Origin of the sequence: Saccharopolyspora rhizosphaerae, assembly GCF_003931915.1 — a bacterium.
Taxonomy (GTDB): Bacteria; Actinomycetota; Actinomycetes; order Mycobacteriales; family Pseudonocardiaceae; genus Saccharopolyspora; species Saccharopolyspora rhizosphaerae.
Genome location: NZ_RSAA01000007.1, coordinates 517,983 through 566,453, shown reverse-complemented (window position 1 = coordinate 566,453; position 48,471 = coordinate 517,983). Strand labels below are relative to the sequence as shown.

Annotated in this window: 42 protein-coding genes, 1 pseudogene and 2 riboswitches (1 of these 45 cut by a window edge); of the genes and pseudogenes, 30 read left to right on the top strand and 13 right to left on the bottom strand. The window is 70.1% G+C overall.

Going from position 1 to position 48,471, the window contains the following annotated elements:
* Both EIL87_RS27405 and EIL87_RS09210 read left to right on the top strand, forming a co-directional pair.
* Positions 1-94: pseudogene (locus tag EIL87_RS27405) on the top strand ((S)-ureidoglycine aminohydrolase); the annotation flags it as partial.
* 21 nt (positions 95-115) lie between these two features.
* A complete protein-coding gene (locus EIL87_RS09210; RefSeq protein ID WP_125089740.1) occupies positions 116-781 on the top strand; it encodes a DUF2461 domain-containing protein in 666 nt (221 codons plus the stop codon).
* 19 nt (positions 782-800) lie between these two features.
* Here the strand turns inward: EIL87_RS09210 and EIL87_RS09205 are convergent, their stop codons facing one another.
* On the bottom strand, positions 801-1,085 hold the full coding sequence (locus tag EIL87_RS09205) for a VanZ family protein (RefSeq protein ID WP_233576117.1): 285 nt from the start codon (positions 1,083-1,085) through the stop codon (positions 801-803).
* 143 nt (positions 1,086-1,228) lie between these two features.
* Between EIL87_RS09205 and pyk the strand changes: the two genes are divergently transcribed.
* A complete protein-coding gene (pyk, locus tag EIL87_RS09200; RefSeq protein ID WP_125089738.1) occupies positions 1,229-2,650 on the top strand; it encodes a pyruvate kinase in 1,422 nt (473 codons plus the stop codon).
* A 67-nt stretch (positions 2,651-2,717) separates the two neighbouring features.
* Positions 2,718-3,662, top strand: a complete 945-nt coding sequence (locus EIL87_RS09195) for an acyl-CoA thioesterase (protein ID WP_125089737.1) — start codon at positions 2,718-2,720, stop codon at positions 3,660-3,662.
* Between the two features lie 452 nt (positions 3,663-4,114).
* Here the strand turns inward: EIL87_RS09195 and EIL87_RS09190 are convergent, their stop codons facing one another.
* On the bottom strand, positions 4,115-4,618 hold the full coding sequence (locus EIL87_RS09190; RefSeq protein WP_233576116.1) for an Lrp/AsnC family transcriptional regulator: 504 nt from the start codon (positions 4,616-4,618) through the stop codon (positions 4,115-4,117).
* Positions 4,619-4,712: 94 nt separating this feature from the next.
* On the opposite strand from EIL87_RS09190, the gene EIL87_RS09185 reads away from it, so the two are divergent.
* The 4 genes from EIL87_RS09185 (at position 4,713) to EIL87_RS09170 (ending at position 9,432) form a co-directional block, all read left to right on the top strand.
* Complete coding sequence (locus tag EIL87_RS09185; protein ID WP_125089735.1) at positions 4,713-5,321, top strand: LysE family translocator; 609 nt, start codon at positions 4,713-4,715, stop codon at positions 5,319-5,321.
* An 88-nt stretch (positions 5,322-5,409) separates the two neighbouring features.
* A complete protein-coding gene (dacB, locus tag EIL87_RS09180) occupies positions 5,410-6,981 on the top strand; it encodes a D-alanyl-D-alanine carboxypeptidase/D-alanyl-D-alanine endopeptidase (RefSeq protein ID WP_125089734.1) in 1,572 nt (523 codons plus the stop codon).
* A gap of 453 nt (positions 6,982-7,434) precedes the next feature.
* Complete coding sequence (locus EIL87_RS09175; RefSeq protein WP_125089733.1) at positions 7,435-8,094, top strand: DedA family protein; 660 nt, start codon at positions 7,435-7,437, stop codon at positions 8,092-8,094.
* A gap of 945 nt (positions 8,095-9,039) precedes the next feature.
* On the top strand, positions 9,040-9,432 hold the full coding sequence (locus EIL87_RS09170; RefSeq protein WP_158628614.1) for a helix-turn-helix domain-containing protein: 393 nt from the start codon (positions 9,040-9,042) through the stop codon (positions 9,430-9,432).
* A gap of 78 nt (positions 9,433-9,510) precedes the next feature.
* Here the strand turns inward: EIL87_RS09170 and glyA are convergent, their stop codons facing one another.
* The 3 genes from glyA to EIL87_RS09155 all read right to left on the bottom strand — a co-directional run bounded on the left by glyA (position 9,511) and on the right by EIL87_RS09155 (position 13,008).
* Positions 9,511-10,791 carry a serine hydroxymethyltransferase gene (gene glyA / locus EIL87_RS09165; protein ID WP_125089731.1) on the bottom strand — a complete coding sequence of 427 codons (1,281 nt, stop codon included), beginning with the start codon at positions 10,789-10,791 and terminating at the stop codon, positions 9,511-9,513.
* Between the two features lie 29 nt (positions 10,792-10,820).
* Entirely contained in the window at positions 10,821-11,924 is a 1,104-nt protein-coding gene (gene gcvT, locus EIL87_RS09160) for a glycine cleavage system aminomethyltransferase GcvT (protein WP_125089730.1), read from the bottom strand.
* A gap of 117 nt (positions 11,925-12,041) precedes the next feature.
* A riboswitch (glycine riboswitch) is annotated at positions 12,042-12,140 on the bottom strand.
* A gap of 1 nt (position 12,141) precedes the next feature.
* Positions 12,142-12,238: riboswitch (glycine riboswitch) on the bottom strand.
* Between the two features lie 119 nt (positions 12,239-12,357).
* Positions 12,358-13,008, bottom strand: coding sequence for a TetR/AcrR family transcriptional regulator (locus EIL87_RS09155; RefSeq protein ID WP_125089729.1), 651 nt, complete (start codon positions 13,006-13,008; stop codon positions 12,358-12,360).
* 104 nt (positions 13,009-13,112) lie between these two features.
* On the opposite strand from EIL87_RS09155, the gene EIL87_RS09150 reads away from it, so the two are divergent.
* From EIL87_RS09150 to EIL87_RS09125, 7 genes are all read left to right on the top strand, one after another.
* Positions 13,113-14,291 (top strand): acyl-CoA dehydrogenase family protein, encoded by a 1,179-nt coding sequence (locus EIL87_RS09150; protein WP_125089728.1) that lies wholly within the window; start codon positions 13,113-13,115, stop codon positions 14,289-14,291.
* 231 nt (positions 14,292-14,522) lie between these two features.
* Positions 14,523-14,693, top strand: a complete 171-nt coding sequence (locus EIL87_RS27035) for a hypothetical protein (RefSeq protein ID WP_199740316.1) — start codon at positions 14,523-14,525, stop codon at positions 14,691-14,693.
* Positions 14,694-14,814: 121 nt separating this feature from the next.
* Positions 14,815-16,005 carry a Tm-1-like ATP-binding domain-containing protein gene (locus tag EIL87_RS09145; RefSeq protein WP_125089794.1) on the top strand — a complete coding sequence of 397 codons (1,191 nt, stop codon included), beginning with the start codon at positions 14,815-14,817 and terminating at the stop codon, positions 16,003-16,005.
* A gap of 30 nt (positions 16,006-16,035) precedes the next feature.
* Positions 16,036-16,869 (top strand): phosphoenolpyruvate hydrolase family protein, encoded by an 834-nt coding sequence (locus EIL87_RS09140; RefSeq protein ID WP_125089727.1) that lies wholly within the window; start codon positions 16,036-16,038, stop codon positions 16,867-16,869.
* 240 nt (positions 16,870-17,109) lie between these two features.
* Positions 17,110-17,544 (top strand): SRPBCC family protein, encoded by a 435-nt coding sequence (locus tag EIL87_RS09135; RefSeq protein ID WP_125089726.1) that lies wholly within the window; start codon positions 17,110-17,112, stop codon positions 17,542-17,544.
* Between the two features lie 99 nt (positions 17,545-17,643).
* On the top strand, positions 17,644-18,591 hold the full coding sequence (locus EIL87_RS09130; protein ID WP_233576115.1) for an NAD-dependent epimerase/dehydratase family protein: 948 nt from the start codon (positions 17,644-17,646) through the stop codon (positions 18,589-18,591).
* Positions 18,588-20,870: a glycosyltransferase family 2 protein gene (locus tag EIL87_RS09125; protein WP_125089725.1), complete on the top strand. Its 2,283-nt coding sequence runs from the start codon at positions 18,588-18,590 to the stop codon at positions 20,868-20,870. Before EIL87_RS09130 ends, EIL87_RS09125 begins: the two co-directional genes overlap by 4 nt.
* Here the strand turns inward: EIL87_RS09125 and EIL87_RS09120 are convergent.
* Positions 20,842-21,297, bottom strand: a complete 456-nt coding sequence (locus EIL87_RS09120) for a GtrA family protein (RefSeq protein ID WP_233576114.1) — start codon at positions 21,295-21,297, stop codon at positions 20,842-20,844. The genes EIL87_RS09125 and EIL87_RS09120 overlap by 29 nt on opposite strands.
* Positions 21,298-21,438: 141 nt before the next feature.
* On the opposite strand from EIL87_RS09120, the gene EIL87_RS09115 reads away from it, so the two are divergent.
* Entirely contained in the window at positions 21,439-22,608 is a 1,170-nt protein-coding gene (locus tag EIL87_RS09115) for an NAD-dependent epimerase/dehydratase family protein (protein WP_125089723.1), read from the top strand.
* Between the two features lie 311 nt (positions 22,609-22,919).
* Here the strand turns inward: EIL87_RS09115 and EIL87_RS09110 are convergent, their stop codons facing one another.
* Entirely contained in the window at positions 22,920-23,825 is a 906-nt protein-coding gene (locus EIL87_RS09110) for a sulfite exporter TauE/SafE family protein (RefSeq protein WP_125089722.1), read from the bottom strand.
* Between the two features lie 738 nt (positions 23,826-24,563).
* Here EIL87_RS09110 and EIL87_RS09105 point away from each other — a divergent pair.
* Positions 24,564-25,355, top strand: a complete 792-nt coding sequence (locus tag EIL87_RS09105; RefSeq protein ID WP_125089721.1) for a M23 family metallopeptidase — start codon at positions 24,564-24,566, stop codon at positions 25,353-25,355.
* Between the two features lie 308 nt (positions 25,356-25,663).
* Here EIL87_RS09105 and EIL87_RS09100 read toward each other — a convergent pair whose 3' ends face one another.
* The 4 genes from EIL87_RS09100 to EIL87_RS09085 form a co-directional block, all read right to left on the bottom strand.
* Positions 25,664-26,464 carry a SigB/SigF/SigG family RNA polymerase sigma factor gene (locus EIL87_RS09100; RefSeq protein WP_125089720.1) on the bottom strand — a complete coding sequence of 267 codons (801 nt, stop codon included), beginning with the start codon at positions 26,462-26,464 and terminating at the stop codon, positions 25,664-25,666.
* Positions 26,461-26,901: an ATP-binding protein gene (locus tag EIL87_RS09095; protein WP_125089719.1), complete on the bottom strand. Its 441-nt coding sequence runs from the start codon at positions 26,899-26,901 to the stop codon at positions 26,461-26,463. The genes EIL87_RS09100 and EIL87_RS09095 overlap by 4 nt, the downstream gene beginning before the upstream one ends.
* Before the next feature lie 99 nt (positions 26,902-27,000).
* Complete coding sequence (locus tag EIL87_RS09090) at positions 27,001-27,630, bottom strand: vitamin K epoxide reductase family protein (RefSeq protein WP_125089718.1); 630 nt, start codon at positions 27,628-27,630, stop codon at positions 27,001-27,003.
* A complete protein-coding gene (locus EIL87_RS09085) occupies positions 27,627-28,373 on the bottom strand; it encodes a DsbA family protein (protein WP_125089717.1) in 747 nt (248 codons plus the stop codon). Before EIL87_RS09085 ends, EIL87_RS09090 begins: the two co-directional genes overlap by 4 nt.
* 155 nt (positions 28,374-28,528) lie before the next feature.
* On the opposite strand from EIL87_RS09085, the gene ligD reads away from it, so the two are divergent.
* Positions 28,529-29,524, top strand: coding sequence for a non-homologous end-joining DNA ligase (gene ligD / locus EIL87_RS09080; protein WP_125089716.1), 996 nt, complete (start codon positions 28,529-28,531; stop codon positions 29,522-29,524).
* Between the two features lie 175 nt (positions 29,525-29,699).
* Here the strand turns inward: ligD and EIL87_RS26790 are convergent, their stop codons facing one another.
* Positions 29,700-29,855, bottom strand: a complete 156-nt coding sequence (locus EIL87_RS26790; RefSeq protein ID WP_158628613.1) for a hypothetical protein — start codon at positions 29,853-29,855, stop codon at positions 29,700-29,702.
* Positions 29,856-30,162: 307 nt separating this feature from the next.
* Between EIL87_RS26790 and EIL87_RS09075 the strand changes: the two genes are divergently transcribed.
* From EIL87_RS09075 to EIL87_RS09045, 7 genes are all read left to right on the top strand, one after another.
* Positions 30,163-31,371: a PucR family transcriptional regulator gene (locus EIL87_RS09075; protein ID WP_125089715.1), complete on the top strand. Its 1,209-nt coding sequence runs from the start codon at positions 30,163-30,165 to the stop codon at positions 31,369-31,371.
* Between the two features lie 755 nt (positions 31,372-32,126).
* Complete coding sequence (gene lpdA / locus EIL87_RS09070) at positions 32,127-33,587, top strand: dihydrolipoyl dehydrogenase (RefSeq protein WP_125089714.1); 1,461 nt, start codon at positions 32,127-32,129, stop codon at positions 33,585-33,587.
* 87 nt (positions 33,588-33,674) lie between these two features.
* Complete coding sequence (gene pdhA, locus EIL87_RS09065; protein ID WP_125089713.1) at positions 33,675-34,787, top strand: pyruvate dehydrogenase (acetyl-transferring) E1 component subunit alpha; 1,113 nt, start codon at positions 33,675-33,677, stop codon at positions 34,785-34,787.
* Positions 34,788-34,934: 147 nt separating this feature from the next.
* Positions 34,935-35,921: an alpha-ketoacid dehydrogenase subunit beta gene (locus tag EIL87_RS09060; protein WP_407690523.1), complete on the top strand. Its 987-nt coding sequence runs from the start codon at positions 34,935-34,937 to the stop codon at positions 35,919-35,921.
* A gap of 25 nt (positions 35,922-35,946) precedes the next feature.
* Positions 35,947-37,218: a pyruvate dehydrogenase complex dihydrolipoamide acetyltransferase gene (locus EIL87_RS09055; RefSeq protein WP_233576112.1), complete on the top strand. Its 1,272-nt coding sequence runs from the start codon at positions 35,947-35,949 to the stop codon at positions 37,216-37,218.
* A gap of 995 nt (positions 37,219-38,213) precedes the next feature.
* Positions 38,214-38,837, top strand: coding sequence for a DUF4232 domain-containing protein (locus tag EIL87_RS09050; RefSeq protein WP_158628612.1), 624 nt, complete (start codon positions 38,214-38,216; stop codon positions 38,835-38,837).
* A gap of 40 nt (positions 38,838-38,877) precedes the next feature.
* Positions 38,878-41,058, top strand: coding sequence for a hypothetical protein (locus EIL87_RS09045; protein WP_125089710.1), 2,181 nt, complete (start codon positions 38,878-38,880; stop codon positions 41,056-41,058).
* 1,150 nt (positions 41,059-42,208) lie between these two features.
* Here EIL87_RS09045 and EIL87_RS09040 read toward each other — a convergent pair.
* Complete coding sequence (locus EIL87_RS09040; RefSeq protein ID WP_125089709.1) at positions 42,209-43,216, bottom strand: iron-siderophore ABC transporter substrate-binding protein; 1,008 nt, start codon at positions 43,214-43,216, stop codon at positions 42,209-42,211.
* Positions 43,217-43,439: 223 nt separating this feature from the next.
* Here EIL87_RS09040 and EIL87_RS09035 point away from each other — a divergent pair, with 223 nt between their 5' ends.
* The 5 genes from EIL87_RS09035 to EIL87_RS09015 form a co-directional block, all read left to right on the top strand.
* Positions 43,440-44,189, top strand: a complete 750-nt coding sequence (locus tag EIL87_RS09035) for an EI24 domain-containing protein (RefSeq protein ID WP_125089708.1) — start codon at positions 43,440-43,442, stop codon at positions 44,187-44,189.
* Positions 44,190-44,241: 52 nt separating this feature from the next.
* Positions 44,242-45,555: a M20 family metallopeptidase gene (locus EIL87_RS09030; RefSeq protein ID WP_125089707.1), complete on the top strand. Its 1,314-nt coding sequence runs from the start codon at positions 44,242-44,244 to the stop codon at positions 45,553-45,555.
* Between the two features lie 301 nt (positions 45,556-45,856).
* Positions 45,857-46,552, top strand: a complete 696-nt coding sequence (locus EIL87_RS09025) for a M50 family metallopeptidase (RefSeq protein WP_233576111.1) — start codon at positions 45,857-45,859, stop codon at positions 46,550-46,552.
* A 536-nt stretch (positions 46,553-47,088) separates the two neighbouring features.
* Complete coding sequence (locus EIL87_RS09020; RefSeq protein ID WP_125089705.1) at positions 47,089-47,991, top strand: oxidoreductase; 903 nt, start codon at positions 47,089-47,091, stop codon at positions 47,989-47,991.
* Between the two features lie 139 nt (positions 47,992-48,130).
* On the top strand, positions 48,131-48,471 hold the 5' portion of the coding sequence (locus tag EIL87_RS09015; protein WP_125089704.1) for a putative bifunctional diguanylate cyclase/phosphodiesterase. It continues 1,768 nt past the right edge of the window; only the first 341 of its 2,109 coding nucleotides appear in the window; the start codon lies at positions 48,131-48,133; its stop codon lies off the right edge, out of view.

The following is a 48,471-nucleotide window of genomic DNA, read 5'->3' as shown; positions in this document are numbered from 1 at the left end:
CGCCTTCTGCCCCCAAGCCTGCTACGCAGGCGGCCCCGGCCCCTTCCGCTACCTCCTCTACAAAGACGTCAACCGCCAGATCCGCCTCACCTGACGACGTCCTAGGGTCGGGCGCGTGCGGTTCGAGGGTTTTGGCGACGGAGCGGTCGAGTTCTTCGAGGGCCTGCTGGCGGACAACTCGAAGGCCTACTGGGCGGACCACCAGCAGCTCTACGAGGAGCACGTCCGCGGTCCGGTGGAGGCGTTGCTGGCCGAGCTGGAGCCGGAGTTCGCGCCCGGCTTCGGCAAGGGGAAGGTGTTCCGGCCCCACCGCGACCTGCGGTTCAGCCGCGACAAGTCGCCGTACAAGACCCACTGCGGTGCCGTGATCGAGCAGGGGCGCGGCGGCGGTGCCTACTACGTCGAGATCGGTCCGGAGGGCCTGTTGGTCGCCGGCGGGTGCTACCACACCGAATCCGACCAGCTGGCGCGCTTCCGGTCCGCAGTGGACACCGACGTCCACGGTGAACAGCTGCGGGGCCTGCTCGACGCGCTGCGCGACCAGGGCTGGCGGATCGACGGGGACGTGCTGCAGACCCGCCCGCGCGGCTTCCCCGCCGACCACCCGCGGCTGGACCTGCTCCGGCACAAGACGCTCCACGCGGCGCGCTCCTGGGAGCCCGATGACGTGCTGCACGAACGCGCCTGCCTGCAGCGCGTCCGGGAGTCCTGGGAAGCGGTGCGCGAGCTCAACCAGTGGTGCGCCGACCACGTCGGGACCACCGAGAAGAAGCGGCGATGACCTGGCGTCCTGCGGTAGATCACGCCTGGGAGCGCCGGGAGCGCGCGGTGAACGCGGCCCACCCCGCCAGCGCGCCCGCGACGTCCACGACCACGTCGAGCAGTTCGCAGCTGCGCCCGATCGGCAGCAGGCCCTGCAGCACCTCGGAGAGGGCCGCGTAGCCGACCAGCACCGGGAGCAGCCACGCGGTGCGCGCCCCGGCGATCCGGCCCGTGATCGCCAGCGCCGCGAAGAGCGCGACGTGCACGACCTTGTCGGTGCCGGGCGGGGCGCTGGGAACGCCGGACTCCGGCGTGAACAGCACGGCCCAGCTCGTCAGGACGGCGATCAGGAGCGGAAGCCGTCTGAGCTGCTTTCTGCATTGATCCAGCAACGAAACACCCGATCAGGAATCTGGAGCGTGGCTGCGTGCTGCACCCGGGTGGCAAGAGACTAGGCTGGCATGATGTGAGTCGACGAGCCAAGATCGTTTGTACCATGGGCCCCGCCACCGCCAATCCGGAGAAGGTGGCCGAGCTCGTCAGCAGCGGAATGAACGTCGCCCGCTTGAACTTCAGCCACGGCAGCCACGCCGATCACCAGCAGGTCTACGACATGGTGCGGGCAGCGGCCAAGGAATCCGGCCGCGCCGTGGGCATCCTCGGTGACCTGCAGGGACCGAAGATCCGGCTCGGGAAGTTCGCAGCCGGTCCGGTCGAGTGGCGCACCGGCGACGTCGTGCGCATCACGGTCGACGACGTGCAAGGCACGCACGACCGTGTGTCCACCACCTACGAGGGCCTGGCCGGGGACGCCAAGGCGGGCGACCGGTTGTTGGTCGACGACGGCAAGGTCGCGATGGTCGTGACCGCCGTCGAGGACAACGACGTCGTCTGCGAGGTGACCGAGGGCGGCACCGTCTCCGACAACAAGGGCATCTCCCTGCCGGGCATGGACGTCTCCGTGCCCGCGCTGTCCGAGAAGGACATCGAGGACCTGGAATTCGCCCTGGAACTCGGAGTGGACTTCATCGCGCTGTCGTTCGTGCGCAGCCCCGCCGACATCGACCTGGTGCACCAGGTGATGGACCGCGTCGGCCGCCGCGCACCGGTCATCGCGAAGCTGGAGAAGCCCGAGGCGGTGGACAACCTCGAAGCCATCGTGCTGGCCTTCGACGGTGTCATGGTCGCCCGCGGTGACCTCGGCGTGGAGCTCCCGCTCGAACACGTCCCGCTGGTCCAGAAGAAGGCGATCCGCATCGCGCGGGAGAACGCCAAGCCGGTCATCGTGGCCACCCAGATGCTGGACTCGATGATCCAGAACTCGCGTCCCACGCGTGCCGAGACCTCCGACGTCGCCAACGCGGTGCTCGACGGCGCCGACGCGGTGATGCTCTCCGGTGAGACCAGCGTCGGCCGCTACCCGATCGAGACCGTGCAGACCATGGCCCGCATCGTCGAGGCCGTGGAGGCCGGTTCGCCGACTCCGCCGGAGCTCAGCCACGTGCCGCGCACCAAGCGCGGCGTGATCTCCTACGCGGCCCGCGACATCGGCGAGCGCCTCAACGCCAAGGCGCTCGTGGCCTTCACCCAGTCCGGAGACACCGTGCGGCGCCTCGCGCGGCTGCACACCCGGCTGCCGCTGCTGGCGTTCACCCCCGAGGAGTCGGTGCGGAGTCAGCTCGCTCTCACTTGGGGGACGGAAACGTTCTTGGTGCCTAAGGTGGACACAACGGACCAGATGGTGCGACAGGTCGACCAGGCGATGTTGTCCCTGGGTCGGTCGCAGCGCGGCGACATGGTGGTCGTCGTCGCCGGTTCGCCCCCGGGCACGGTCGGTTCGACGAACCTCATCCGCGTGCACCGGCTGGGAGAAGAAGACCACGTCTGATCGGCCTTCGGACGGGAGCCACCGGCTCCCGTCCGGCCGGTCGGGCGCCCGAACTGAGGAGCACGCAGTGACCGAAGCGGCCCGGGCCGCAGCAGCCGACCCGACCGGTACCCACCTGCAGGGCGAGGTTCCGCTCGACGTCAACGGCATGCCGCACGGCCAACCCGTGCTGGACAGCCTCGTGGCTCTGCTGGACCTGGAGCGCATCGAGGAGAACATCTTCCGCGGTGTCAGCCCCGCTTCCTCGACCATCCGCGTGTTCGGCGGCCAGGTCGCCGGGCAGGCGCTGGTCGCCGCCGGTCGCACGGTGCCGCAGGAGCGGCGGGTGCACTCGCTGCACGCCTACTTCATCCGCCCCGGCGACCCGAGCATCCCGATCGTCTACGAGGTCGACCGCACCCGCGACGGCCGTTCGTTCACCACGCGCCGGGTCGTCGCCGTGCAGCGCGGCAAGACCATCTTCTCGCTGTCGGCGTCGTTCCAGGTCGACGAGGAGGGGCTCGACCACGCCGAGGCGATGCCCGACGTGCCGGCCCCCGAGTCGCTGCCGACCTTCGGCGAGCGCATCGGAGAGGTGCTGCCGAAGCTCGGCCCGCCGCAGCCGCGCCCGATCGACGTCCGCTACGTCACCGAGCCGCCGTGGGTGAGCCGCGAGAAGGGCCCGCGCGAGGCCCGCAACCAGGTGTGGATGCGCGCCGACGGCGTGCTCGCGGTGCCGGACGACGACCTGCTGCACGTCTGCATCGCCGCCTTCGCCTCCGACATGACGCTGCTCGACGCACCGCTGGCGCGGCACGGCGTCTACTGGGGTCTCGACGACGTCGCCGGTGCGAGCCTGGACCACGCGATGTGGTTCCACCGCCGCTTCCGCGCGGACGAGTGGCTGCTCTACGACTGCGAGTCGCCGAGCGCCTCCGGCGGTCGCGGCCTGGCCACCGGCCGCTTCTTCTCTCGCGACGGCCAGCTGGTCGCCACGGTCGTCCAAGAAGGGCTCCTCCGCGTCAACGACTGATCCACGGTGTCCCGCCCAGCTCTGCGGGGCGGTGCCGGAGGCAGCCCTCCTGCTCCGGACCGGCCGGTCCAGGTGCGCCCGGTGCTCCACGGCGGCCCGTCCCCGCAGGACCACCTCAGAGCCCGCGGCGGAGTCGGCTGAGTCCCACACCTGACGAGGCGGCTGCCGCCGCGTGCCGCCTGGCCCTCGGGGGCGCGCAGCAGCGTGACCAGCGGAAGTCCCCGAAGGAGAGAGCGCAGAACCGCGGACATCCGGCGTCGTCCCTGATGCACGCCTCGACGCCCGGCGTGCTGCGACGTCGCTGGAGAACCTGCGGCGGGCCCGGCTGAGCCTCCCCTTCGAAGTTCGCGCGAACTTCGAAGGGGAGGATCCGGCGTCGAACTTCGCGCGAACTTCGAAGCACCCGTGTGGCGCAGGGGCCTGGGACCGCGGGTTCGCGGCTTTGCCCACCCCTAAGGGCGTGTGCGGCGTTTGGGGCGCAGGTGCTTGGGCGGTGTGAGAGCTCGGGTGTGCAGCTGCTCCAGGACGATGGAGCTGGTGAAGTTGCGGACCTCGGTGCGCGAGGCGAGCTTGTCGACCAGGAACTCCTGCAGGTGCGTGGTGTCCTGGACGGCCACGTGGAGCAGGAAGTCGGCTTGGCCGCTCACGTGCAGCAGCGATCGCGTCTCCGGCTGGGCCATGACGAACTCGCGGAACTGGTCGACGATCTGGCGCGTGTGCGGGCGGACGTTGACCGCCACCACCGCCTCCAGTGCCAGTCCCGTCGCGGCCGGGTTGACGTCGGTGTGCGATCCCGTGATGACTCCCTGCTCACGCAGCCGGCGGACGCGCTGCAGGCAGCTCGACGGTGCCAGCCCGACCCGTTCGGCGAGGGTGCGGTTCGGCAAGGTCGCGTCGTTCTGCAGCTCCTCCAGGATCGCCCAGTCCACCGAATCCAGTTCTACGGGATCGCCCACAACCGAACATCCTACGTCCGGACTCGAAAAGCGACGAACGAACCACGGAGGATGTGCGCACTCGCCGACCCGACATCCACTGGAGGAATTCGTCGTGCACATCGCCTGGGGGTCGTTCCTGCTGGCGCTGCTGGTGATCGTGATGGTCCCCGGCCCCGACTTCGTCGTGGTGACCCGCAACGCCGCCAGCGGCCGCCGCTACGGCTGGCTGGCCGCGGCGGGCGTGACCTGCGGGCTGCTGGTGCACGCCACGGCCGCCACGCTCGGCCTGTCGGCCCTGGTCGCGACCGTTCCCGCGGCGTTGTTCGTGGTGAAGGCGCTGGGCGTGGCCTACCTGGCGTGGATGGCGTTGCAGACGCTGCGCCGCGCTGGGTCCGGTACAGCCGAGGCGGTGCTCGAGCAGCCGAGCTCGGGGCGGTCGGTGTTCCTGCGCGGACTGCTCACCGACGTGCTCAACCCCAAGGTGATGCTGACGTTCCTGACCCTGCTGCCGCAGGCGATGGACCCCGGTTCCGCGCCGATGCCGCAGGCCGCCTTGCTCAGCGCCGTCGCGGTCTCCGCCTTCGCCGTGTGGTGGCTGATCGTGGTCCCCTCGGTGGGCAGGCTGGCCGCGGTGCTGGCGAACCCCAAGCGCCGCAAGGTCTTCGAGCGCTGCTGCGGTGGTGCGCTGCTCGCGATGGCGACGTCGATCGCCGTCGGCTGATGGTGTCTGCTTTGCGACTTCCGTGTTGATCTCGTTGACCGTCCACATCCCGGCTGCTTAACCTCCGTGATCTCGGAGAGGAGCCGGCATGCGGAGACGGTGGGCGTTCGTGGTCGGGTTGGCGGTGGCGTTGCCGCTGGCGGTGGTCCCGTCGACAGGTGCAGCACCCAGCGGTGTGGACGCGCTCAAGGTCGACCTCGACGACATCCTGGCCGATCCGCGGCTCGACGGGGCCCAAGCCGGAGTCGTGGTGCGCGACCCGGCCACCGACGAGGTCCTCTACAGCAGGCAGGCCACGGACCGCGCCACCCCGGCCTCGAACGCCAAGCTGTTCACCGCCGCAGCGGCGCTCGAAGCCCTCGGGCCCGACCACCGGTTCCGCACCCAAGTGCTCAGCGACGGCGCTCAGCAGGGCGCGACGTTGCAGGGCGACCTCTACCTGCGCGGCACCGGTGATCCGACGCTCCTGGCCACCGACTACGACCGGCTCGCCGCGCAGATCGCCGAGCAGGGCGTGCGCGAGGTGCGGGGGCGGCTGCTGGCCGACGACACCTGGTTCGACGACGTCCCGCTGGGTACCGGCTGGGCCTGGGACGACGAGCCCTACTCCTACTCGGCGCCGGTCTCGGCGCTCAGCGCCGCGCCGGACACCGACTTCGACGCGGGCAGCGCGATCGTGCGCGTCACGCCCACCTCGCCCGGCCAGGCCCCGTCGGTCGCGCTCGACCCGGGAACCGGGGCGCTGACCGTCGACAACCGCGCCATCACCACCGCCGACGGAGAAGCGGACATCACCACCACCCGTGACCACCACAGCGGCCGGGTCGTGGTGACCGGGACCATCCCGGCCGGTGCCGACCCGGTGGAGGAGTGGATCGCCGTTCCCGACGCGACCGCCTACGCCACCGACGTCTTCGCCCGCGCCCTGGCCGCCCGGGGCATCAGCGTCACCGGGACCGGCGAGGGCGCTGCGCCGCAGGGCGCCCGGGAACTCGCCGGCCGCGAGTCGATGCCGCTGCGGGAACTGCTGGTGCCGTTCCTCAAGCTCAGCAACAACGGACACGCCGAGGTGCTGGTCAAGGCGATGGGCCGCGAGCGGGCGGGCGAGGGCAGCTGGGCGGCCGGGACCCGGGTCCTCACCGAGGAGCTGAGAGGGCTCGGCCTGAACGCCGACGCGTTGCGGATGGTCGACGGTTCCGGGCTGTCCCGGATGGACGGGCTCACCCCGGACCAGCTCGCGGTGCTGCTGGACAACGCCGCGCAGCGCCCGTGGGCTCAGGTCTTCCGCGACGCCCTGCCGATCGCCGGTGAACCCGACCGGATGGTCGGCGGCACCCTGCGCAACCGGATGGTGGGCACGGCTGCGGCCCACAACGTGCACGCCAAGACGGGTTCGCTCACCGGGGTCACCTCGCTGTCCGGCTACGTGACCACCGCCGACGGGCGCGAGCTGGTGTTCTCGGTCGTGTTCAACGACTTCCTCTCCGCAGCGCCGCAGGACCTCGAGGACGCGATCGCAGTGCGCCTCGCCGAGCACAACGGCGCCGACGACCACCCCCGCGGCCGCCTGCAGGTCCCGCAACCGCGCACCGCCGTGGACGACCCCCGCACGGACCGCGACGAGAGCACCCTGGAGTGCTCCTGGACCAAGTCCTGCTGATCGCCTGACCAGGGACTGCTGCCGCCCAGCGGTAGCAGCAGAGACGCACAGCACGTCCGTGGATTCCGACGCCACTCCAGAGGCGGCCGGGTGCACGCCGTCCGGACGAACTCGGCGCGGAGCACACTCAGGAACATCTCGACGTGCTGACTCGCCGTGCTGACGGACTCCTCGTTGCGCTAGCGGAGTCCACGCTCTGCCGGCGGAGTCCCGAACATCGGATTGCGCGCGAACTTCGAAGGGGAACTTCGGTCGTCAAACCTCGCGCGAAGTTCGAAAGCGTTGAGCGGCACGCGAACCAACTGGATCAGCGTCGTTCGCACCTGTGATCCACCCCTAGGGGCGCCGCTGCGGAAATCACGTGGCGTATCCGTGCCACACCTGAGAACGGCTCAAAGCTCCCCCGGTAGCGTGACCGCAGTCCGTCGTCGCTCACCCGAGGAGCCCCGTTCCGTGACGTTCATCAGCGATGTCCTGGCCTTGATCGCAGGACTGCCCCGGCCGCTGCTGGTGCTGGCCACCGGTGCACTGGTGCTGGGCGAGTGCACCCTCGGGCTCGGTTTCCTCGTGCCGGGGGAGACCGGGCTGCTGGTCGCCTCGGCTGCGGTGACCGACGTCGGGTTCTTCTTCACGCTGGCCGCGACGGTGGCCGCGTGCGCGGCGGTGGGCGACAACATCGGCTTCTGGCTCGGCCGCAGGTACCGGCTGAAGATGCGCGAGACGAAGGTGGTGCGCAAGCTCGGCCAGCACCACTGGGATCGCGCGGGCGCGCTGCTGCGGCGCTGGGGCATCGGTGCCGTGCTGGTCGGCAGGTTCCTCCCAGTGGTGCGGACCTTGATGCCGGCTGCCGCGGGCGCCAGCGGCATGTCCTACCTGCGCTTCGTCGTCTCGTCGCTGATCGGTGCGATCGGCTGGTCGGCCACCCACGTCGGCATCGGCTGGGCGGCGGGCGCGTCGGCGAAGTACGTCGAATCGATGCTCGGTCGCGCCAGCTGGGTGGTGGCGATCGCGATCGTGCTGGTCGGAGTGGGCGTGTGGGCCTGGAAGCGCCGCCGCTCGCGCGCCGAGGTCACGACCGAGGAGCACGTGGACGACGCCGAAGCCGCTGCCTGAGCGGTCCCAACCAGCCGAGACTCCCGCGCGGAGCGAGGGCTGGCAGTACCAGCGCGCCGGTGGAACGCTTGAGGCCTGCTCAGAGACGTGGCGCAGCGTTGTTCCGAACCCCGGCTTGCGCAGGCGCGTCACAACTTCGCGCGAAGTTCGAAGGGGATCTAGGCGCAGTGTCGCGCGAGGAAGCCGCGCTCTCTCGAACCCGACGACCCGGTGGGCCCGGCGACCCGGTGGGCCCGGCGACCCGGTGGGCCCGGCGACCCGGTGGGCCCGGCGACCCGGTGGGCCCGGCGACCCGGTGGGCCCGGTGGACCCGGCGACCCGGCGGACCCGGCGACCCGGCGACCCGGTGGGCCCGGTGGGCCCGGCGACCCGGTGGGCCCGGTGGACCCGGCGACCCGGCGGACCCGGCGACCCGGCGACCCGGTGGGCCCGGCGGACCCGGCGACCCGGCGACCCGGTGGACCCTGCGACACGTGGAGGCATCGCGGGAGATCTGGCGTGTCTGACCTGCTCCGAGGGTTGCTGCTCGAAGTTCTCGCGAAGTTCGAAGGCTGAAGTTCGCCTCGCACTTCGCGAGAAATGGGAAGAGGGGGTCGGGCGGGCTCTGCTGCGGTGGCGGGTCGTCGTGCGGGAGTGGGCAGCGCTGCTCGCCGTGCAGGGAGCCGGTGCAGCCGCTGCGCCGACTCGGGGGTTGTTGCTGCCGGCTCTGCGAAGCGGGGTGCGAGCTCAGCGGCGCTGGGAGCTTAGGAGATGCGCACGCCGCGGCCGAGTTCGTGGTGCTCCGGCGGAGCGGCACTGCTGCGAGTCTCGTTCATGTGGCTGGACTCTCATGCAGGTACCTACGGTGATCCAATGGTGAAAGCGCAGGCCACCAGCTGCAGGTGCACCGGCACACCTGTTCAGCGGACTGCAGCCAGTCGCACGGGTGGGACTAGACTCGAACGCATGGCACACGCTGGCGCGAGCGACGTGACCGCAGGTTCTCCGGACACCGACTTCGTCGAGTACCTCGAACGGCACCTGGCGGAGCGCGGGTGGACCGTGCACGACTTCTGCGAGCACAGCGGCCTGAAACCCAGCGTGGTCTTCCGCTGGCGCAAGGGCTACCGCCCCGACATCGGCAACGCGCGGATCATGGCCCGCGCTCTGGACGTCCCGTTGCTGGAGGTGCTGGTGAAGGCCGGTCGGCTCAGCGCCGACGAGGCCGGGGCCGAGGTGCGCATCGGGCCCGAGCTCGACTCGGTGCCCACCCAGGTCCTGCTCCGCGAGGTCAGCGCCCGGGTCGAGCGGATGGAGCGCTCCGCCGGTGCCGCCGCGCCCGCGGAAGCCGGCGTCTGACGCCTGACCCGTCGGTTGCCGAACGACGAAGAACGCCGCACCCCGGGTTCGGGATGCGGCGTCCTGGAGCTCTGCTGATCAGAGGTTCGGGTAGAGCGGGTGCTTGGCCGCCAGGGCCTCGACCCGGGTGCGCAGCTCGGTGCTGGTCGCCTCGTCGAAGTCCGGCTTGAGCGCCTGCGCGATGATCTCGGCGACCTCGGTGAACTCGTCCTTGCCGAAACCGCGGGTGGCCAGGGCCGGGGTGCCGATGCGCAGACCCGAGGTGACCATCGGCGGGCGCGGGTCGTTCGGCACGGCGTTGCGGTTGACCGTGATGCCGATCTCGTGCAGCCGGTCCTCGGCCTGCTTGCCGTCCAGCTCGGAGTTGCGCAGGTCCACCAGCACCAGGTGCACGTCGGTGCCGCCGGACACCAGCGAGACACCGGCCTCAGCGGAGTCCTCGGCCAGCAAGCGCTCGGCCAGGATCTGGGCGCCCTCGACGGTGCGGCGCTGGCGGTCCTTGAACTCCTCGCCCGCGGCCATCTTGAAGGCGACCGCCTTGCCCGCGATCACGTGCTCCAGCGGGCCGCCCTGCTGACCGGGGAAGACCGCGGAGTTGAACTTCTTGGTGAACTCCTCGTCGTTGGAGAGGATCACGCCACCACGCGGGCCGCCCAGCGTCTTGTGCGTGGTCGTGGTGACCACGTGCGCGTGCGGCAGCGGCGACGGGTGCACGCCCGCGGCCACGAGCCCGGCGAAGTGGGCCATGTCGACCATCAGGTAGGCGCCGACCTCGTCGGCGATCTCCCGGAACCGCTTGAAGTCGAGCTGGCGCGGGTAGGCCGACCACCCGGCGACGATCAGCTGCGGCTTGTTCTCCCGCGCCAGGCGCGCGACCTCGTCCATGTCGACGCGGTGGTCGGTTTCCGAGACGTGGTACGGCACGACGTTGTAGAGCTTGCCGGAGAAGTTGATCCGCATGCCGTGGGTCAGGTGACCGCCGTGGGCCAGGTCCAGGCCCATGATGGTGTCGCCGGGCTTGAGCAGCGCGAACATCGCCGCCGCGTTGGCCTGCGCGCCCGAGTGGGGCTGCACGTTGGCGTAGTCGGCGCCGAAGAGCTCCTTGATCCGGTCGATGGCCAGCTGCTCGACGACGTCGACGTGCTCGCAGCCGCCGTAGTAGCGCTTGCCCGGGTAGCCCTCGGCGTACTTGTTGGTCAGGACCGAGCCCTGCGCCTCCAGCACGGCCTGCGGGGCGAAGTTCTCCGACGCGATCATCTCGAGGGTGTTCTGCTGGCGACCCAGCTCGGCGCCGACCGCCTCTGCCACCTCCGGGTCAACCGTTGCCAGCGCATCGTTGAACAGATCCGGGTTCGACATCAGTGTGTGCCTCCTGTTTCTTTCTGGAGTCAGGCGTTGCGGCGGTAGAACGGCAGCTCGACGACCTGGACCGCCACGTTGCGGCCGCGGATGTCGACCTGGAGGGCCGTACCGGGCTCGCTGTGCTCCCGGTCGACGTAGGCCAAACCGATCGGGTGTCCGAGGGTCGGCGACGGTGCACCACTGGTGACCTCACCGATCTCGGCGCCCTCGGCGTCGAGGACCCGGTAGCCGTGGCGCGGCGCCCGCCGCTGGTCGGTGGTCAGTCCGACCAGTGTGCGCTCGGTGGGTTTCTCCGCCACCGCGGCCAGCGCGGACTTGCCGACGAAGTCGACCTCCTTGTCGAGCTTGACGACCCGGCCGAGGTTCGCGTGGTACGGGGTGAGCTCGGCCGAGAGCTCGTTGCCGTACAGCGGCATGCCCGCCTCCAGGCGGAGCGTGTCGCGGCAGGACAGACCCGCGGGCTTGAGGTCGTGCTCGGCGCCGGACTCGGCCAGCGCCTGCCACACCGCCACGGCGTCGCCGGGGGCGGTGAACAGCTCGAAGCCGTCCTCACCGGTGTAGCCGGTGCGCGCCAGCAGCACGTCCTTGCCCGCGACGGTCGTGCGGTAGCCCGCGTAGTACTTCACCGTGCTCAGGTCGGTGTCGGTCAGCGGCGCCAGGATCGCCACCGCCTTCGGCCCCTGCACCGCGATCAGCGCGTAGTCGTCGGAGACGTTCGCGTGCCGGGCGTCGAAGCGCGAGACCCGCTCGGCGAGCTCGTCGGAGACCACCCGGACGTTGGCGGCGTTGGCCACGACCAGGAACTCCTGCTCGGCGAGCCGGTAGACGATCAGGTCGTCGAGCACGCCCCCGGCCTCGTTGCAGAGCATGGTGTAGCGCGCCCGGCCCGGCGTGATGGCGGAGGCGTTGGCGACCAGCGCGTGGTCGAGGGCGGCGGCGGCCTGCGGGCCGCTGATGAGGATCTCGCCCATGTGCGTGAGGTCGAACAGGCCCGCGCTGGTGCGCACGGCGTTGTGCTCGGCGGTGTCGCCGCTGTAGCGCAGCGGCATCTGCCAGCCGGCGAACTCGGTGAACGTGGCGCCGAGTGATGCGTGCACCTCGTGGAGCGGGGTCTGTCGTGGCGACGACATGGTGAAACTCCTCCTGGTGGGCGTGCCGGTCGGCAGTCGAGGGCCGGTCAGCTCACGCGCCCAACCATATCCGGGGCGCCTCGACCCCCGACCGGCGCGGTCTGCGCTGGTCGGGCGGGTCTCCCCGGAGTCATTGGCCTGAGAGTTTCACCACCCGGCGGGCGGTTTGCACCGTGGGCGAGAAGCGAGGTGCTCCTGCTTTTCTCCGTGTTTCGCCTGGTGTCCTGCGGTAATGGTGCCTGAGAGTTTACTGGGGAGTATTGCTCCTTCGGCGCCTCGCCCGGTGGTGGCGAGGTCTCTCCCGCGAGACGTCATCGGCGCGATGTTCGGTTGTGACGCTCACAGACGCTACGAACCGCCCCCACCCCAGTCAACAGGAAGACCGAGTGATCTCGACCCTTGCGCCGGGGTGATCTCGACCCTTGCGCCGGGCTCACCTCGCCTCCTCGGGAGCTCGCTGCTCGGTGAGTTCGTCGAACTGCACCCGCAGGCCGTCGATGAGGGCGGTCAACGCCAGCTCGAAGCTGGCGGTGTCGATCTCCGCGGCCTTCTCGTGCAGCAGGTGCGCTCGGCTCAGGTGCGGGTAGCGGTCGGTGTAGACGGTGGCGTCGGCGGGGAAGCCGTGGCTGAAGGAGCCCATCGCCGCACCGATCACCAAGTACTTCGTCGAAGCACCGATCATCGTGGCGTAGCGCTGCGGCCAGCCGGCCCGGGTGAGGCCGCCGTGCACGGCGTCGGCGGCGCGCAGCGCGGCGTCGCGGCGTGCCGGGCCGTAGGCGATGAACGGGACCAGGTTCGGGTGTTCGGCCAGGGCAGCGCGGTAGGAGCGCGCCCACGTGCGCAGGCCGGTGACCCAGTCCTGCTCGAAGCCCGAGACGTCGACCGCGCGCATCACCTCGTCGGAGATCTCGTGCAGCAGGTCTTCCTTGGTGGCGACGTGGTTGTAGAGCGAGGCCGCGCGCACGTCGAGGCGTTCGGCGAGCTTGCGCATGGAGAGCGCTTCGAGGCCCTCGGTGTCGATGATCTCCAGCCCGAACTTGCGGATGCGCTCCGGGGAGAGTCGGGGTGTGCTGGGTCTGGGCAACGTCTGCCTCCTCACCGGGACCCTTGCGGCGCGCGCCTGGACGGTTCTAGGCTGCCATAAAACTAACGGCGTTAGTTACCGGCCTGCACGAAAGGACGAACGCGATGGTCGACTTCTCGCTCTCCGACACCGAGCGCGACATCCGCGACTGGGTGCGCAACTTCGTCCAGCGGGAGCTGATGCCGCTGGAGCCGGAGGTGCTGCGCAGGGAGCGGGCCGGTCAGCGCGGTCTCACCAAGGACGAGCTCGTCGAACTGCAGAACAAGGCCAAGGAGGCCGGTTTCTGGGGTGTGCAGACGCCGGAGGAGTACGGCGGCATGAACCTCTCGGCGGTCATGGCGGCGCTGATCGAAGCCGAGCTGGGCCGCACCTACGTGCCGTTCCGCTTCGGCGGCTACGCCGACAACATCCTCTACTACGCCAACGAGGAGCAGAAGCAGCGCTACCTGCTGCCGACCATCGAAGGCACCCGCAAGTCCTGCTTCGCCATCACCGAGCCCGGCGCGGGGTCGGACGCCAAGAACCTGCGCACCACCGCCGTGCGCGACGGCGACGACTGGGTCATCAACGGTGAGAAGACCTTCATCACCGGTGGCATCGACGCCGACTTCGTGATGGTCTTCGCGGTCACCGACCGCGAGAAGGGCGCCAACGGCGGGGTGACCTGCTTCCTCGTCGACCGCGACATGGGCTGGAAGTCCGAGCCGATCGACATCATGGGCCCCGACGAGCGCCAGCCCGCCGCGCTGGTGTTCGACAACGTCCGGGTGCCGGCCGAGAACGTGCTCGGGGAGGTCGGCAACGGGTTCGGGCTGGCGATGCAGTGGATCGGCCGCGGCCGCTACCTGCTGCCCGCCCGCGCGCTCGGCTCCTGCGAGCGGCTGGTGGAGATGGGCGCGGAGTACGCGAAGAACCGCGAGACCTTCGGCGCCCCGATCGCCGACCGGCAGGCCATCCAGTGGATGATCGCCGACTCCGCGGTGGAGATCGAGGCGCTGCGCTGGCTGGTCCTGCAGGCCGCGTGGCAGGTCGACCAGGGCATGGACTCCCGGCACGCGCAGTCCATCGCCAAGCTGTTCGGCGCCACGCACGCCAACCAGATCGTCGACCGGGTCCTGCAGATCCACGGCGGCATGGGCTACACCAAGGAGCTCCCGGTCGAGCGCTGGTACCGCGACCTGCGGCTGCTGCGCATCTTCGAGGGCACCGACGAGATCCAGCGCCGCACGATCGCCCGCAACGTGCTCAAGGGGCACGCCTCGCTCGGCGGCGCCCTCGGCTGACACCGCGTCACCCCCACCGGAGCGGAGGTTCCGGTGGGGTTCCGCCACGCTCGGGCCGTGGGGGCCAGGTGGGGGTCAGGCGTGCTCCGGCTGGGGGACGGGAGCGGCTTCGTGCTGGTCCGTGCGGTTGGTCGAGGTGCGGCGCCACCCCACGAGGTGGTGATGTTCGTTTGCGGTGGGTGATTTGTCGGTACCCTGGTGTGCAACGGCCTCGAAGCATCGGGAGTGATGATGTCGCTGTTCAAGAAGGTCACCGACTTCGCGAAGAGCCCGCAGGGCAAGAAGGTGATCGACCAGGCCAAGAAGTACGCCTCGGACCCGAAGAACAAGCAGAAGATCGACCAGGTCAAGAACAAGTTCACAGGCAAGGGCGGATCCGGTTCGCAAGGCGGGCACCGCTGAACGGCTGACTCGCAGAACGCCCCCGGCTTCCGGTCGGGGGCGTTTTCTGTTGCCCGCGGGGCGATCAACAGTAGAGTCCCGTCCCGAGGCGTTCTCGATGGCGAGCAGCACGGAGGTCGCGATGGGCAGCGCGTACGTCGCCGGGACGTTCGACACCAAGGGCGCGGAACTGGGCTACGTCGCCGGCCTCATCGGACGTGAGCACCCCGTCGTCACCGTGGACCTGTCGACCACCGGGGAAGGCCCTTCCGGCGCCGACGTCTCCGCGTCCGAGGTCGCCGCGCACCACCCCGACGGCGCCGCCGCCGTGTTCACCGGCGACCGCGGCTCGGCCGTGACCGCGATGGCCACCGCCTTCGCCCGGTTCCTGCGCACCCGCGACGTCGACGGCGTCATCGGCCTCGGCGGATCGGGCGGGACCGCGCTGGTCACCCCGGCGATGCGAGAACTGCCCGTGGGCGTGCCGAAGGTGATGGTGTCCACTGTGGCCTCCGGCGACGTGTCCGGGTACGTCGGCGCCACCGACATCGCGATGTTCCCCTCGGTCACCGACGTCGCCGGGCTGAACAGGATCTCCCGCCGCATCCTCGCCAACGCCGCGCACGCCCTGCTCGGCGCGATCAGCCACCCGCTGCCGCAGGTTGAGGACAGGCCGGCCGTCGCGCTGTCGATGTTCGGCGTCACCACGCCCTGCGTGACCGCCGCCGCCGAGAAGCTGGCCGCCGACTTCGACCCGCTGGTGTTCCACGCGACCGGGACCGGCGGGCGCGCCCTGGAGAAGCTCGTCGACGACGGCCTGGTGCGCGCGGTCCTGGACATCACCACCACCGAGGTCTGCGACCTCGTCGCCGGTGGCGTGATGAGCGCCGGAGAGCAGCGGCTCGACGCCATCGCGCGCACCCGGGTGCCCTACGTCGGCTCCTGCGGAGCGCTCGACATGGTGAACTTCGGTGCGCGGGACACGGTTCCCGAGCGCTACCGCGACCGCACCCTCTACGTGCACAACCCGCAGGTCACGCTGATGCGCACCAGCCCGGAGGAGTGCCGGGAGATCGGCTCGTTCATCGCGCGCAAGCTCAACGCCTGCCAGGGCCCGGTCCGCTTCCTGCTGCCGATCGGCGGAGTGTCCATGCTGGACGCACCGGACCAGCCGTTCCACGATCCCGAAGCCGACGCCGTGCTCTTCGACACCATCGAGCGCGAGGTCGAGCAGACCGAGGACCGCCGCGTGCTGCGGGTCGACAACAACGTCAACGACGAGGAGTTCGTCACGGCGCTGCTGGCTGCGTTCCGCGAAGTCGTGGGCGACTAGAGGGATTTCGGCACGGAACCTGGAGGGGCGATGAACGGATTCGACCGCGCGGAGCTGCTGCGCGAGTTCCACGCCAAGGCCGAGCGGGGTGAGCCCATCGTGGGCGGCGGTGCGGGAACCGGCCTGTCGGCGAAGTGTGAAGAGGCCGGCGGCATCGACCTGATCGTCATCTACAACTCGGGCCGCTACCGGATGGCCGGGCGCGGGTCGCTGGCGGGCCTGCTGGCCTACGGCAACGCCAACGACATCGTGGTGGAGATGGCCCGCGAAGTGCTGCCGGTCGTGGAGCGCACGCCCGTGCTGGCCGGGGTCAACGGCACCGATCCGTTCATGTTGCGTGAGCACTTCCTGCGGGAGCTGCGGGACCTTGGATTCGCGGGCATCCAGAACTTCCCGACCGTGGGACTCATCGACGGCACCTTCCGGGCGAACCTGGAGGAGACCGGCATGGGCTACGGCCAGGAGGTCGAGCTGGTCGCGGCCGCTCGGGAGGCCGACCTGCTCACCACCCCGTACGTGTTCTCCGCCGACGACGCCCGGGTGATGACCGAGGCCGGCGCCGACATCATCGTCTGCCACATGGGGTTGACCACCGGCGGCGCGATCGGCGCGGAGACCGCCAAGAACCTCGACGACTGCGTCCGGCTCATCGACGAGTGGTCGCAGGCCGCCGCCGAGGTCCGCGAGGACGTCCTGGTGCTGTGCCACGGCGGCCCGATCGCGATGCCCGAGGACGCCGCCTACGTGCTCTCGAGGACGCAGCGCTGCCACGGCTTCTACGGCGCGAGCAGCATGGAGCGGTTGCCCACCGAGAAGGCACTGACAGAACAAACCAAAGCCTTCACCAAGATCTCAACCTCGTGAGACGACCGCTGTGCTCAGCGGTGCGGGTGGCAGGAGCTGAGCGGCTCCGTGGCCTCCGTGCGCCGCTCCTCGAGCATGTCGGCGCGGCGTCGCGGCGTACTCGCCACGACGCCGCGCAGAACCTGCGGCGGTGCCCGTTGAGTCCCACACCTGAAGACGCGGCTCCGCCGCTCGCCGCCTCGAACTGCGGCGGCGCGAGTTGGTTCCACACCACGAAGAAACCTGTTCAGAGGAGGATTCATGCGTAGTTGTGCGAGTGCGGTCATCGAAGCGCCTGTTGAGAAGGTGTGGGAGGTGGTGCGCGACTTCAACGGGCTCCCGGCGTGGCACCCGGCCATCGGCTCCAGCGAGATCGAGGGCGGTCTGGACGCCGCTGCCGTCGGCTGCGTCCGGCGCCTGGCGCTGGGCGACGGCGGTGAGGTGCGCGAACGGCTGGTGGCCCTCGACGACGTCGCGCGCAGCTACACGTACGAGTTCGTGACCAGCCCGTTCCCGGTTCGCAGCTACCGCTCCACGATCCACGTCGTGCCGGTCACCGAGTCCGGGCACACCTTCGTCGAGTGGTTCGCCGACTTCGACGCCGACGCCGACGTCGAAGCCGAGATGGACGGCACGTTCGCCCGAGGTGTGTACGCGACTGGTCTGAAGGGACTAGCGTCGCACGTTTCCGGTTGATCAGGCGAAGTTCCGGCTCGAACCCGCTCGCCCCGGGGCCGTCGGCGGAAGGGAAGGCCTCGGGGATCGCGGGGGAGTGCTCCGGTTAGAGTCGGGCGCGTGCCAAGCCCTACCCCCGCAGACATCGCCCACTCCGACCGGGTCGTGGTGACCGGAGGCTCCGGCTTCGTCGGCCGTGCCGTGGTCCGCGCGTTCGTCGAGCGCGGCACGCCCGTCACCATCGTCGACCTGCAGGCTCCGCCGGAGTCCCTGCGGGACCCGCTGGTGACCTTCGTGGAGGGTGACCTGCGCGACGCCGACGTGCGCGACCGGGCCATCGCGCCCGGGAGCGCAGGCATCGTGCACCTGGCCGCGATCACCTCGGTGCTCAAGTCCGTCGAGCAGCCCGCCGCGACCTACGCCAACAACGTCGAGGTCACCCAGCAGCTGCTGGAGCTGGCCCGCGAACGCGAGGTCGGGCAGTTCATCCTCGCCTCCACCAACGCGGTGGTCGGCGACATCGGCCACGGCACGATCTCCGAGGCGCTGCCGGTCCGCCCGCTGACGCCTTACGGCGCCACCAAGGCCGCGTGCGAGATGCTGCTGTCCGGCTACGCCGGCGCCTACGGGATGTCGACCTGCGCGCTGCGGTTCACCAACATCTACGGCCCGGGCATGGGCCACAAGGACAGCTTCGTGCCGCGCCTGATGCGCGCCGCGCTGGCCGGCGAGGGTGTCGAGGTCTACGGCGACGGCTCGCAGCGCCGGGACTTCGTGCACCTCGACGACGTGGTGCAGGGGATCCTGGCCGCCTGGGACAAGCAGTACACCGGCACGGCGGTGATCGGTTCCGGCGACTCGATCACGGTGCTGGAGCTCATCGAGGCCGTCCGCACGGCCACCCACGTCGACATCCCCGTCACCCACGTGCCCGCCAAGAACGGCGAGATGCCCGCGGTGATCGTGGACGTGTCCAAGGCCCAGCGCGAGCTCGGCTACCAGCCGGGGGTGGAGCTGACCGACGGTCTGCGCACCGTCTGGACCGACTTCACCAGCGGAGCGCGGTGACGACCGCGCTCACGCGCGTGCTGCGCCGGCACTGGCTGCTGGCGCTGCTGGTGCTGGCCGGACTGGTGCTGCGGACCATCACGCAGCTCGCCTACCGGCCGGCGCTGCTCTACATCGACTCCTTCCGGTACCTCGACGACGTCGGCGTCTTCTACCCCGGCGGCATCAACCCGGTCGGCTACGAGTGGTTCCTGTGGCCGCTGCTGGGCATCGGCGGTCTGACCGGCGTCGCCGTCGTGCAGCACCTGCTCGGCCTCGCCCTGGGTGTCGGCGTCTACGTGCTGCTGCGGCGGTTCGGCGTGCGCGAGTGGTTGGCCGCGCTGGCGTCCGCGCCGGTCCTGCTGGACGCCTACCAGCTGCAGATCGAGCAGCTGATCATGTCCGACCTGCTGTTCCAGGTGCTGCTGCTGGCCGCCGTGTACCTGCTGTGCTGGTGGGGCCCGCCGACTCCGAAGGTTGCCGCGGTGGCCGGTGGCGTGCTGGCGCTGTCGGTCATGGTCCGCTCGGTCGGCCTGACGCTGGTGCTGCCGGCGGCGCTGTTCGTGCTGCTCGCGACCGGGTTGCGGCCACCCGGCGGCTGGCGGCCCCGGCTGATCGCCACCGGCGCGCTGGTCGCCGGGTTCACCGCGGCCGTGCTGGGCTACGCGCTCTTCGGCGCGATGATCGCCGGCAAGTTCGGCGTCGGCGGCTCCGGCGGCGGGGGAGTGCTGTTCGGCCGCGCCGCGGTCGTCGCCAATTGCCACGAGCTCGACCTCACCCGCCAAGAGCAGCTGGTGTGCCCGGACGAGCCGCGGGAGGTCCGCGAGCGGATCGGCATCGACTTCTACCTGCACGTGTGGGACGTGCAGGCCAACGTCGACAAGCTGCTGCCCAAGGGCATGGACGTCGGCGCCGCGCAGCGCTCGCTGACCCGCGAGGTCGTGCTGAACCAGCCGCTGGACATCGCCGGGGGCGTGGCCCGCGACTTCTTCAAGGGCTTCGCACCCACCCGGACCCAGTCGGTCGGGGACGTGCCCCTGGACCGCTGGCAGTTCCAGCTCCACTACCCGCTGTACGCGCCCAGCTGGTACGTCCACGAGTGGGCCGAGCTCTACGACGACGGCGGCCTGCACGCCGATCGCGATCTCGCCTCGTTCCTGCGCGGCTACCAGCTCGGTGGCGGCTACACCCCGGGCCTGCTGCTCGGCGGCGCGCTGCTGCTGGCCACCGCGGCGGTGCTCGGCGCGGGCCGGGCCCGGCGCAGCGGCCTGCGCGCGGTGGCGCTGCTGCCAGCAGGTCTGGCGACGACCGCGTTGCTGACCGCGTCGATCATGGAGTTCTCCTGGCGCTACCAGCTGCCCGGACTCGTGCTCCTCCCGCTGGCGGGCGCCCTGGGCGCCACCGCGATCTTCGGCCGCCCTCGCGCCCTCCGCACCGCACACCGACCGCAGCCTTCCGAGGAGAGCCAGATGCTGACGACCTTCCCCGACGAGGTGGACCGGGACGCGCTCGAGGAGTACGCGACCCGCTACGGCGAGCACCGGTTCGCGCCGGTGGTCGTGCTCATCGCCGCCTACAACGAGGAGGAGTCGATCGGCGAGGTCCTCGACGCGGTCCCGAACCGCAGCTGCGGGCTGGACGTCGACACCCTCGTGGTCGTCGACGGCGCGAAGGACCGCACCGCCGAGGTCGCGCTCGACCACGGCGCGCACACCTGCGTGGCGCCCACCAACCGGGGGCAGGGCGCGGCGCTGCGACTGGGCTACCGCCTGGCCGAGCAGCGCGGCGCGCGCTACGTCGTCACCACCGACGCCGATGGCCAGTACGACCTCGCCGAGCTGCCGAAGCTGCTGGAGCCGCTGGTCGAGGACCGCGCGGACTTCGTCACCGGTTCGCGCCGGCTGGGCAGCAACGAGCGCCCGGCGCTGATCCGCCGCATCGGCACCCACGTGTTCGCGTGGGTGGTCAGCGGTCTGACCCGGCAGCGCATCACCGACACCTCGTTCGGATTCCGCGGCATGCGCGTGGAGGTGCCGAACTCGGTGACCCTGCAGCAGCCGCAGTACCAGTCCTCGGAGCTGCTGGTGGGTCTGCTCAGCCACGGCTACCGGGTGCTGGAGCAGCCGATGCGGATGCTGCCGCGCAGCGCGGGGGTGTCCAAGAAGGGTTCGAGCCTGAGCTACGGCTACCGCTACGCCAAGGTCGTGCTCGGCACCTGGTGGCGGGAGCGCCGCAGCTCCGCACGCGCGCAGGCGCCGGCTGAGGAGACCGTCAGCGAGCCTGCTGCGGTCGGCGAGTGAAGACGAGCTTGTCGATCAGCACGAACTTGACCACGAACATCACCGCGTAGGTGCCGACGAAAGCACCCCACACCACGGCCACCTGAGCGGGCCGGGTGTGGGGGAAGGCGCCGGTCGCGATGATCTCGGCCAGGTGCGTGGCGCCGGCCGCCAGCAGCGCGGTGCCGACCGAGATCACGCCGTAGCGCAGGAGTTCTCCGCGCAGCGCCTCGCGGCCGCCGCCGCCCCAGGTGCGCCGGTTGAGCGCGAAGTTCGGGATCGCCCCGGCGAGCCAGGCCAGCACCGTCGAGACGACGGGGGTGGCGCCGAGCGAGTAGGACAGCAGGAACACGAGCTGGCTGATGACGGTGGCCACCACCGATGCAGCCGCGAACCGGCTGATCAACCGCCAGTAGCGGGCACGGCCGGTGATCGTCGGCTGCGCCACGTGTCCTCCCGAGAAGTTCATGCTCACGTGTGCTTGGCTGCACGATACCGATCGCTGTGCGTGGTCTTCTTGGGATGCGTCGAAGATGAGAGCATGCGTGATGTTCACGCTGCACTTACGGCTGAGAAGAGGGAGACAGGCGTGCGAATCCTCGTCCTCGGAGGGGACGGCTACCTCGGTTGGCCGACCGCTCTGCACTTGTCCGACTGCGGCCACGAGGTCGCCGTGGCGGACAACTACGCCCGTCGGGGCTACGACCACGAGATGGGCGTCGAGAGCCTCGTGCCGATCGAGCCGATGCAGGTCCGCCTGGGCGCCTGGGAAGAGGTCTCCGGCAAGACCATCAAGCACTACTACGGCGACCTCGTCGACGGTGACTTCACCTACGAGATGATCGCCGATTTCCGGCCGGACACCATCGTGCACTTCGCCGAGCAGCGCGCGGCGCCGTACTCGATGATCGACCGCAAGCACGCGGTCTACACCCAGCACAACAACGTGGTCGGCAACCTCAACGTGCTGTTCGCGATCCAGGAGATCGACCCGGAGATCCACCTGGTCAAGCTGGGCACGATGGGCGAGTACGGAACGCCGAACATCGACATCGAGGAAGGCTGGCTGGAGGTCACCCACAACGGGCGGACCGACCGGATGCTCTACCCGAAGAAGCCCGGCTCCTTCTACCACCTGAGCAAGGTGCACGACAGCCACAACATCGAGTTCGCCTGCCGCATCTGGGGCCTGCGCGCCACCGACCTCAACCAGGGCGTGGTCTACGGCCAGGAGACGCCGCAGACGGTGCAGGACCCGAGGCTGGCGACCCGCTTCGACTACGACGCGATCTTCGGCACGGTGCTCAACCGGTTCGTCATCCAGGCCGTGCTCGGCCACCCGCTGACGGTGTACTCGCCGGGCGGCCAGACCCGCGGCATGATCGACATCCGGGACACCGTGGAGTGCATCCGGCTGGCCGCGGAGAACCCGGCCGACCGCGGTGAGTTCCGGGTGTTCAACCAGATCACCGAGAGCTACTCGGTCGGCGAGATCGCCAAGACCATCGCCAACAACTTCGACGGCCCGGTCGAGATCGAGCACGTCGAGAACCCGCGGGTGGAGCAGGGCGAGCACTACTACAACGTCAAGCACACCGGTCTGGTCGAGCTCGGACTGCAGCCGCACCTGCTGTCGAACACGCTCATCGAGTCGCTGTTCTCGGTCGCCGACAAGTACAAGCACCGCGTGGACCTCGCGGCGATGCGGCCCACGGTGAACTGGCGCAAGGCCAGCAACCCGCTGCGCGACGAGGACTGAGAGCTTCCGTCCGGCCGCTGAGCCGGACCGTGGAGTGGAGGCGCGGCCGAGCCGCGCAGTGGAGAAGGTGGCCCCGGGCTGTTCGGCCCGGGGCGCCTCACCGCGTGTCGGGGGGCTTCCACGCGGCAGCTTCGAACACTAGCTCGTCGGGATGATCTCGGCGATACGGCACGTGGGTAAATCTCGAACCTGCGGTGAACGCCGGTTAACAACCACCACCAGGCGTCCGGGGACCTCCTCCGCCCGCTGTCCCGGGCGCACCTCGCGCCCTCCCAGCGACCCCGGTCCCGGTCAGGGCCGCCGCAGCCGCGTCAGCCCTGCGCGGTCGCCGGGGCGTCCTCTTCGAGGTCCTCGATCTCGCGGCGCTCGCTGACGATCACCCGGATGGTGTAAGCCAGGGCGGCGACCCAGGCGACGACGATCGCGCCGTAGATGACGGTCGGCGTCGGCGCCGGGAGGTCGACGGCCTTGATCAGGGTGCGCGCGTTGGTCAGCACGATCAGACCGCCGGCGCCGACGCCGATCAGCCGCATCGGCACGATCCGCACCAGGTAAGCGGCCAGCGGTGCGGCGACCACGCCCCCCAGCAGCAGCGCGCCCACGGTCACCCAGGACAGTGGCTGGTTGACCAGCGAGAACAGGAATCCCAGACTCGCCGCTACCGCGATGAGGAACTCGCTGGTGTCGACCGACCCGATGACCTTGCGCGGCTCGACCTTGCCGGTGCTCAGCAGCGTCGGCGTGGCGACCGGCCCCCAGCCGCCACCACCGGTGGCGTCCACGAAGCCCGCGACCAGACCCAGCGGGGCGAGCAGCTTGGTGCTCACGCCGGTGAGCTGGCGGCGGCGCAGCGGGCGGATGGCGAAGCGCAGCAGCACGTAGATGCCCAGCGCGAGCAGGATGGTGGCCATCCACGGCTCGGCGGCCTCGGTGGAGACGTTGCTCAGCGCGGTCGCGCCGAGGAAGGCGCCGACCGCACCCGGCACGCCCAGGGTGAGCACGATCTTCCAGTCGACGTTGCCGAACTTCCAGTGCGAGAAGCCGGAGGCGACCGACGTGCCGATCTCGGCCAGGTGCACCGACGCCGAGGCCAGCGCCGGGGTCAGACCGGCGGTCAGCAGGATGGTCGTCGAGGTGACGCCGTAGGCCATGCCGAGAGAGCCGTCGACGAGCTGCGCGACGAAACCACCGATCGCGAAGATCAGGAATGCTTGCACGATGTCTCCGTACGGGATCCGGGCGCGACGAGTTCGCGGCGCGAGGTCTCGTGGCGAGAAGGCGAGAAGGTGCGGACAGGCGCGACTGCGTACTAGCGCGAGCGCCGACACCGTGCGGAGGTGACGCGGCGCAGGTCTACGTGGAGGCGCTGCGACAGCAGCCGCCACTGATCACCGGGCGTCATGGGGGACAGTCAAACAGATCGCGCAGTCGAGTGGCAGCGTCTCCCAGAGTGCGGGAGGCCTGACTGGGCCTTTCGTGGGGGATCTGTGTTGAACGACACCTTCCCCCCGTCGTGATCTTGCGGCCGCGCTGGAGCGTGGTGTGACGCTGACCGTCCTCTGTGGACTCAAACGCGGTGCGCGGTCGCTCCGGTTGTCGTTGTGCGCCTTGGCGGTCGGGCCCTCAACATCCACATGACCTGCACGAACTGTTCGAATCTTGGACTCGTGGCCCGGCTCGCGGCGACTGCGGGGCGCCCGTGATCGCCGGGTTCGCGTGATCTTCGGCGTGACCGCGCGGTGATCTTCAGTCGTCACGATCAGTAATGGACCGTGCGGCTCAAGTGGGTGATTCCTCTGCTGAGTGAGTCCTGAGTTGCGGCACGCTGTGACTGTCAGCTACGTTCTGGTCCGCACGTCACGGTTCGATCACGATGAGATCTCTTTCCCCGAGGGGGTCTCGCCCGCTTCCCCCGACGCGGGAGTGGTCGAACCGTCCCCCGACGGAAGGTAGTGATGGGCAAGCATCGCAAGGAGGACCGGCAACCCCCGATGGCCGGTCTTCCGCTCCGCAACAAGGTTGTGGCGGCGGTGGTGGCCGGAGGAGCGTTCGCGGCGGTGGGCCAGCCTCTTGCCGCGAACGCCGGTTCCGAGCCGCAGGATCGCGACGTTCAGCCCTTGGCTGACGCCAAGAACCTGAGCACCGCCGTCACAGGAACCCAGAACAGCCCGGCGGCCGTGCAGCTGCTGCAGGCGCAGGCCCCGCCCCAGGCCGAGGTCCAGGAGACCGCGGTCCGGGAGATGGCCAAGGCCCGCGCCATCGAGGCCGAGCGCATCGCCCAGGCCGAAGCCGCCCGCAAGGCCGCTCAGGCCGAAGCCGAGGCGCGCCGGGCCGCCGAGGAGAAGGCGCGCAAGGCCGCCGGCTTCCACAAGCCCGCCGAAGGCCGCTACACCTCCGGCTACGGATCTCGCTGGGGCACCAGCCACCGGGGCATCGACATCGCCAACAAGATCGGCACGCCGATCTACGCGGTGGCTCCCGGTGAGGTCGTCGAAGCGGGTCCGGCCAGTGGCTTCGGCATGTGGGTCCGGGTCGAGCACGACGACGGCACGGTCACCGTCTACGGACACGTGAACACGATCGTCGCGGACGAGGGTCAGCGGGTCGGTGCGGGCGAGCAGATCGCCACCATGGGCAACCGCGGCCAGTCCACCGGTCCGCACCTGCACTTCGAGGTCCACAAGAACGGCAGCCAGAAGATCAACCCGCTGCCGTGGCTCCGCGAGCGCGGCATCGAGGTCGCGTGAGCGAGGCTGCCCCACAGACGACCGCCCGGGGTCCGCATTCCCCCGACTGACCCCGGGCGGTTCCCCACTTCAGGACCCCGTGTTCGGGTTCGAAGGCCCGAACCTGCGGCGGAGCGCGCGAAGGGCAGCGGACGGCGTTCGGCTGCCTGGTCGTGGTCGGTCGGCCGGTCCGGCTGGTCGCTCCCGCCCGCGAGCTTGGCCAGGTCGATTCGTGCTCCCACGTGTCCTCCCTCGGCTGCTCTGCCTCGATCAAGAGCAACGCTAGCCGAGCTGAGGGCGCGGCAACTCCGCCCTTCTGCTCAACCTGCTCACTCCGCCGGTTGGGGCGTCTCCTCCTCGAGGCGCTGGCGCAGCCACACGAGAGTCCGCGACAGCAGCCGTGAGACGTGCATCTGCGAGATGCCGACCTGCTCCGCGATCTGCGTCTGGGTCATGCCCCGGAAGAAGCGCATCACGAGGATCTTGCGCTCCCGCTCGGGCAGCTCCTCGAGCAGCGGCCGGACCATCTCCCGGTTCTCGACCTCGGCCAGCTCGGCGTCGTCGGACCCGATGGCGTCACCGAGCGGGATCTCGTCCGTGTCGGTGAGCAGCTCGTCCAGCGACGCGCTCCGGTAGGCGTTGCCGGCTTCCAGCCCGTGGTAGACGTCGTCGGTGCTGATGCCGAGGTGCTTGGCCAGTTCGCTGGGGGTGGGCGCGCGGCCCAGCTCCTGCGACAACCGCGCGATGGCCGACGAGACCGACAGGTGCAGCTCCTGCAGCCTGCGCGGCATCCGCACGGCCCATCCGGTGTCGCGGAAGTGCCTGCGCACCTCGCCCATGATCGTCGGAACCGCGTAGGACAAGAAGTCGACCCCGCGCTCGGGGTCGAAGCGGTCCACCGCGTTGATCAGACCCAGGACCGCGACCTGGGTGAGGTCCTCCTGGGACTCGCCGCGGTGGCTGAAGCGGCGCGCGATGTGCTCGGCCACCGGCATGTGCTCGGTGACGAGCTTGTCCCGAAGTTCGGACCGCCGGGGATCCGCGTCGTCCAGCTTGGCGAGCTCGCCGAACAGAGGCGCGAGCTTGTCGTAGCGCTCGTTGCGCGACTGAGTGGATTCCGCTCGTTTCACACCTGAGCCGTCCGTCCCTTGGTCAACTCGATCCGCACCAGGTGACTTCCGTTGGCATTGGGATCCGACTCGACCGAGGTTGACACAGTGTCGGCGAGTGCGCTGAGCACGCGCCAGCTGAAGGTGTCCTTGCGAGGCCCGAGGTGGTCCTTGCTGTGCACTTCGGCGGTGATCGACAACTGATCACCGACCAGCCGGAACCGGCAGACCAGCGTGGCCTCCGGCTCGGCCAAGCGGACCAGTGACGAGCACGCCTCGTCGACGGCCAACCGCAGGTCGGCGATCGAGTCGACGTCGTGGTCGGCGCGCATCGCCAAGTCACCCACGACGGCCCGCATGACTGACAGCTGGTCGGGCTCTGCCCTGACCCGCACTTCGACTTGGTTGGGAGCGGAAGTCGCAGGTTCGACCTGCGTGACCTCGCGTTCCACGCTCATTTCGCCGACCACCTCGTCTCGGAGCGGCGTTCACATGCTGTGATCTGCCCTTGCGGTTCCCTGGTACCCGTGACCCTGGTGGTGCAAACGGACGGCCGGTCAGAGGCTCGTCCAGTAGTCCCAGAAGCGCTGCAGGATGAGCGCGACGATCACGAGGTACCACACTACGACTACCACGGTGTGCAACGTGCCCAGGGCCGATCCGAGCGAACGGCCTGCGCTGCCGAGGTGGCCCTCGCGCAGGTTGCGCAGGGTCGTGTACCAGAACAGCGGGATCGTCACGGCCCAGACGACCATGCAGTAGGGGCACAGCGCGCCGATGGAGTAGAGGCTCTGCACGATCAGCCAGTGGATGAAGACCACGGCCAGCGTCGTCCCGACCTGCAGGCCCCACCAGTACCAGCGAGGCGGGCGGAACCCTGCCAGCAGCGCCACGCCGCTGGCGACCACCACCGGGAAGGCCGCGACACCGATGAGCGGGTTCGGGAAGCCCAGCAGCGCGGCCTGCGGGCTGTCCATCACCGACCCGCAGGAGACGATCGGGTTGAGGCTGCAGGAGAGGACGTGGTCCGGGTTGACCAGCTTCGCTACCTTCTCGACGATCAGCGCGAACGAGGCGACGAACCCGATCGCACCGCCCACGACGTACAACCACGCCAGGCCGCGCGGCCGGGCCGACGCCCGCGGCTCCTGGCCGGCGGTCTCTTCGACGGCGTGGGCGGTGGTCACTTCGCCAGCTCCTGGTCCAGCTGCTCGCGGAGCTTCGGCCCGATCTCGGCGTAGGACTGAACGTTGCCCGGGTCGAACTGGCGGCCGTTGAGGAAGATCGTCGGCGTGGAGCCCACGCCGGCGGCTCCGCCATCGGCGACGTCCTGGTCGATCTTGGCCTGGACCTTGGGCGAGACCATGTCCTGCTTGAAGCGGTTGACGTCCAGCCCGATCTGCTGCGCGTACTGCTCGAACTGCGCCTTGGCCTTGGCCTCGTCGCTGGCGTACTGCTGGCCGTCGGCGGCCCACTGGGCCCAGTTGTCGAACAGGGCGTGGTACATCTCCTTGTACTTGCCCTGGAACGCCGCGGCCTCGGCGGCGCGCGCGGCTTGCTGCGAGAGCGGGTGCATCTCCAACGGGTAGTTGCGCGTGATGAAGGTGATCCGGCCCGCGTACTCGTCCTCGATGTTCCTCATGAACCCCGAGTAGTACTTCTGGCACACGGGGCACTGGAAGTCGACGAACTCGACCACGGTGAGCTTGCCGTCGGGAGCCTCGGTGAGCACGTGGCTGTCCGGCTTGCGCAAGACCTCTGCCGCCACGGCCGGCTGCGAACCGCCGGTGTCGCCGCCACCGTCCCCGCCGCGGTTGAACAGCAGCACGCCACCGATCACCACCACCGCGACGACCACCACCACGATGGTCAGGATGATGTTGGTGGAGAGCCCGCTCTTCTGCGTCACCAGGTTCTGGTTCTTCGGCATCGTGCGCATTCACCTTCGGCGGTCGTGAGGGGGAACCGACGGGACAAGTCTCGCGCATTCACCCGGTCGAGAAATTCTGCGGGGGTGCACTCACAGCGCGTTCACAGCGCGTTCTCAGCTTGTCGGTGATCCGGGCAGGGGTGATGCTGACCCGCATGACCGATCTCGCGGGTCTGCTCGACGACGAGGCCCAGGCGTTGCTGCGCTCCTGGCCGGGCGGGACCTGGCACGCGCCCGAGCTGGCCACGCTCACCCGCCACGAGTTCTCCGACGAGAACTGGATCTACGAGCGCAAGCTCGACGGCGTGCGGCTCATCGCCGGCGCCGACGGCCGGGAGCCGCAGCTGTGGTCGCGCAACCGCAAGCGCGTCGACCCCGCCTACCCGGAGGTCGTGGACGCCCTGGCCGCCCAGGGAGCTTCGCAGTTCGTGGTCGACGGCGAGGTCGTGGCCTTCGAAGGCGACAAGACGAGCTTCGCCAAGCTGCAGAAGCGAATCCACCTCACTGACGCCGCCGCCGCGCGCCGCACCGGGGTCCCGGTCTACTACTACGTCTTCGACCTGATCGCCTTCGGCGGCGTGGACCTGACGCGTCTGCCGCTGCGGAGCCGCAAGCGGCTGCTGCAGGAGTGCTTCGAGTTCACCGACCCACTGCGCTTCAGCAGGCACCGCAACGGCGAGGGCGTGGCGTTCCTCGAGGAGGCCTGCGCGCGCGGGTGGGAAGGGCTGATCGCCAAGCGGGCCGACCAGCCCTACCGGTCCGGTCGCGGGCGGGACTGGCTGAAGTTCAAGTGCGTGTCCGGCCAGGAGTTCGTGATCGGCGGGTACACCGATCCCCAGGGCGCTCGGTCCGGCTTCGGCGCACTGCTCGTCGGCTACTACGACCGCGAGGGGCTGCGCTACGCCGGCAAGGTCGGCACCGGCTACGACGAGCGGACCTTGCGCGACCTCCGGGCGAAGCTCGACGAGCGGTCCCGCTCGAAGTCCCCGTTCGTCGACGAGGTCCGCGAACCAGGGGTCCACTGGGCGGAGCCGGAGCTGGTCGCCCAGGTCGGCTTCAGCGAGTGGACCGAGGACGGAAAGCTCCGGCACCCCCGTTTTTCCGGCCTGCGCAACGACAAGTCAGCCGAAGAAGTCCGCCGCGAGGGTTGAGCGCTCTTCCACGAACCGCTCCGCGGGGCGGCTGGTGGCAGACCTGGGCGGTCCGTGCGCCGCTCCTCGAGCACTTCTCGTCGGCCGAGGCGTGCTGGACGCTCCGAACCTGCGGCAGAGCTGAGACCACACCTGAGGACAAGGCCTACGCCGCCCGCGAAGCCGTTCCGCAGAACTACCGCTCGGCCAGGACCGGGGCCTGGTTGGCTGCGGGGTGGATCGGTTGGCTCGTATCGGTCGGGGGATTGGTCACCGCGAGCAGAACGGTCAGCACGACCATCGAAACCGTCCCTACAACCGACGAGACGACCGTGCGGCTGTTGCTCTGCATGGTGCTGCTCTCCCTGGAAAGTCGCGCTGTGGTGGTGGAGTCGGGGTTCACGAGGGGCGCCGGAAGTTGCATCCCACAACAGGTGTCGCCGCAGGCGCGGGCGGCGTTAGCCACGCCGTCACAAATTGCTGGCGTGATGCGGAACATCCTGGCGGGGAACGCGTTTCGCCCCGCTCAAGATCGAGCGCAGATCGCTGTGGGTGATCGTGCGATCACCCTCCGGCGTGGGGTCGTCCGGCTGCGGCGTGGCGGTGGAATCCGTGCTCGCGACCTCGCGGCGTCGCTCTGACCGGTATCGTTGCCGGACGTGGTAGCCGATCCTGCCGATCTCCCCAACGTGACGCACGCGCTGGCCAAAGCCGGGCTGGACGACGTCCCGGCGCTCACCGAGCGCCTGATGTCCGCGATCTTCACCGACAACCCCGAGTGGACCGACTACCGGCCGGTGCCCCGGGAGGACCTCTGGGAGGGCTGCCGCCAGTACTTGGAGCGGATCCTGCAGATCCTCAGCGGCGAGGTCGACATCTCGGACCGCGACGACGACGTCGCGGCCGCCATCGGTCGCCGCCGCGCCGAGCAGGGCGTGCCGCTGGAGGTCATGCTGCGGACGTTCCGGCTCGGCGGGCGCGTGGTGTGGGAGGCGCTGGTCGACCAGGCGCACCGGGACGGCGCCGACCCGGACGCGGTGCTGGGTGTGGCCACCTCGATCTGGCGGGTCATCGACGGCCTGTCCTCGACGCTGTCGACCTTCTACCGCAACACCGAGCTGGAACGGCTTCGGCGCGACGACCAGCGGCGGCACGCCCTGGTGGAGGACCTGCTGGCCGGCCGCGCCCGCGACGTCGCCTTCGCCCAGCGGACCGCGAAGGAGCTCGACCTGCCCACCGGCGGCTCCTACCTGGTGGTGGTCGCGGAGATGACCGACGACGGCGGTTTCGCGCTGCGCGGTCACTCGGAAGCCTTGGCGGCGTTGCACTTCCGCTCGGTCTGGCAGGTCCGCGCGGACTCCCTCGTCGGCCTGATCGCCTTGGAGCAGCACCCCGCCGACAGGGCGCTGGGCGCCTTGCGCCCGCTGGCGCGCGCCCGCGTCGCGGTCTCACCGGAGGTGCAGGGGCTCGCCGAGGTCGGCCTCGCCCACCAGCTCGCCCTCACCACGCTGGACACCTCGCCGCACGGCGCCGTCGAGCTGGTCACTCTGGAGGAACGCTTCCCGCAGGCCCTGCTCGTCCAATCCCCGGACCTGGCGCAGCGCCTGCTGGAGACGCAGCTCGGTCCGGTGTTGGCCCTGCCGGTGAAGGAGCGCGACATGCTCCTGGACACCCTCACCGCCTGGCTGGAGGAGAACTGCTCCACCGCCAACGCCGCGGTCCGCCTGCACTGCCACCGCAACACCGTCCTCAACCGCCTCCACAGGATCACCACCCTCATCGGCCAACCCCTCCACGGCCGCACCGCCTACGTCTCCCTGTCCCTCGCCCTCTCCGCCCTCGACCTCAAGAACAACCGAGACCGCTGAGGTGCGGACGTGAAGGATTCGACGAAAACGTGCCCGCCGTTCTGATGGTCCTGGTGTGGAAGAACATCAAGTGCAGACAGAACGGGGGGCGTTGGAGTCGTCCTGCTCTCGGTGCTCAGCGCGGGCTGCGGACTCGGAGCCTGGCAGACCTGGAGGAAGAAGCCCGAGGAGCCGACCCCCGCCCCAGCGGACGCCGAGTCGACCACCGCGTGACCGAGCCCGTCCAGCCAGGGCTGGACGGGAGGCGTGAGGGGAGCTGACCGACGTGGTCAGCTCCCCTCACGCACTCCAGGTCGTTCCACGCCTGCTTCCTGGCTGCCCCGTCTCCACGCTTGATTCCCTCCTCCACCGGCTGCTGCGACGTTCCAGGGGCGTGGTCGGGGCCGAGCTCTGCGCGTTTCCCGGAGCGCTCCGCTGTGCGCACACCGAGGGAGGGTCGTGATTGTGCAGTGGGCATAGTTGGAAAATTCCGGGATCTTTTCGCAGGTGGAGGGCGTAACCGCAGGCGCTGGGGTTTCGTGCCTGAAGTCGTTCCGTTTGTGACGCGGATCGCTGCTCCGATGTGTCATCAGAGGGTCACGTGTCGTCCCTGCTGGGGCAGGCGCTGTGCGGAGTGCACAGTTGGCCGTCTCGAAGTCTGGGCGGCTGGGCATGGCGCGGAAGTGGTCGTGCTCACGACACTCTGAGTCAGGATGACCCGCCGTGAACTCGGGTCGTCGACAACCGGCGCGTGCGTTTCTAAGGAGCACAGCGAAGTGCAGGAGTTCGACCTTCTGGTGGTGGGCGGCGGCCCCGGTGGCTACGTCGCCGCGATCCGAGCCGCGCAGCGCGGCCTGTCGGTAGCCGTGGTGGAGAAGGAGCGGCCCGGGGGTGTGTGCCTGAACTGGGGCTGCATCCCGACCAAGGCCATGCTGCGGTCCGCCGAGGTCTACGAAACCGTGCTGCACGCCGCTGATTTCGGCGTGAACGTCGAGGGCGTCAGCGTCGACTACGACGCGATCACCCGGCGCAAGGCCAGCGTCGTCAAGGGCCTGACCGACGGCGTCGCGGGCCTGCTCAAGGGCAACGGCGTGACGGTCATCAACGGCCACGCGCGCTTCACCGGCCCGACCACGGTGGACGTCTTCGCCACCGGTGAGTCCCCGCTGGGCGCCGACGGCCCCACCTACGCCGCCGAGCCGACCGGTGCGAACCCGGTCGAGCAGGTCAAGGCCACCGACGTCATCATCGCGACCGGCTCGGTCCCCGTGCAGCTGCCGCTGCCCGGCGCGGACCTTCCCGGCGTGATCACCTCCGACGGCGCCTTCGGCCTCACCGAGGTCCCGAAGCGCATCGCCATCATCGGCGGCAGCGCGGTCGGCGCCGAGTGGGCCACGCTGTTCAACACCCTGGGCAGCGAGGTCAGCATCATCGAGATGCAGAAGACCCTCGTCCCGGCCGAGGACGCGGAGGTCGGCAAGGCGCTGGGCCGCTCGTTCTCCAAGCGCGGCATCAAGGTCCTCACCGAAGCCACCGTCTCCCGCGTCGACCAGGGCGAAGACGGCCTGCAGGTCACAGTGGACGGTGCCAAGCCGCAGCAGGTCGACGCCGACTACGTGCTGGTCGGTGTGGGCCGCAAGCCCAACACCGCCCACCTCGACCTCGACAAGGCCGGTGTCGCCACCAGCGAGCGCGGGTTCATCACCGTCGACGAGCAGCTGCGCACCAACGTCGAGCACGTCTACGCCATCGGTGACGTGACCGGCAAGGCGCTGCTCGCGCACGTCGCCTCGCACCAGGGCGTCGTCGCCGCCGAGAGCATCGCCGGACACCACGCCGCGATCGACTACGACGTCATCCCGGCCGCGACCTTCACCCACCCCGAGGTCGCTTCCGTCGGCCTGACCGAGGCGCAGGCGGAGGAAGCCGGTCACGAGGTCATCGCCGCCAAGTTCCCGTTCGCCGCGCTGGGCCGTGCCCAGAGCTACGGCGACACCGAGGGCTTCATGAAGATCGTCGCCGGTAAGAAGTACGGCGAGGTCCTGGGCGTGCACATCATCGGGCACGCCGCCAGCGACCTGATCACCGAAGGCGCGCTGGCCATGTCGCTGGAGGCGACCCTCGACGAGCTCGCCGAGACCATCCACGCGCACCCGACCCTCGGCGAGGTCGGCATGGAGGCCGCGATGAACGCGCTCGGCCTGCCGGTCCACGTCGCACCGCCGAAGAAGCGCTAGAGACACGTGACTTCGCGTGGTGCTGCAGGCCCGCACCGCCACGCACGACCTGCCTGAGAACCAGGTCCGGAGAAAAGGGGATCCGCGATGGCACAGACCGCCACCCGCAGCAAGCCGTCCACGCGCACCAGCGCGACCAAGACGCGGCGCGGCGCCTCGGCGCGGGCTGAGCGCGGCCGCTTCTCGGGCGAATCGCCCGAGCTGCTGCGCGACTACTTCTACGAGATGACCCTGATCCGGCGCTTCGAGGAGCGCGCGGCGCAGGGCTACACGCAGGCGAAGATCGGCGGGTACTGCCACCTCAACCTCGGTGAAGAGGCCACGGTGGTGGGCTTGATGCGCTCGCTGCGCAAGACCGACCTGCTGTTCACCAACTACCGCGAGCACGGCTACGCCATCGCCAAGGGCATCGAGCCCGGCCGCGTGATGGCCGAGCTCTACGGCCGCACCACCGGCACCTCCAAGGGCTGGGGCGGCTCGATGCACATGTTCGACGTCGAGGCCGGTCTGCTCGGCGGCTACGGCATCGTCGGCGGGCAGATCCCGCTGGCCACCGGTGCGGCGCTGGCCATCGACTACCGCAACGGCGACCAGGTCGTCATGTGCCAGATGGGCGACGGCACCACCAACATCGGCGCCTTCCACGAGGCGTTGAACATCGCCGCGCTGTGGAACCTGCCGGTGATCTTCGTGGTGGTCAACAACCAGCTCGGCATGGGCACCACCGTCGACAAGTCCTCGGCGGAGTCGGAGCTGCACAAGCGCGCCGCGGCCTACCGGATGCACGGCGAGCGGGTGGACGGCAACGACGTCCTCGCCGTCCGCGACGCCGCGTCCCGGCTGGTCGAGCAGGCCCGCGAGACGGGTCGCCCGGCACTGCTGGAGCTGGTCAGCGAGCGGCTCAAGGGCCACTCGGTGGTCGACCCGGGCAAGTACCGCAGCCAGGAATCGCTGGAGAAGGCCAAGCAGGCCGACCCCGTCGCGACCTTCCGAGCGGAGCTGATCAAGGCCGGGATCCTCGACGAGGACGCTGCGGCTGAGATCGAGACCAAGGCGCAGGCCGAGGCAGACGCCGCCGTGGCCTTCGCCGACGACAGCCCGCACCCGGACGTCGAGACGCTCTTCGACTACACCTACGCCACGCCGGTCGCCAACGACTCGCGCCGGCTTCCGGCGGACCCGCTGTTCGTCCACAACTGACGGTCCACACCTCCACGTCCCCTTGCGGTCTTTGCGACACCCCGCCACACGTATCGCAACCCGGTGACCGGAACTCCTCGACGCTGCACGAGGAGTTCCGGTCCCGGCCGCTGTTCCACGCTGTCAGGAGAAACCCCCTTGGCACTCATGACCTATCGCCAAGCGCTGCACGACACCCTCCAGGAGGAGATGCGGCGCGATGAGGACGTGTTCCTCATCGGCGAGGAGATCGGAGTCTTCGAAGGCTCCTACAAGATCACCGCCGGCCTGCTGCAGGAGTTCGGCGAGAAGCGCGTGCGCGACACCCCGATCGCCGAAGAGGGCTTCGTCGGTGCGGCGGTCGGCGCCGCGATGCTGGGCCTGCGCCCGGTGGTCGAGCTGATGACGATCAACTTCTCGCTGATCGCGCTGGACCAGATCGTCAACCACGCCGCCAAGATCTACGGCATGTTCGGCGGCCAGAGCAGCGTTCCGATGGTGCTGCGCACCCCCGGCGGCGGTGGTCAGCAGCTGGGTGCCACCCACTCGCAGAACATCGAGCTGTACTACGCGTTCGTGCCCGGCCTGAAGGTCGTCGCGCCGAGCACGCCCGCCGACGCCAAGGCGCTGCTGCTCGCCTCGATCCGCGACGACGACCCGGTCCTCTTCCTGGAGAACCTCGCGCTCTACAACACCAAGGGCGAGGTCCCGGACGTCGTCGAGCCCGCCGAGATCGGCAAGGCGAAGGTGACCCGCGAAGGCACCGACATCACCATCATCGGGTACTCGAGGATGGCCACCGTCGCCCAGCAGGTCGCCGTGAAGCTGCACGACGAGCAGGGCATCAACGCCGAGGTCGTCGACCTGCGCAGCCTGCGCCCGCTGGACCGCGACACCGTCGTGCAGTCGGTGCGCAAGACCGGCTGCGCGGTCGTCGCCGAGGACGACTGGCTGACCTACGGCATCGGTGCGGAGATCGCCGCCTCGATCTCCGACGGTGCCTTCGACTACCTCGACGCCCCTGTGCGGCGGGTCGCGGCGGCCGAGGTGCCGCTGCCCTACGCCAAACCGCTGGAGCGTGCCGCATTGCCGTCCGCGGAGTCGTTGACGACCGCCGTTCACCAGACCCTGGACGCGGTGGGCCGCCGCCGCTGAGTCCCGTGCTCACCTGAGGAAGACGATGACTGACATTCAGATGCCGAGGCTCTCCGACACCATGGAGGAGGGTGTGATCGCGAACTGGCACAAGCAGGTCGGTGACGCGGTCGCGCGCGGCGACGTGGTGGCCGAGATCGAGACCGACAAGGCGCTCATGGAGTTGGAGGCCTACGACGACGGGGTCTTGGAGAAGATCCTGGTCGAGGCCGGTGCGACGGTGCCGATCGGCACCCCGATCGCGGTGTTGGGCGACGGTTCCGGTGCCGCGGCCGAGGTGGCCTCCGCTCCGGCTCCGGCCGCACCGGCGGAAGCCCCCGCCGCGGAGTCCGCTCCCGCGCCGGCGGAGGAGGACGCGGCTGTTGAGCCCGCACCGGCCGCCGCGGGCGCGTCCCGGTCCGGGGGTGCGAAGCCGAAGGCGTCGCCGTTGGCCAAGGCCGTCGCCAAGGAGAAGGGCGTCGACCTGAGCACGGTGCAGGGGACCGGGCCCGGTGGGCGGATCATCCGCGCCGACATCGAGGCCGCGGCCGTGGCGGCTCCGGCCGAGTCCGCTCCGGCGCCGGCAGCGCCTGCTGCTGCGGACAGCGCTCCTGCGGTCGCGAGCGACGACGTCGAGGAGATCCCGCTGTCCAACATCCGGAAGGTGACCGCCAAGCGCCTGACGGAGAGCAAGCAGAACGCGCCGCACTTCTACCTGACCAGCGCGATCGACGTCACCGACCTGCTGGAGTTCCGGGCCGGCCTCAACGAGCGGTTGCAGGCAGCCGACGGCCCGAAGGTCAGCGTCAACGACCTGATCGTCAAGGCGGTGGCGACGTCGCTGCGTACCAACCCGGGGGTCAACGTCTCCTTCGCCGGCGACAAGATGCTGCAGCACAAGCGCATCAACCTCGGTGTCGCGGTGGCGATCGAGGGCGGTCTCGTGGTCCCGGTCGTCAAGGACGCGGACCGCAAGAGCGTCTCGGAGATCGCCGCCGAGAGCCGCGAGCTGGCCGGACGCGCGCGTGAGGGCAAGCTGAAGCTGGACGAGATGTCCGGTGGCACCTTCTCGATCTCGAACCTGGGCATGTTCGGCATCGAGCAGTTCAGCGCGGTGATCAACCCGCCGGAGGCGGCGATCCTGGCGGTCGGTGCCGCCCGCGACGAGGTCCAGGTCCGCGACGGCGAGTTCGTGGCCCGCAAGATCCTGCGGGTGACGCTCTCGGCCGACCACCGCGCCGTCGACGGTGCGGTCGGCGCGGCGTTCCTGCAGCAGTTCACCTCGCTGCTGGAGGACCCGATCCGCATCATCGCCTGATCGCTTCTCCATCACCGTGGGCCCGGGGGTGTTCTCCCCCGGGCCTCCGGTCTTTTCGAGCGGCCGTTGCCGACCTCTGGGGGTGTCGGCAACGGCCGCTCGTGCACACCGGGACACCCCGCGTCTGAGCGACAACACGCGCGCGAGTGACAACCGGCTCCGCACCCGAGCAACCGCCGATCGGGTTACCTCGCCGATCACCGAATGCTTCCGGCTCCGCCGATCCAGTGATCTACCTGATCTTTTCGCTCGTTCGGCCGCGAGAGGGCGCAGGTGCTTGGAAAACTCCCGGCCCGGATTCCGGCCTTCCGAGGCCGAGCGCAACTGGGAGGACAAGGCACGAAGTGTTGCTGCACAGGGGGAAGAGCCCGGCCGCGCTCGTCGTCGCGGCCACGGCGGTGACGGCGTCCTGCGCTCAGCAGGCAGCGCGAGCACGACAACCACCGGTGACGGTGACGGGCCCCAACCCGCACCGCAGGAGGCGACGAGCAGGGCGGGGGAGAACTCGGAGTCCACTCCAGACGCGCCGGGAACGACTTCGAGGTCCGAAGAGCCTGACGCCGAGGCCGGTCTCGCGTGCGCTGCCGGTGAGCTCCAGCTGCAGCGGAGCCGAACTCCCCGCAGGCCAGCGGCTCGCACGTGGTGGTGAAGGGCACCAACACCGGTGGTCGGCCGGCCAGAACCCGGGGTGACGGTGGCCTGCAACGGTGGATCACGAGGGCCTGTTCGGCACCAAGCTCAACCGTCTGCAGGCCAACTCGCCGACGATCACCACCAGCAGAGCCAGAGGGCCGGGTTGGACCTGACGTGAGACATCTGCCGGTCGCCGTGCGTGGAGCCGGAGACGCTCCAGTTCACCCCGCCCGGCGATGACAAGACGATCAAGTCGGTCGGGGCCGCGACGCCGTGTGCCGCGGAGGTCTCGTCGACGCGACCGCCTTCAGCACCGTCTGGGGCGGCTGAGAAGCCGAGCTGACAGTTCAAGGGGGAAGAAGATGGTGCAGAGCGGGCGAAAGCGCCTGGGGGTGCTGCTCGTCGCGGCCGCGGCGAGCACCATGGCCTGCGGACAGCAGGCACCGCGAGCACACCAACCACCGGCGACGGTGACGGTGACCCAACCGGCGCCGCAGGAGGCGACGAGCAGGGCGGGGGAAGACTCGGAGTCCACTCCGGACAGGTACGACGAGCCGTCCGGGAGCGCGTGCCGCTCGGACGAACTGCGGGCGCGCTTCTACCCGGATGTCGAAACGGCGTTGATCGGTGATCCGTCGCAGCCGGACGGGCAGTCGCACACCATGCTGAGGCTGGCGAACGTCAGCGGCCGCACGTGCACCCTGGCCGGTCACGCCCGGGTCGAGTTCACCGGTGTCCACGGCGAGGCATTGCCGGTCGAGCTCGTCGAGAACCCCGCGGGCCCCTCGGCCTCCACCCTCTCGCTGGGCACGCGGGATGGGGCCGCGCAGGACCTCTTCTGGAAGTACCAGACCGGGGACTGCGTCGACCCGGCCAAGATCTCGATCTACCCGCCGCAGAACGCGGAACCGATCGTCCTGGACTGGAACCTGGGCGTCGTGTGCGGCGGTCCGCAACTCGAACACGGTCGTCTCTTCGCGAACTGACACCGATCCGCGCCTGACCTGACGGAACTAGGGGGAAGACATGGCCAACTGGAGACTGGCAGGGAGCCTCGAGACGCTGCGCGCGCAGTTCGACGCGGCGTTCCCGCAGCGGAACAAGGCCAGTGACGGCACCATCGGCGACGGGTCGCACCAGTCCCGCGACAGCGACCACAACCCGTGGTACGGACCGGGCATCGTGACCGCGATGGACATCACGCACGACCCGCAGAACGGTGTCGACATCGATCGGATCACCGACGAGCTCGCGGCCAGCCGCGACCCGCGGATCAAGTACGTGATCGCCAACGGCCTGATCATGGACAGCCGTCCGGGGCAGAGCCCTTGGCAGTGGACCAAGTACCACGGCAGCAACCCGCACACCCAGCACTTCCACATCTCGGTGATGGACTCACCGGCGTGTGACGACCGGCGGCCGTGGAACCTCCCGAGCCTGACCGGTGCGGCCCAACAAGCACCACCGCCGCCACCTTCGCCTCAGCCTCAGCCGTCGCAGGGCCAACCACCCCAGCCGCCCCAGGGGCAACCGCCGCAGCCTCAGCCACCGCAGGGCCAGCCGCCCCAGGCGGCGCCGCCGTGGCCGTTCGGGAACATGCCGTGGGACCCGGAGGTCTGCAAGACCATCTTCCGGGTTGGTCGGGACATGCGTGTCTCGCCGAAGGTCATGCTTTCCGCCTTCGAGACCGGCCTCGTCGAGACGCAGATGCGCAACCTCAACCACGGCGACCGCGATTCGGTCGGGGTGTTCCAGCAGCGTCCGTCCCAAGGTTGGGGATCGGTCGAGCAATGCATGGACGTCAGGCACGCGAGCCAGGAGTACTTCGAGCGCGCCGTCGTCGTGGATCGGGAGGATCCGCAGTACAACGCTGGCCAGGTCGCAGCGGACGTGCAGCGACCGCAGCGGGACCTCAGGGGCAAGTACCACGAGCGGGAAGGTGACGCGACGAAGCTCCTCGACTGGACCTCGCGCGCGGTGGCCGCTGAAGAAGCCCCTCCTGCCCCGGTCCCGCCTCCGCCCGGCCCGCCGCAACCGCCGCAGCAGGGCCAGCCGCCGCAGCCGCCGGCTCCGGCTCCTCCGGGCCAGGGACAGCCGCCAGCGCCGCCTCAGCAGCCCTCGGCTCCGCCCCAGCCGCCGCACCAAGGACGGCCTCCGGCACCACCGCAGCAGCCGCCCGCTCCTACGCCGCCGCCCGCGCCGGAGCCGGTGGTGCCGACGGTGTACGGGACCGGGATCCTGCCCGGGCGCGATGGGGCGCTGTCGGCGTTCGCGACGTCGACCTCGGGTGAGGTCGTCACCGCCTGGCAGGTCGCGCCCGGTGGGGACTGGGTCGGCTGGCTGGGCATCGGTGGCGAGCCGGCGGGGCGTCCGGTCGTGGTGCGTGAACCGTCCGGTGGCATGGCGGTGTTCGTCCGCGACCGCAACGGAGAGGTGATCACGTCCTCGTGCCCGCAGCACGGTGCCAAGTGGGGCCCGTGGATCGGTCTGCGCGGTCAGATCGCCGAGGACCCGGTGGCGGTGCTGCGGCCGGACGGCGCCCTCGCGCTGTTCGCCGTTGGCAAGGACGGCACGCTGCACACGGCTGCGCAGGCGGGTCGCGGTGGCCACTGGACCGACTGGGACGACCACGGCGGTGACCTGGTCGGCCGTCCGGCGGTGGCGCTCGGCCGGGGCGGGACCGTGTCCGTGTTCGCCCGCAACGCCCAGCGCGAGGTCGTGATGTCCACGCACGGCACCGCGGGCGCGGGCTGGTCGGAGTGGAAGAGCCTCGGCGGCAGCATGGCCGGCGACCCGGTGGTGGTCACCCTCGCGAACGGTGTGACGGTGCTGTTCGCGGTCGGCGACGACGAGCAGCTCTACAGCCTCGAGCGGCCCGAGGACGGCGGCGCCTGGTCCGGCTTGGGCGGTGATTTCGCCGGGACTCCGGCCATCGGGCTCACCCCCGACGGGCGCCTCGAGGTGTTCGTCCGCGACACCACCGGCTCGATCCACACCGCCGAGCAGCAGTCGGCCCACGGCGGCTGGACGGCCTGGACCGACCTCGGCGGTGAGCTTGCGGGGGATCCGGTCGCGATCAGCCGCCCGGACGGCGCCTGCACCCTCTTCGCGGTCGGGCACGACGGTGACATGGTCACGGCCACCCGACCCGAACCCGGAGCGCCGTGGGAGCCGTGGACCGACCTCGTCGACTCCCTCAAGGCCTGACCCCGACCAAGTCGCGCGCAACCTCGCGACCTTGGCGGGCGGACCTCTGGCGCGACAATCCCGGGTGACGCACCGGAGGGCGAGAACCGAGCGCGCGTCTCGGCGTGTCCACGTCGCGCCGAGACGCGCACGCTCGACACTCCGCACGTCACCCCAACACGCCGACGCCAACTCGGGACGCCGACACCACCTCCCGTCGAACTTCGCGCGAGGTTCGACGGGAGAGCCCCGCCCTCGAACTTCGCGAGAAGTTCGAAGGGTGAGTCCCGCCCCGAATTTCGCGAGGATTTTGAACGCTGTGGGGGCTCTTCTCGTGTGCGAGGTGGTCGCGGTGATGCGGCGGAGCTGTGTGCAGCGTCGTCCAGGCACGCGAAACGTCCGGGTCACGCCCGGAAGGACGGACTTCCGGCGAGCGTCTTGGTGTGTCCACGCTGGACACGCCGGGGCGCGCACGCTCCGCACCCGTGCGCCACCCGAGGTAGACCCCTTCGCCGCGAGCGGCCAGCACCGGGGTCGCCTGCTTGATGGTCGTGCCCTTCGCCGCAGGGACACTCGCGTGAACTCCGCGCGTGACCCGGACACGCCAATCCCGACAGGGGACACCGATGCCAGCTCCCGTCGAACTTCGCGCGAAGTTCGACGGGAGAGCCCCGCCCTCGAAACTTCGCGCGAAGTTCGACCGCTGTGAGGTGCGCTTCTCGTGTGTGGGGTGGTCGCCGTGATGCGGCACGGCTGTGTTGCAGCGTCGTGCCGCCGCGGGGGCTGGGGACGTGTGGCGCGAAATTCCTGGGTGACGCCCGGTAGGGCGAGTTCCCGGGCGCGTCTTGGCGTGTTCATGTCGAACATGCCGGATGCGCACGTTCTGCACACCGCGCGTCAGGCCGACTCGTCGATGCCGACTCGGGGACGCCGATGTCAGGTGCCGTCGAACTTCGCGAGAAGTTCGACGGGGGACCTTCGGGATCGGTCGAACGTCGCGGGAAGCTCGAGGGGTTCCGGGGGTGCGCTTCGTGCGTGTGGGAGGTCGAGAACCGCCCGGTGCGGGACCTCTTCGCGCCGTTGGTGGGGCTTGCGGGGACGGCGGTGGACTTCGCGCGGGGTGTCCTCCAGGAGCTCGGAGGACACCCCACGCGGTGTGCTCCCCCTGGGGTCAGGTCAGGGCGTTGACGAGCTTGGGGGTGAGGTGGTCCAGGGCGTAGGGGATGCTGGAGACGGTCGCCGAGCCCAGGGCCATGGTGAGGTTGTAGTCGTCCAGCAGGACGAGCGCACCGCGCTTGGCAGCCGGGAGGTTGTTGAGCAGCGGGTCGTTCTGGACCGCTTCGACGTCGGTGGCCTTGGCCGTGGTGACGATGACGACGTCGGCGTCGAGCAGCGAGACCTGCTCCTTGCTGACCTTGACGTTGAACCTGCCGCCGCTGTCCAACCCCTCGATCGTCGGCGACAACGTCAGCCCGAGCTGCTCCAGCAGAGCCGTGCGGGCGTCTTGCTTGGTGTACGCGGCGTAGGTGCCTGCGGAGTCGGTGCGGACCACGACGTGCGTCTTGCCCTCGAAGAGCGGGTTGGCCCGGCGGGTTTCGTCGATGCGGGCCTGGGTCTGCTCGAGGATTCGCGTGACCTCGGCTTGCTTGCCCAGCGCATGGCCGATGGTCTCGGCCTGGACGCGCCAGTTGACGCCGTAGTCGGTGGAACCCGGCGGCTGCGCCACGACCGGGGCGAAGGTGTTGAGCCGCTTGTACTGCTCCGAGGTCAGCGCGCTCTGGACCGCGAGGATGGCTTCGGGTTCCAGCGCGATGACGCCCTCGACGTCGACCTCGCTGCCGAGGACCTTCGGACGCTGCCCTCCCAGCAAGGACTCCACCCACGGGCCGACGCCGCTCTCCCACGGACCCCACCCGGTCAGCCCGGCCGGGATGACGCCCAGCGGCAGCAGCACGTCGTGGTCGGTGATCCCCAGGCTGACCACGCGCTGCGGTGCCGCGGGGATCTCGGCCACGCCGTGGCGGCTCGGGATGCGCACCGGGAAGCCAGGTCCGGACGGGGTGCTCCCGCCCGGGCTCGCACCACCACCGCTGCCGCAGGCGGCCAGGCCCGCCGCGACGAGTCCCGTCGCGCCCACCAGGAAGCCCCGACGGCCGATCACGCTGGGGGGAGGAGTCATCACCGAGTCCTTCACATCCGGTTCGGGCGCTGCCCGAAGTCTTGACACAAGGAAGGCTAACCTAACTGATCGCAGGACCACCCCGTCGGAGATCGGTGAATCTGCTCACCGGAGGGGCCGTCCTCCTCCGTGGCGCGGGCGAGGAAGATCAGACCCGTACACCACCACGGCGCGGGGTCACCGGCGCCGTGGTGGAGGAACGGTCGACCACAGGAGTCCGCGCATGAGTTCGTTCGCCACCGGGATCCGCACCTTGGGCTCCGGTGTGGGCCTGATCCTGCGCAGCCCGAAACTGCTGCTGCTCGGCGCGCTTCCCGCCCTGATCAGCGCGGTGCTGCTGCTGGCGAGCCTCGGCGTGCTGATCTACTCGAGCACCGACCTGGTGACGTGGATGACCCCGTTCGCCGACGGGTGGACCGAGTTCGCCCGCACGGGTCTGCGCGTCCTGCTCGCCATCGCACTGGTCGGGGCTGCCGCGGTGCTGGGGTCGATCTCGTTCATCGCCCTCACCCTGCTGATCGGCGGCCCGTTCTACGAGCACATCGCCGAGAAGGCCGAAGAACAGCTGGGACTGGACACCTCAGGTGACGGTGCCGGGGTGGTCCGGCAGTTCGGCAGGGGAGTGCGGGACTCGCTGAAGCTCGTCGTCGTGGCACTCGTCGGAGCGGTCGTGCTGCTGGTCATCGGGTTCATCCCGGTCGCCGGGCAGGTCGCCGGCGTGGTGCTGGGCGCGGTCTTCGGCGCGTGGGTGATCAGCCTGGAGATGGTGGGGCTGGTCTTCCAGCGGCGCGGGCTCGCCTTCGGCGAGCGCCACCGCAGGCTGCGCGAGCACAAGGCCATGACCCTCGGGTTCGGGCTCCCGGCGTACCTGTTGTGCCTGGTTCCCGTGTTGCAGCTGCTGGTCATCCCGGCCGCCGTGGTGGGCGGGACGATCTTGGCGCACCGCGTCCTGCCGCCGCCGGAACGACCCTGAGCGGTGGCACCAGGGTGTCGTGGAGGACCATTCGGCGACTTAAGGTCGAGGTGTGACACAGCCCGTTCAGCCCGATGAGTCCTACCTGCGCGCGGTCTCCGCCGCCACCGAGAAGGCCGTGGCCTCGGCCGAACCCCTCCGCTCCGCGCACCGCGGCGCGGACGCGGCGTTGCTCGCCGAGACCGAGAAGTGGGTCACCGAGCACCGGGCCGACCTGCTCGACCTCAGCCACGACCTGCACGCCCATCCGGAGGAGGGCTACGCCGAGCACCGCTCGGTCGCTCAGACGGCCGAGCTGCTGCGGCGCTTCGGCCACGACGTCGAGGTCGGCGTCGGCGGGCTGGACACCGCGCTGCGCACCAGCACCGGCAGCGGCGGTCCGCACGTGGCGGTGCTGGCCGAGTACGACGCGCTGCCGGGCATCGGGCACGGCTGCGGGCACAACATCATCTGCGCGGCCGGCGTCGGCGGGTTCCTCGCCGCAGCCGAGGCCGTGGAGCGCACCGGCGGACGGGTCAGCCTCGTCGGCACCCCGGCCGAAGAGGGCGGCGGCGGCAAGGAGCACCTGGCCAGGGCCGGGGTGTTCGACGACGTCGACGCCGTGGTGATGGTGCACCCGTTCTCGCACGACATCGCCACGCACCCGTTCCTCGGTCGCAGGCAGGTGGAGATCGTCTTCCACGGCGTGGCCGCGCACGCCTCGGCCCAGCCGTTCATGGGCCGCAACGCGTTGGACGCCGTCGTGGCGACCTACCAGGGCATCGCGGCGCTGCGCCAGCACATGCCCTCCACCGACCGCATCCACGGTGTGATCACCGACGGCGGCAAGCGCCCCAACGTCGTCCCCGACCGGGCCGCGGCGCTGTTCTACGTGCGCTCCGCCGAGCCCGGTTCGCTGCACGACCTCGCGCGGCGAGTCGAGTCGATCGCGCACGGTGCAGCGGAGATGACCGGCTGCGGCGTCGAGCTCCACTGGGACCACAACCCCGCCTACCTGCCCATCCGGCACAACGACACGCTCGCCGCGCGGTGGGCCGGGCACCAGAGCAGGCGCGGGCGCACCTCCCTGCCGCGGGGCGTCGTCCCGGACTACCTGACCGGTTCCACGGACCTCGGCAACCTCAGCTTCCGGATCCCCTCCATCCACCCGATGATCGGGCTGGGAGACGCGAACCTGTCGCTGCACACCGAAGGTTTCGCCGCCGCAGCGGGTTCCGGCGCCGGGGATGCGGCCGTGGTCGACGGCGCCATCGGCCTGGCGCTCACCGCGGTGGACTACCTCGCCGACGGTGACCTGCGCGACGCGGTCCGTGACGAGTTCGAAGCCGCAGGTGGCGTGCTCGACGTCCCGAACTACTTCAGCTGACCGTTCGGGGGCGATCCGCGTGACGGAACCTGAGCGGCTCCTCGAGCATTCGAGTCACGGCGTGCTCCTCACGAAGTCGCACAGAACTGCGTCGGTGCCGGTCGAGCCCCTCACCTGAAGACAGCGGCTTCGCCGCACCCCGTCAACTGACCTCGACGCCTGCGGGTCCCGTGCGTCGGAAGTGGCGCGCGGGACTCCGCACACCTCCGCTCCCGCTGCAGCGGAAGCGGTCTGGAGGCGGGAAGTAGGGTGGGCGCGGTTCTTCGTCGTCTAGTAGGTCGGATCCGTTGTGGACGAATTGGTGCGGAACGCGACCGCTCGGTTGCTCGACTCCGGGAACGTCGCCGCGCTCATCGCCGGGCTGATCGCGCTCGTCCTGGTGCTCAACCGCGGCACCTGGTTACCCCTGCGCAACGTCGTGACGATCGCCCACGAGGGCGGGCACGCGGTGGTGGCGCTGCTCAGCGGCCGCAAGCTCAACGGGATCCGGCTGCACTCCGACACCTCGGGGCTGACGGTCTCGACCGGCCGCTCGCACGGTCCGGGCATGGTCCTGACTCTGCTCGCCGGCTACCCGGCGGTGTCGCTGCTGGGTTTGGGCGGCGCGTGGCTGGTGACCTCGGACCGGGAGAGCTGGATGCTCTGGGGCTGCATCGCGCTGCTGGTGCTGATGCTGCTCGCCGTGCGCAACGCCTACGGCGTGCTCTCGGTGCTGCTCACCGGCGGTGCGCTCGGCGCGGTGTCGTACTTCGCCACCCCGTCCTGGCAGGCGCTGTGCGCGGCGCTGCTGTGCTGGTTCCTGCTCGTTGGTGGACTGCGCCCGCTCAACGAGCTGGGGCGCAAGCGTCGCCGCGGACGCGCGGGGGACTCCGACGCCGACCAGCTGGCCCGGCTCACCGGCGTCGCCGCGGGTGCGTGGATGCTGCTGTGGTTCCTCGTCGGCGTCGCGTCACTGCTAGTAGGAGGCTACTGGCTACTCCTCATGCCCCAGGTCTAGGGGAAAGGAGGGGTCGCTGTGCGTGGCGGTGCAGGTGGCGGGACCGGAGTGGCTTCGTGGACTCCGTGCGCCGCTCCTCGAGCATGTCGATGCGCGGCGTCACGGCGTGCTCGCCACGACGCCGCTCAGAACCTGCGGCGGTGCGAGGTGAGTCCCGCACCTGAAGACGCGGCTGCCGCCGCGGGCCGCCTCGAACTGCGGCGGTGCCGGCTGGGTCCCTCAACTGAACGGCGCGGTGGCCGCCGTTCGCCGCTGTGAACCCCGCAGGGGTTGAGTTCCGCACCTGGACTGGGGTGTCGCTGGTCGCCGCCTCGAACCTGCAGGGGTTGAGTTCCGCACCTGGACTGGGGTGTCGCTGGTCGCCGCCTCGAACCTGCAGGGGTTGAGTTCCGCACCTGGACTGGGGTGTCGCTGGTCGCCGCCTTGGACTTGCGGTGGGTTGAGGTGCGCGTGGGAAGAGTGCTTCGCCGCTTTCTCGGGGATGGTCCTCGGCGCTGCCGCTTGCCGGTGGGGCGGTTTTCTAGCAGCATCGCGGCGTGACGACTGCGAATGCTTTGGGTGGCAAGTTCCCGCTGGGCGCGGATGTGACGGTCAACCGCGTGGGTTTCGGTGCGATGCAGCTGGCCGGACCGGGTGTCTTCGGCCCGCCCGCGGATCGGGAGAAGGCGATCGCGGTCCTGCGGCGCGCCGTCGAGCTCGGCATCGATCACATCGACACCAGCGACTTCTACGGCCCGTGGGTGGTCAACGAGCTCATCGCCGAAGCGCTGCACCCCTACGACTCGGGCCTCGTTCTGGCGACCAAGATCGGCGCCTACCGCGACGACAAGGCGAACTGGCTGCCGCTGAACCACCCGGACGCGCTGCGCGCCCAGGTGCACGACAACCTGCGGCGGCTGAAGGTCGACGTCCTCGACCTGGTCTACCTGCGCGACATGGGTCTGCAGGAGGGCATCGCCTTCACCGACCAGGTCGGAGCGCTGCACGAGCTCAAGGAGCAGGGCCTGATCCGCAACATCGGTCTGTCCAACGTGGAGCCGGACCACTTCCGGGAAGCTCGTGCGATCACCCCGATCGCCGCGGTGCAGAACCTCTACAACGTGGTCAACCGCACGTCGGCGGAGCTGCTGCGCGCCACCGCTGAAGCCGAGGTCGGGTTCGTGCCGTTCTTCCCGCTGGGCTCCGGTTTCACCGACAGCCGGGCGCGCGGCGACGAGGTGCTCAAGTCCGTCGCCGACAAGCACGGCGCCACGCAGGCCCAGGTGTCGCTGGCCTGGTTGCTGCACCGCTCCGCGAACGTCCTGCTGATCCCCGGTACCTCCTCGGTGGGGCACCTGGAGGAGAACACCGCGGCCGGCCGGCTCGCACTGGACCAGGACGACACCGCGAAGCTCGACGCCCTGGTCGCCGACGGGGAGACGCTCGAAGCAGCGCACTGATCACCGCCGAGTTGATCGATCCCGATGTGACCGCCACGACGTCCTGGTGGCGCGCGCCCGGTATCCTGTGCGGGAGCGCGCCCCCGGGGACGGCGCGGGTCGATTCGCTGCGCCAGGTTGACGCCGACGGACGGGTGAGATGCGCGAGGGTGATCCGGACGATCTACCGCCGGGATCCGGGTGGCGGGCCGAGGTAGCCCGCCGGTGGGCCTCCGAGCTCCGCAAGACCTCCTTCCTCCCCCTCGACCGCGTCGACGTCGAGAAGTCCTTGGCCGACCTGCTGGACCAGGTCCTCGCCGCGCTCGACGACCGCGCGACGGCGGTGGAGGTCGGCCGCGTCGTGGGCGATCGGCTCGTCGAGATCCACGCCACCGGTGAGGACAGCCTGTCGGTCAGCCTTCGAATCCTCCAGGACGCGCTGCTCGCCGACGACGTCGAGGTCGACGTGCTGCTGTCGGTGCTCACCGAGATCGCCGCCGG

Excerpts from the sequence above, each read along its gene's own strand:
- EIL87_RS09105 (WP_125089721.1), top strand. The coding sequence starts at position 24,564 with ATGGGCAAGCATCGCAAGGAGGACCGGCAACCCCCGATGGCCGGTCTT.
- glyA (WP_125089731.1), bottom strand. The coding sequence starts at position 10,791 with ATGTCGAACCCGGATCTGTTCAACGATGCGCTGGCAACGGTTGACCCG.
- EIL87_RS09060 (WP_407690523.1), top strand. The coding sequence starts at position 34,935 with ATGACCTATCGCCAAGCGCTGCACGACACCCTCCAGGAGGAGATGCGG.
- EIL87_RS09145 (WP_125089794.1), top strand. The coding sequence starts at position 14,815 with ATGGGCAGCGCGTACGTCGCCGGGACGTTCGACACCAAGGGCGCGGAA.
- EIL87_RS09170 (WP_158628614.1), top strand. The coding sequence starts at position 9,040 with ATGGCACACGCTGGCGCGAGCGACGTGACCGCAGGTTCTCCGGACACC.
- EIL87_RS09085 (WP_125089717.1), bottom strand. The coding sequence starts at position 28,373 with ATGCCGAAGAACCAGAACCTGGTGACGCAGAAGAGCGGGCTCTCCACC.
- EIL87_RS09055 (WP_233576112.1), top strand. The coding sequence starts at position 35,947 with ATGACTGACATTCAGATGCCGAGGCTCTCCGACACCATGGAGGAGGGT.
- EIL87_RS09095 (WP_125089719.1), bottom strand. The coding sequence starts at position 26,901 with ATGAGCGTGGAACGCGAGGTCACGCAGGTCGAACCTGCGACTTCCGCT.
- EIL87_RS09135 (WP_125089726.1), top strand. The coding sequence starts at position 17,110 with ATGCGTAGTTGTGCGAGTGCGGTCATCGAAGCGCCTGTTGAGAAGGTG.
- EIL87_RS27035 (WP_199740316.1), top strand. The coding sequence starts at position 14,523 with ATGTCGCTGTTCAAGAAGGTCACCGACTTCGCGAAGAGCCCGCAGGGC.
- ligD (WP_125089716.1), top strand. The coding sequence starts at position 28,529 with ATGACCGATCTCGCGGGTCTGCTCGACGACGAGGCCCAGGCGTTGCTG.
- EIL87_RS09050 (WP_158628612.1), top strand. The coding sequence starts at position 38,214 with ATGGTGCAGAGCGGGCGAAAGCGCCTGGGGGTGCTGCTCGTCGCGGCC.
- EIL87_RS09140 (WP_125089727.1), top strand. The coding sequence starts at position 16,036 with ATGAACGGATTCGACCGCGCGGAGCTGCTGCGCGAGTTCCACGCCAAG.
- gcvT (WP_125089730.1), bottom strand. The coding sequence starts at position 11,924 with ATGTCGTCGCCACGACAGACCCCGCTCCACGAGGTGCACGCATCACTC.
- dacB (WP_125089734.1), top strand. The coding sequence starts at position 5,410 with ATGCGGAGACGGTGGGCGTTCGTGGTCGGGTTGGCGGTGGCGTTGCCG.
- pdhA (WP_125089713.1), top strand. The coding sequence starts at position 33,675 with ATGGCACAGACCGCCACCCGCAGCAAGCCGTCCACGCGCACCAGCGCG.
- EIL87_RS09035 (WP_125089708.1), top strand. The coding sequence starts at position 43,440 with ATGAGTTCGTTCGCCACCGGGATCCGCACCTTGGGCTCCGGTGTGGGC.
- EIL87_RS09150 (WP_125089728.1), top strand. The coding sequence starts at position 13,113 with ATGGTCGACTTCTCGCTCTCCGACACCGAGCGCGACATCCGCGACTGG.
- EIL87_RS09045 (WP_125089710.1), top strand. The coding sequence starts at position 38,878 with ATGGCCAACTGGAGACTGGCAGGGAGCCTCGAGACGCTGCGCGCGCAG.
- EIL87_RS09040 (WP_125089709.1), bottom strand. The coding sequence starts at position 43,216 with ATGACTCCTCCCCCCAGCGTGATCGGCCGTCGGGGCTTCCTGGTGGGC.
- EIL87_RS26790 (WP_158628613.1), bottom strand. The coding sequence starts at position 29,855 with ATGCAGAGCAACAGCCGCACGGTCGTCTCGTCGGTTGTAGGGACGGTT.